The following is a 53,019-nucleotide window of genomic DNA, read 5'->3' as shown; positions in this document are numbered from 1 at the left end:
ATCGAGGCAGCTTTCGCGGACTTGCGGGACACGGACTGGACGGATCGTCAGACCACGACCGACCGCTCGTCCGCCACCGACAATCCGTCGGCCACCAGCACGTCCTCAACCACGGAAACGTCCTCGACGACGGACTCTTCTGAAGGCACCACGACCGGCGACGGGACGTACGACGACGACCCGCCACCGTTCTAGATCCGGGCGAGATCAATGTTCATCTCGTTCGATGGCTGACCAGCCCGGTATCTGCTCTTCCCTGGGCCAGACCTACCCACCGTCATCCTCAAGAGGTTGCTTGCCTGTCCGGTGACTGATCAGCCGGGACTTGATCACCCCAGAACAGTCCGCAGGAGGCGGGCGGCGGCGTCCTTCTCCAGCGGCTCGTTGCCGTTGCCGCACTTGGGCGACTGGACGCAGGACGGGCAGCCGCTGATGCACTCGCACGCATCGATCGCCTCGCGTGTCGCGGTCTGCCATGCTGAGAACGCCTCGAAACCTCGCTCGGCGAAGCCCGCACCGCCCGGCTGTCCGTCGTGGACGAAGACCGTCGCCACGCCCGTGTCCGCGTGCCGCGCGGTCGACACGCCGCCGATGTCCCAGCGGTCGCAGCCGGCGAACAGCGGCAGCAGACCGATGGCCGCGTGCTCGGCCGCGTGGACGGCACCGGGCAGTTCCGCGGTGTCGACGTCCGCCTCCTCGACCAGCGCATCCGGGGCCGTCCACCACACGGCGGTGGTCGTGAGGACCTGTGCGGGCAGCTCCAGCGGGTACTCGCCCAGGACCAGACCTGTACCGGCTTGACGCATGCGGTAGCCCGTCACCTGCGTCGTCACCTCGACATCGCCCCAGTTGACCGTCCCGCCGGACGGCAGAGGATAGGAGTCCCGCGTCCCCAGGACAGAGATCTCCGTGACCGTCTGGGACTCCGTCGTGTAGTCGACGTGCTTCGCCTCCACGAGCGCGACCCGCCCCTCCGGATCCAGGCTCAGCACTACGAACGTCCGACCCTGATGCACGTAGACGGCACCCGGATGGCTCTGATGGTGGCTGCCGGCGTCGTCGACGGTGCCCAGCAGCGCGCCCGTCGATTCCTCGACCAGGCGCACCGTCCCGCCTCCACTCGACCGGATGTCCGACAGGTCTGCGGGGTTCTCCGCCTTCGCCCAGTACCAGCCGGCGGGTCTGCGGCGCAGCATGCGGGCCTCGGTCAGCTGGTCGACGACATGGTAGGCGGTGTCCGGGAACAGGACGAGGTCGTCGGGGGTGAGCGGGACCTCGGCGGCGGCCGCGCACAGATGACCGGCCAGCACGTACGGATTCCCCGGATCGATGACGACGGCGTCGACCGTCCGATCGAAGATCGCATTCGGGTGGTGGACCAGGAATGTGTCGAGCGGATCGTCGCGGGCGACCAGCACCGCGATCCACTCCTGACCGGCGCGCCCCGCGCGCCCCGCCTGCTGCCACAGCGACGCGAGCGTGCCCGGCCAACCGGCGATGATGACCGCGTCCAGCCCGGAGATGTCGATGCCCAGTTCCAGTGCGTTCGTCGACGCGACCGTGAGCAGGCGACCGCTGCGCAGTGCGGATTCCAGCAGACGCCGCTCCTCCGGCAGGTACCCGCCGCGGTAGGCCGCGATCGTGCGCACGAGCGAGTCGTCGACCCGAGCGACCTGGTCCTTCACCATCGAGGCAAGGGCCTCCGTGCCGCGGCGCGACGCGATGAAGCCGATCGCGCGGCGGCCCGCGCACGTGGTGTCCGTGAGCAGGTCCGCGGCCTCGGCGAGGGACGAGCGACGGGCGTCGGAGAAGGCGGCGGCGACGCGTTCGGAACCCACATCCCCGTCCCCGGGACTGTCCGTCGGCGCGACGAGCGCGGACGCGGCCCACGGGTCGTCGGGCGGGGGAGCGGACGCGGCGGTGAGGGGGCGGTCCTCGCCTGCAACGGCCTCGGGCACGTCGGACTCGGGCGCGTCGTCGAGGGGAGCAGCGATCCCGGCGAACGGATCGGCGGACTCGTGCGGGCTGTACCCCGGCAGCAGCGGAGGCTCCCACAGCACGAACCGCCCGGCGGCGCGCGGGGAGGCGTCGTCCGTGATCGCGTGGGCGGGCGCGCCGATGAGGCGGGAGAACACCTGAGCCGGATCACCGGCCGTCGCGGATGCGCCGATGACGGTGGGCGAGGCGCCGTAGTACCGGGCCAGTCGCAGGAGGCGGCGGAGGATGAGCGAGACGTGGGAGCCGAAGACACCGCGGTACCGATGCGCCTCGTCCACGACGACGAAGTCCAGCCGCTTGAGGACGGAGGAGAACCGCTGGTGGCCCGGCAGCAGGGACCGGTGCAGCATGTCAGGGTTGGTGAGCAGGACGTTCGCGTGGCGGCGGGCCCAGTCGCGGTCCTCGCGCGAGGTGTCGCCGTCGTAGGTGGTGGGCCGCAGACCCTGGAGGATCAGGCCGCGCAGGGACAGCAGCTGGTCCGCGGCCAGCGCCTTCGTGGGGGAGAGGTAGAGGGTCGTCGACCCGCGGCCGGACGGGGCGGCCGCGCCGCGGACCGCCGCGTCCAGGACCGGCAGCAGGTAGCCCAGTGATTTTCCCGAGGCCGTCCCCGTCGCGATGATGACGTTCGTCCCCGCGTGGGCCAGGTCCGCGGCCTCGACCTGGTGGGCGTAGGGGCGCTCGATGCCGGCGCTCACGAAGGCATCGCGGACAGCCGTGTGCAGCCAGGGAGGCCACGCGACCGTGCGTCCGGGGCGGGCGGGCAGGTCCTCGACGTGCGTCACCCGGTCGGCGCGGGCGCCGAACCGGGTGACGATGTCGAAGAGCTCTGAGGGCATGACCCCCATCGTAGAGAGCCGCGCCCTCAGGCGGGTGAGTCGCTCAGATGCGTGCGCCCATCAGAACAGAGTCTCGCCCACGAAGCCCCCTTCCCAGCAGCCGGGCGGGATCGCGAAGACCGCGGACCCCACGGGGGTCGTCCACTGATTCAGCAGGTCGAGCTCCGCGAGTCTGCGCTGCACCGGCACGAAGCCCTCGTCGACGTCCGCCTGGTAGGCCAGGAACAGCAGCCCGGAATCGGAGATCTCCCCGTCCGGATCCGCTGCTCCGCCGGCAGCTCCGTCGACCGCGAGGTCATCGTCGTAGTTGTAGCTCCGCCGCAGCATCGTGGGCCTCGTGTCATCCCCGCGGGCGCGGGCGATGTGCGAGAAGTCCGGGATGACGGTGAAGCCGTGGGGGCCGATCGCCTCGAAGTCCGGCTCGTCGAACTCGGATTCACCGGTCAGCGGCGACCCGTCGGACTGCCGGCGCCCGATCGCCTGATCGCGTCCGGGCACATCGAGCCTGTCCCACCCGTCCAGATCCATCCGGATCCGGCGGACCACCAGGGAGGTCCCGCCGGCCAACCAGCCGTCCTGCACCCACACGCTCTGTGCGAAGTCGTCGTCCTGCGGGTGCAGGTTGACAGTCCCGTCGACATTGCCGAACAGATTCCGCATCGTCGTCCCCGGCTTCTCCGAACCGCGCGAGCGCCGGAAGCCCGACTGCCGCCAGCGGGGCACCGCCGTCGACCGCGCGGACTTCAGCAGCATGCGGGTCGCGTGGGCGATGGTCACGGCATCGTCGGCGGCGATCTGCAGCAGCAGATCCCCGTCGTTCCACCTGTCCTCGAGCCTGTCGATGCTGAACGCCGGCAGCGGCCGCAGCCAGGACGGCACAGCGGAGTCGCCCGCCACCCGCCGCACCACCTCGGGGCCAAAGCCGAACGTGACGGTCAGGCGCGCGGGCGTCTGCGCGAGCTCCGGCTCCGTGTCCGCCAGCGCACCGCGGCCCTGGGTGAGGCGGGCCGCATCGTCGGTGAGCACCTGCAGCATCCTGCGGATCGCGTCGCGGTCCGCAGACTCCCGCAGGGTCAGCGCGACGAGCGTCGCGTGGGCCTGCGGCTGTGCGGTCACCCCCGTCTGGTGGGTGCCGTGGAAGGGGAGGGTGTCGGAGCCGATCCGCAGACGGGCGGCCTGCGCCGCCTGGGCCGCCGTCTCCTCGTCACGCCCCGTGCATGCGGTGAGGGCCGCGACTCCCGCGCCGGCGACGGCGCCGCCCAGCAGCATCCGCCGCCGGGAGAGGCCGGTCACGAGTCACCGCCGAGGTCGGTGTGCGAGCCGTGGTCGCTGTGGTCGTCAGAAGAATCACCGTCGTCGTCGGCATCGCCGTGGTCGCCGGAACCGCTGTGGTCCATGTCGCCATGATCGTCGTCGCCGTGGTCGTGGTCGCCGTGTCCCTCCTCGTCGGCGCTGTAGGACTCGTTGGCGCCGGCGAAATCGCGGACCGCGGCGTCGTACTCGATGCGCGAGCCGTCGGACAGGACGAGCGTGAGGTCGACCGTGTCGCCGGCGACCAGAGGCCCGTCGAACTCCATGAACATGATGTGGTCGCCGCCCGGAGCCAGCTCGAGCGTCTCACCCGCGGCGATCGGGAAGCCGCCGTCGACTTCGTTCATCGACATGGCGCCGGAGCCGTCGTCCGCAGTCTCGTGCAGTTCGATGGAATCGGAGATCGAGGACTCGACGGCCGTGAGCGTCACGTCCTCGTCTCCCTCGTTCGTGAGGAGGCCGAACGAGGAGGTCATGCCGTCCTCGGCGGCCTTGACCCAGGGGTCGTCGATGGTGAGGGACGCGGTCGTCTGGGCGGCCTCGGTCGAGGTGGACCCGGTCGAGGAGTCGGTACCGGATCCTGCGGCGGAGTCCTGGCCGCACGCGGCGACCGTGACGAGCACAGCGGCGGTGAGAGCGGGCAGGACGAAGGAGGTGCGAGTGCGCATGGGTGCGCCTTTCTTTGGATGCGGGCGTCCACCCGGCAGGCGCGACGCGTTGGTCGAGCGCGCGTGTCGGAACAGGGGAGTGCCCGGTGGAAGAAGTGGTCGGTGCTCTGCCGTGCGGCACCGGCGACCGTGCGGTCGCGGTCTCAGGCCACGGCGGGGACGCGCGCCGGCGGACCCCGGTCCACGCGCGCGGAGCGGACCACACCCAGCGGTGCGGGGGAGACGACAGCGCAGCCGGCTCCCAGGAGACGGCGCCTGCTGGTCGACACGACCGGGGCGGGCACCCGCAGCAGCGGGCCCAGCAGCGACCGGACCAGACGCAGCAGGCGGAGGAGGGAGTGGAGGATCAGCTCGGAGCGGTGCAGGGCCACGATCGTCACGACAGCGGCGATGACGTGCGCGACCAGCATGAGCGGACTGTCGTGACCGGCCGCGTGCAGCGCATGCCCACCGGCTGTGCTTGCCACATCGGCGGCTCCTGCGGATCCAGCCGCACCTGCCGCACCCGAGCCCACGGTCGCGGCGAAGTCAGCGGGGACACCGGCACCGTGGTGGAACGCGTGGGGGTCGCCCGCGGCCACGGCGTCGGCCGTCGCGCGGGCTGCGGACGCGCGCCCTGCTCCGGGGGAGCTCGCGGCCGCGGCGCTGAAGATCCAGTGGAACGCCGACTGGCTCACCGTGACCGAGGCACTGAGTCGCAGGAGCGACAACCGCCTGCCCGCCAGCACGACGCTCACGAACACCGCCAGTACGAGGGGCAGCACGACGCCCGGCAGTACGGGGGCGTGGCCGCCCGCCGCCACGTGCGAGAACAGCGCGACGAAGGTCGCGAGTGCGCCGGCGGCGACCCCTCGGACCAGTCGCGCGTGCGATGCCCCCACCTGCGCGTCGCTGGTGGTGGGGACAGGTGTCCTCGACATCGGGACAATCGTATTCCAGCGGGGGCGGCACCTACGATGACGGGGTGAGTTCCATCCCTCCCGCCTCGCTCATGCTTCCGCCCGTGCCCCGCCTGGACGATTCCGTCCTGGCGGAGCTGTCCGCCGCCCTGCACCGGGCGCACTACTCCCCGGCCGCCCTGCAGGCGCTGTGGGGCACGGACGTCGACGCCGCACGCGAGGCCAACGACCCGGCGCCGGCCCGCCGCCACTGCTTGCGACTGCTGGATGCGGCCAGGTCCGCCCGCGACCGGACGCTGGCGGTCGTCGCCCTCCTCTTCCTGCTGGACACGGCCGTGGCGGAGGACCTCGTCGCGAAGGCCCTGGGCAGCGACCTCGTCACCGCCCTGCTGGCCGGAGGACTCCTGACCGAGGCCGATGCCGAGGCCGTGGCCGGGCAGGGCTCCCGACTCCTCCGGTCCGCACTCGCAGTCACCTGCCACCCCCTTCCCGTAGGTGTGACGCGCGGGCAGCGGCCGGGCGACGACACGCTTCTGCTGGTCGCGGACCACGGGACGTTCACCCGACCGGATGCGCTGGACGGCGAGTACGTGCTGGGCCACGGCGGCGCGGGCCGCACCCTCCTCGACATCACCCCGCGCGCCCACGTGGAGACCGCAGCGGACATCGGCACCGGCTGCGGCATCCAGGCGGTCGTGCTGGCCCGCCACGCCGACCGCGTCATCGCGACCGACCTCTCACCGCGCGCCCTCGCGATCGCACGGCTGACCGTGGGCCTGGCGGGCCTGTCCGACCGCGTCGAGTTCCGCACCGGATCCCTCTACGACCCCCTTTCCCGAGGCTGTCGACCTCCTCGTCTCCAACCCGCCGTTCGTCATCACACCACGCGGCACGGACACAGGCTTCCGCTACCGCGACGGCGGCCTGGTGGGCGACGCGATCATGCGCGCGATGGTCCGCGGTGCGCCCGCGCATCTGCGGCCCGGCGGGCTGGCCGTCATGCTGGGCAACTGGGAGCGAGGCGGCGATCGGACACCGCCCACCGCGTGGCTGGACGGAGGCGCGGTGGAGACCGGGGCCGGAGGCGCGGCCGGGAACCCAGGAGTGACCCGACAGACTGCGGCGACCCCACAGACTGCGGCGACCACGGCCTCGGCGATGGTGATCGAACGGCAGAGGATGCGGCCGGCGGAGTACGCGCGCACCTGGATCCGGGACGGCGGGGTGCCGCGGGCCTCGGCGCGCTGGCACGCGGACGTCGACCGGTGGCTGCGGGACTTCGAGGACCGCGGCGTCGACGAGGTGGGATTCGGTTGGATCCTGCTGCGCCGGGCGGAGGAGCAGGCGAGGTCCGGCGAACAAGCGGGCTTCGGCGAGACGACGGGGGCAGACGCGCGGACCGCGCCCGGCGCACCCGTCCGCGACCTCGCGTCCATCGAGTCGGGTCCCGGCTCCAATCCGGCCGGCCTCGCGACGTTCCTGGAGACCCGCCTGGGACTGCTGGAGTGGCTGGTGCAGGCGAGCGACGCGGAACTGGCAGCGACCGCCTACCAGCTGGCCGCGGATGTGACGGAGCACCGGCACCTGCGCCCGGGCGCGGATGACCCCACGATGATCACGATCGAGCAGGGCGGGGGACTGGCGCAGACGTTCCAGGCGGATCCGGCGCTCGCAGGCTTCCTGGGCGTGTGCGACGGGACGCTGACGCTGGCGCAGATCTCGGCGGCTCTGGCGCACCTGCTGGGGGCCGAGGAGGACGCCCTCACCCGCCAGCTGGTCGACCAGGTGCGCACCCTGGTCCCCGCCGCGATCATCGTGCCCGCGGGCGACTGACGGTGGGACGCGGCGGGAATGCCGCGTCCGTCGCTGGTGCTACATTGTGCACACATCCGACCGCAGCAGGATCAGCTGTGCCTGAAAGCGTGTTCGTGAGATCAGGCGAAAGGAATACATGGCCGCCACCACCAGCCCCCGCAGACTCGTGATCGTCGAGTCGCCCACCAAGGCCCGCACCATCGTGGGCTACCTGGGGGACGGGTATGACGTGACCGCCTCGGTGGGTCACATCCGTGACCTGCCGCAGCCGTCGGAGCTGCCGGCTGACATGAAGAAGGGGCCCTACGGCCGGTTCGCCGTCGACGTCGATTCCGGCTTCACCCCCTACTACCGGGTGGATCCGGACAAGAAGAAGAAGGTCACGGAGCTCAAGAAGCTCCTCAAGGATGCAGACGAGCTCTACCTCGCAACCGATGAGGACCGCGAGGGCGAGGCCATCGCGTGGCACCTGCTGGAGGTGCTCAAGCCCACGATCCCCGTCAAGCGGATGGTGTTCCACGAGATCACCCCGGAGGCGATCGAGCGCGCGCTGGAGAACACGCGCGAGCTGGACGTCGACCTGGTCGACGCGCAGGAGACCCGCCGCATCCTCGACCGTCTCTACGGCTACGAGGTGTCGCCGGTCCTGTGGCGCAAGGTGCGCGCCGGCCTGTCCGCCGGCCGCGTCCAGTCCGTCGCGACCCGTCTGGTCGTCGAGCGGGAGCGGGAGCGCATGGCGTTCGTCTCTGCCGACTACTGGGACCTGGACATCACCCTCGCCGAGGCCGCGGGCGGCACTCCGTTCAAGGCCCGCCTGGACACGGTGGACGAGTCGAAGGTGGCCACCGGCCGCGACTTCGACGACCGGGGGCAGCTGAAGAAGGCGTCGAAGGCCGTCGTCCTGGACGAGCCGCAGGCCACGTCTCTGGCGGAGGTGCTGAACGGCACCGCGAAGAACTCCCTGACCGTCACCTCCCTGGAGACGAAGCCGTACACGCGCCGCCCGGCGGCGCCGTTCACCACCTCGACCCTGCAGCAGGAGGCCGGCCGCAAGCTGCGCATGTCCTCGCGCCAGGCGATGCGGGTGGCCCAGTCGCTGTACGAGAACGGCTACATCACGTACATGCGTACGGACTCCACCCAGCTGTCCGGCCAGGCGATCGCCGCCGCGCGCAACCAGGTGGCGGAGCTGTACGGACCGGAGTACGTGCCCGCCCAGCCCCGCATGTACGGCAAGAAGGCGAAGGCCGCGCAGGAGGCGCACGAGGCGATCCGTCCCTCGGGCGACCACTTCCGCACGCCCGCACAGGTGTCGTCTGCGATCGGCGGCGACGAGTTCCGCCTCTACGAGCTCATCTGGAAGCGGACCGTCGCCTCGCAGATGGCCGATGCCAAGGGTTCGACCGCGACGATGCGGTTCACAGCGGACCTGGCCCAGGCCTCGGCGGAGCTGTCCGGCGGCGGCTGGAAGGCGGCACCGGCAGCGGCGGGGTTCACGACCTCGGGCACGGTCATCACGTTCAAGGGCTTCCTGGCCGCCTACGAGGAGGGCCGCGACGTCGAGCGGTACGACTCCGGCAAGGAGTCCGGCGAATCGCGCCTGCCGGACGTCAAGGAGGGCGACGCGATCTCCGTCGACCAGGCGGCACCGGACGGCCACACGACCGCACCGCCGCCGCGCTTCACGGAGGCCAGCCTCGTCAAGCGGCTCGAGGAGCTGGGGATCGGCCGCCCGTCCACGTACGCGGCGACGATCTCGACGATCCAGGACCGCGGCTACGTGACCAACCGCGGCAACGCGCTGGTGCCCAGCTGGGTCGCGTTCTCCGTGACCCGCCTGCTGGAGGAGCACTTCGCGGGGCTGGTCGACTACCAGTTCACGGCGGATCTGGAGGGCGACCTCGACCAGATCGCCGGCGGTCGTGAGGACCGTACGCAGTGGCTGCACGACTTCTACTTCGGCGCGGACGGCGAGGGTGCGAAGCCCGGCCTCAAGGCCGTCGTCGACGACCTGGGCGACATCGACGCGCGGGAGATCAACTCCGTCACGATCGCGGACGGCATCGTCCTGCGCGTGGGCCGCTACGGCCCCTACCTGGAGGTCGCACCGGAGAAGGAGGGCGACGACCCGGGCCGCGTGTCCGTGCCGGACGACCTGGCTCCGGACGAGCTGACGGAGGAGTCCGCCCGCGAACTCATCCGCACGCAGGGCACCGGCGACCGCGAACTGGGCGTCGATCCTGAGTCCGGTCACACGATCGTCGCGAAGTCCGGCCGGTTCGGCCCCTACGTGACGGAGGTGGTGCCGGAGCCGGAGGAGAAGCCCAAGCGGGGTGCCAAGAAGCCCAAGCCGCGCACGGCCTCGCTCTTCAAGTCGATGGAGCCCACGACCGTGACGCTCGAGCAGGCGCTGCGCCTGCTGACCCTGCCCCGCACCGTGGGCGAGGACGCGGAGGGCACGCCCATCACCGCGCAGAACGGCCGCTACGGGCCGTACCTCAAGAAGGGGACGGACTCGCGCTCGCTGGAGCGGGAGGAGCAGATCTTCGACATCACGCTGGACGAGGCGCTGGAGATCTACTCGAAGCCCAAGCAGCGCCGCGGCCAGACGGCGGCGGCACCGCTCAAGGAACTGGGCGAGGACCCGGAGTCGAAGAAGCCGGTCGTCGTGAAGGACGGGCGCTTCGGTCCCTACGTGACGGACGGGACGACGAACGCGACCCTGCGCAAGGACGACTCCGTCGAGGGCATCACCGCGACGCGCGCGTTCGAGCTGCTGGCGGAGAAGCGGGCGAAGGGACCGGCGAAGAAGCGCACGACGACGCGGAAGACGACGACCTCGCGGACCACGGCTGCGAAGAAGACGACCGCGAAGTCGACTGCCTCGAAGTCCACGACGGCGAAGAAGACGACCGCGGCGAAGTCGACTGCCGCGAAGCGGTCCTCGACGCCCAAGACACCCTGAGTCGCAGGTCGCCTGAGTCTCAGACCTCTGAGTCTCAGAGCCGGTGCGCGTCCAGGTGCCCGGTCGTGGCCTGCGCGTCCTCCGGCGTGAGGTCGCCGGGCACCAGGTCGTAATCGCGGGCGTAGCGGTCCAGCACCGCCTCCTCGACTGCGTCGACCGTGACACCCGGGTGCAGTTCGGAGATCGATCCACCGGTCGCGGGCTCCCACGCGAGCCCCAGCGCTGCCTGCACATCGGTGAGCACGGCGCGGATGGGGTCCGGGTCCTCGACGATGATCGAGGAGGAGAACAACCACGCACCGCCCACCACGCGCTGGGCGGTCCCGATGGCTTTGATCCGTCCCCCCACGTTCACACTGTGCTCTCCCGGGCAGTACTCGCCGGGGATCTCGCCCATGCGCGCGTCGATCCCGATGTTGCGCAGCGCCGCCGCGTACATCTCGCCGAAGCGGATGAACCGGTCCTGGGTGGGCGAGAGGACCCGTGGAGCGGGTTCGATGTGATCGACGACCAGACTGCCGGGGTGATAGGCGGCGGCCCTCCCGCCCAGGGTGCGCAGGGCTGGCGTGAAACCGTGGGTGCGGGCGGCCTCGATCGCGTCCGCGAAGCCGGGCAGGAACCGGTCGCGGCCGCCGAACGCGACGGTGGGGGCGGGGCGGTAGACCCGCAGGAGGGGTCCTCGGTTGCCGCTCTTCACCCGGTCCAGCAGTCCGCGGGCCAGCGCCAGGTCCGCGATCGCGTCGCCGGGGCCGTGTCGCAAGACGGTGAGCTGCGGACGGGCGGATGCCTGCGGATCGGTCGTAGTCTGCACGGACCCAGAGTAGCGAGGCGCCCGAGGCCGTGGTGCCTGGGTCTGCGGGGTCCCGTCGCGGGGCGGTGCAGACCGCTCCGGCCTGGGGCCGCCCCAGCGGCCCGGCCCCGTGTCAGGGGTCGCGGGTACGCTTGCAGACGTGACTGATGACGCGACTCCGAACCCCTCTCCGTCGTCCGCGCCGGCCGGACGTCCTGCAGCGGGTCACGCCGGTGCGGCGACTCCGGATCCTGATGCGCTGAGGATCTTCACGATCGAGGTGGGCGCCTGGCTCAGCATCCTCGCGGCCGCGGCGCTGGGCTTCGGCGCGGCGGGCGCCTTCGGCGTCACGGCGTTCGTCGACCCCTCGGGACTGCGCGGCATTCAGATGCTGACGGAGTCCGATGACTTCTCCTCGCGCGCCGCAGTCCTCCTCTACGCGGCTGTCGCGGCGGCCGGGGTCGCGGGCCTGTTCGTCCCGTCCAAGCGGCTGACCGGCGGCACCGCGATCCGGGTCGCTCTCGCGGCCGCGGGCGCGCTGGTGGTGCTGGCCGTCGTCTCGCTGTTCGTGGTCTCCGCGCTGCTGCCGGTCGTCATGGGGCTGGCCGTGGGTGCCGTGTTCGCGGCTGTGCTGAGCCTTGTGCGCAACAGCCGCGTGAAGCCGTGGCGCAGTGCGGGCGTCGCGTCCGTTCTCACCCTCGTGACCAGCTATGCGGCGCAGCTGCTGGGCGGAGCGGGCGCCGGACACACCGTCATGCCGTGGCTGGCGCTGCTGGGCGCACTCATCGTCCTGGCGGGTGTGCTGCTGCTCCTGCGGGCGAAGCCGACGGACGGGATCCAGTTGCCGGACACGGGTGCGCACGTCCTCGATCGCACGGGACTGGCCCGCCCCGCCACCGCCGTCGCATCCGCATGGCCGTGCCACCTGCTGTTCGCCACCCTGGGCGGGGTGGGCGTGCTGGCCCAGCCCTCGGTCGCGGATCTGGGGTTCGGACAGGGCGGGATGTCGTTCATCCTCTGCGCGGTGCTCCTGGGCTGGGCCGTGGGCTTCGAGACCGGCCCGGACTTCGCCCCGGGGATGACCCGCACCCGCCTCACGACCTTCGCACTCATCGCCGCGGGCGTCCTCACGATCGCGACGGGTCTGCTGACGGAGCTGTCCGGACGGGCGGTGCTCTCCGGCGGCGTCGCATTCCTCGTGGGCCTGGGCGTGCGCGCTCAGCGCTACTCCTTCTCCCGCCGGATCGGCGCACTCGCCGGCATGGGCGGCGCCGTCGTGGTGGCGGCGCTGGGTGTGGCGGCGGAGGTGCCGCTCAGCGCCCACGCCGCGTGGACCGTGCACCCGGCTGACCTCGCGTACGTCCTCATCGGCCTGGTGGCACTGGTGGGCGGTGTCATCGCCCTCTTCACGTTCGGCCCCACCGGGATCCGCGGGCTGGGCATCGACGTCGTCCACGCGTTCCGGGTGCCGGCCGGAGTCGGCCACGCAGCGGGAGCGCAGGCGGCTGGTGCGGGTGCGGCGTCGGATGCTGACGGGGAGGAGAGCGGCACGGAGCACCGGGCTGCACCGGCATCGGCAGAGCAGGACCCGACGCCGCAGGTGTCGGCGGAGCACGCCGCAGCGCAGTCGCCCGGTCACGCACACGACCCCGAGGAGACCGCGCCGGTCCCCACGGTCGACGACGACCCGCTGGGACTGGCCGCGCTGGGAGGCGCGAGGGGTGCAGAGGGCGCGGCGGCCTCGGACGGGGCGGATGTCGACCGCGGCTTCTTCATCGCGATCGAGGGCGGCGACGGCACCGGCAAGAGCACGCAGATCCACCTGCTGGCGGATGCGCTGCGCGACCGCGGTGCGCGGGAGGTCGTCACGACCCGCGAGCCCGGCGGCACGGAGGCGGGCACGAAGCTGCGGTCCGTCGTCCTGGACGGCGACGGCGTCACCCACCGGGCGGAGGCGCTCGTGTTCGCAGCGGACCGCGCGCACCACGTCGCCTCGCTCATCCGTCCCGTCATCGAGCGCAGCGGGATCGTCATCACGGACCGCTACATCGACTCCTCGCGCGCCTACCAGGCCGCGGGCCGGGACCTGGGGGACGAGGAGATCACCGCGCTGTCGCGCTGGGCGACGGAGGGGCTCCAGCCGGACCTCACGATCGTCCTCGACGTGAATCCGGCCGTCGCCCGCCAGCGGACCAGCAAGCGGGGCGACGAGAACCACCTGGACGCACTCGACTCGACCTTCCACACCGCGGTGCGCCGCGCGTTCCTCGACTTCGCGCAGGCGGCACCGCACCGGTACGCGATCGTCGACGCCGGTCGCGACATCGACACGGTCGCCCAGCAGGTCCTGACCGTCGTCCTCGAGCGGATGGCGGAGCGTGCGGAGGATGCCGGTGCCGCCGGTCGTGATGATCGGTCCGGACGCCAGGATGCTGTGATGGGATCACCGGGCAGCGCGGGGTCTGCTGCCCCTGCGGCCCCCGCGTCCTCGGTGGCCCCCGCGACCCCTGCGGCCGTCGGCAGCGAGGACGAAACGCGCGCGGTGCAGGCGTCGTCGCACGCGGAGTCCGGCTGGGTCGAGGCCGAGACGCCGTCTCAGCACGTCGGCAGTGAAGACGAGACCCGGGTCGTGGCATCGCCATCGCCGCGACCCGCGGCGGCGCCGATCGGCACTGAGGCTGCGCCCCACGGCAGCGAGGACGAGACGCGGGTGGTGCCGAAGGTCCGTCCGCAGGCACCGGCCGGGCAGGAAGCCGCGCCCCGGGAACCCGCACGCCACGAGCCGGTGGTGGACGCGTCGGAGGCACCCACCACAGTGCAGCCGGCCGTCGGCCGACCGCCGGTCGCCCCGCCTCCCGTCGAGCCTCCCCAGGAACAACCGCCCACGGTCGAGCGGCCCAAGGCGGCATCGCAGGCGCGCCAGTCCAGCCGTGAACGACTGCGGGCGCAGGCGGAGATCGAGCGCCGGGCCCGTGAGCGGCTGCGGTCGCAGCGGGACGGGGACCATCGCGGACCGGACGGTGCGGGCCCCCGATGAGCGTCTGGCACGAACTCGTGGGACAGGAGCGGGCGGTCGCGGAGCTGGCGCGCGCGGCGGAACCGGGCTCACCCGCGATGACGCACGCGTGGCTGCTGACGGGACCACCCGGATCGGGCCGGTCGAACGCGGCACGCGCCTTCGCCGCCGCCCTGCTGGCGCCCGGTCAGGACCGGGACGCGCCGGACGTGCGGCGTGCGCTGGGCGGCACCCACGAATCGATGACCGTCCTGTCGACCCAGAAGTCCGTCATCTCGATCGATGAGGTCCGCTCGCTCGTGGCGACCGCCCACCAGGCCCCCGTGAACGCTCCCTGGCGCGTCGTCATCATCGAGGACGCGGACCGCATGGCGGAGCGCACCTCGAACGTCCTCCTCAAGGCGATCGAGGAACCCCCGCCGCAGACCGTGTGGATCCTCTGCGCCCCCAGCCCGCAGGACGTCCTCACGACGATCCGGTCCCGCTGCCGCAGCGTCACCCTGCGCGTGCCCAGCCCGCAGGCCGTCGCCGCGCTCCTGGAGTCCAGCGCGGGGATCGACCAGGACACGGCGCGCTGGGCGGCGCACGCCTCGCAGAGCCACATCGGCCGTGCGCGCAGACTCGCGACCGCGCCGAACGCGCGCAGCGAGCGCGCCGTCGTCCTTGACATCCCCCGGCAGCTGCGCTCGGTCGGATCGACGGTCCGCCTGGCCGCTCGCATCGTCGACGTGGCGAAGGAACGGGCGAAGGAGCGCACGGAGGAGCGCAACGCGCAGGAGAAGGAGCGGCTGCTGCGGACCCTGGGCGTCGAAGCCGGCACCCGGGTGCCGCCCAGCGCGCGGGCCCAGATCCGGCGCCTCGAGGAGGAGCAGAAGCGCCGCGACGTGCGTGCCCGCAACGACGAACTGGACTCGATCTTCATCGAGCTGCTCTCGCTCTACCGTGATGTCCTCGCCCTGCAGCTGGGCGCGGAATCCGGCCGGATCAATGTCGAGGAGGACGAGCGGATCGCCTCGCTCGCGGCGGAGGGCGACGCGAACGCGACCCTCATGCGCATCGACGTGCTACGGCAGGCGCGGGAGCGGCTGGGCACCACCATGGCACCGGCGCTCATCGTCGAGTCCGCCTTCATCGGCCTGTCGAACCCCTGGATCACGGCCTGAGCCGACCCGTCACGGCCTGAGCCGAAACGCCACGCTCGGACGGCGCACGTCCCGACCGCGCACGTCCCGACTGCACACGTCCCGACTGCTCAGGACCCGACGCCGGCGTCCGTGCGGGCCGACCGCGGCCCGGACGATCGCCGCGGCACCGCAGCGGGGCGGGGGACCGGGGCCCGGAGCAGGGAGGCGACCAGCGAGGCGGTGAGCTCGATGCGGCGGGGGATCCACGTCAGCAGGGCGTGCTCGTCGTCCGCATGGGAGCCGCCGCCCACCGTGCCCAGTCCGTCCAGGGTGGGCGCGCCCATGCCGGCGGCGAAGTTCGCGTCCGAACCGCCGCCCACCCGCACGGCCTCGAGCGGCGGGTGACCCAGTTGCGCGGCCGTCTCCTGCGCGCGGGCGAAGAGAGCGCGGGCCGTCTCTTCCTCGAGCGGTGGGCGGTTGATGCCGCCGTGCAGCACCAGCTGCGACTCAGGGTGACGGGGCTCCAGGTCGCGGAGCGCCCGGTCGACCCGCTGCTGCTCCGCAGACGTGAGTGCGCGCGAGTCGATGCCGATGCGCGCCCGCGCCGGCACCGTGTTCGTCGTCGTCCCGGCCCGCGTCACCGCGGGGACGACGGTCGTGTCCCCGCCGGTGTCGCCCAGCGCCTCGATCGCGAGGATCTGGTGGGCGGCCTCGACCGCCGCGTTGACCCCGCGCTCGGGCTCGACGCCGGCGTGGGCGGCGCGCCCCACCACCTCGAGGCTGTAGATGGCCACCCCCTTGCGGGCGATCTTGACCTGGCCAGCGGTGCCTCCGGACTCGAAGACCAGGACGGCCTCGGCCTCGCGGGACAGGCGCTCGATGAGCGGCTGCGAGGTGGGGGAGCCCAGCTCCTCGTCCGCGGTGATGAGGACCGTGATGCCGTCCAGCTCCTCCTCATCCTTCTCCCGCACCAGGGCTCCCACCGCGTGGAGGGCGATGAGGATCCCGCCCTTCATGTCGTCCGTGCCGGGTCCGGAGACCCGCTCGCCGGTCACGGACCACGGCATGGTCGCGAGCGTGCCGCGCGGCCACACGGTGTCGTGGTGGCCCACCAGCAGGACGCGACGGGGACCGGTGCCGATGTGGAAGAGGACGTGCGGGTACCCCTCGATCGTGCTGATGCTGGGGCGGATTCCGGTGATGCGCTCACCGATCTCTGCGACGAGGCGCGCGCTGGACGCCAGCGCCTGCGGGTCGCTGGACGGGGACTCGCATTCGACGAGTGTGCGGAAATCCTCGAGGAACTCCCCGACCTTCTCCTCCGAGAACCTCATCACCTGTGCGCACACCCCTGTTCTGTCGTCCCTGCACTGTCTGATCGCTGGTGCTGAGGGTACGCGATGCCGCGTGCCGGACGGCGACGGACGCCTCAGAACGCGAACGCGAGTTTCGCCGCGACCAGCAGCATGACGACCGCGATGCCCGCATCGATCACCCGCCACGCCCGCGGACTGCGCAGGACGGGCGCCAGCAGGTGCGCCCCGTATCCCAGGACCGCGAACCACACGACCGACCCCAGCATCGCGCCCACCGCGAACATCCACGGCTGCGCCTGCTGGTTCGCGACGGTGCCCAGCATGACGACGGTGTCCAGGTAGACGTGCGGATTGAGCCACGTGAGCGCGGCGGTCGCACCCGCGACGGCCCACGCACTCCGCGCCGGAGGCACCGCCCCGCCCGCCGTCGACAGCTGCAGGGAGGATGCGGATCCGAACGCGGACCGCAGGCTCGTGAACGCGAACCACAGCAGGTATGCGACGCCGCCCCAGCGCATGACCTGGACGATCCACGGCGCCTTCTCGAAGACGACGCCGATCCCGGCGGTGCCCACTCCGATGAGGATGATGTCCGACAGCGTGCACACCGCCACGACGACGGCGACGTGCTCGCGGCGCACCCCCTGCCGCAGGACCAGCGCGTTCTGGGGTCCGATGGCGACGATGAGTCCGACGCCTGTGAGGAAGCCGATGAGGAGGACGGAGATGACGGTCATGGGCTCGACCGTAGAGCGCACAGGAGCGTGAAGTCCACGTGCACAACCTTCAGGTGGTTAAGGTTGTCTTTATGAGCTTCGATCGGAGGGACTCCCCCAGCATCCCGCAGTTGGAGGCCCTCGTCGCGGTCATCGACGAGGGTGGCTTCGACGCCGCCGCTCATGCGCTGCGGGTCAGCACGTCTGCGATCTCCCAGCGCATCCGCGGCCTCGAGACGACGATGGGCAACGTGCTCATCGTGCGGTCCGCGCCGCCGCGGGCCACCGCCGCCGGCGAGGCCGTGCTCGCCACCGCGCGCCAGGTCACCGCCCTGGTCGCGACCCTGGCACCCGCCGCCGAGGCCCCGGCGCGGTCCCTGCTCCCCGTCGCCGTGGGTGCGGACGCGCTGGGGACGTGGCTCAGTGACGTGATCCGGGAATCCGCGCAGTGGGACGACGTCGTCATGCGGATCAGGGTCGAGGACCAGGACATCGGCCATCAGGCGCTGGCCCGCGGCGACGTGCTCGCGGCACTGAGCTCGCTGCCCACCGCGCAGACTGGGTGCACGGCGACTCCGCTGGGACGCATGCGGTACGTCCCGGTCGTCTCCCAGTCGCTGGCCGCCCGCCACCTCGCGGAGGACGGCGGGCTGGACCTCACGACGTGTCCGGTCCTCGCCTTCGGAGCGGCGGACGAGCTGCAGCATCGCGTCCTGCGCGCCTGGTGCGAGGAGAACGGGGTGACGGCGGATCCGCCCGCCCACATGATCGGCGAGCAGCACGGCTTCATCGCCGGCCTGCGCGCCGGACTGGGGTGGGGGTGCGTCCACGAGCTGCTCCTGGCGGACCTGCCGGAGGTGGGGGACCTCGTCCGGATTCCCGGTCTGCCGCGGCTGGACGTCGACCTCCACTGGCACCGTTGGGCGATGGAGCTGCCCGCACTGGACCGCCTGAGCGTGGCCGTGGAGGAGGCTGCGCGGCAGCACCTCATCCCGTTTTGACGCTGCGGTCCCCGTGGGGTTAGGCTATTCCGCGTTGCCTCCTTAGCTCAGTCGGCAGAGCGTTTCACTCGTAATGAAAAGGTCGTCGGTTCGATTCCGACAGGAGGCTCAGACGAGGAAGGCCCCTCACCAGCGCAAACGCTAGGTGAGGGGCCTTCACTCATTCGGTCGTGGGGTCTCACGCCCCACGGTTGTGGGTTGAAACCCGGATCGTGCGGCCGTTTGCGGACCGACCCCGTCACGCGTGCTCGCTCTGCGCTGAGGTGTCTGTCCAGGACTGAGATCGACGACTCTTCGGGCGTGTACATGCACCTCAACGTGGTATCCGTCACCGTTCGATGCCGGACATCCGCCATATGTGCACGGAAATCTCGCGCGGCGCGGCGGGCCTGCCGGAACCCGCCGGAGTTCACTACGATCAGAGGTGAACCCGGATGGAGAGGAGGCGCCGTGCACCTCAGCGGAGACGTGATCGTCGGTGTCGATGGATCGGACCAGAGCGCAGAGGCCGCCGCGTGGGCGCTCAAGGTGCTGCGGGGCACGGAGCATGGACTGCGGCTCATCCACGTCATCACCCCGGCCCACCTGGAGATCGACGACGAGGCCGACCTCCGCGAGACCGGCCAGAGCGTCCTCGCGGACCTGCGGACCAAGCTGGAAGCCCTGGACGCAGCGCACCCAGAGGGGGCCTCGGGCGTGCGGATCGACACCGAGGTCGTCGTGGGCGACGCGGCAGAGGAACTGGCCCAGCGCGCGGACGACGCGGGCCTGCTGGTGCTGGGCCGCCACGGTGCCGGCCGGGTCAACAGCAAGCGGATCGGAACCGTGAGCTTCGGGCTGCCGGGCCATGCGCTGTCCGCGGTGCTCGTGCACACGGTGACCGGCGGCAGCGAGTTCGACGACCCGGCGGTGCACCCCGCGCGGGACGGCGGGCGCATCGTCGTGGGTCTCGACACCTCCGAGTACTCGCACGTCGCCGCCCAGGACGCGGCGGCGCTGGCGGTGCGCTGCGGCTGGACGCTGCACGTGCTCGTCGCGCCGGACGCGCTGGGTGATCCGCAGGCGACCCACTCGGGCGCCGAGAGCGCTCTCGAGTGGCTGCGCGCCGACCACCCGGACCTGCAGGTCGAGCTGGACGAGCTGGCGGGTGATCCCGCACGGCTGCTGCTCGAGGCCTCGGAGACGGCAGACCTCGTCGTCCTGGGCAAGCGCGGTGCCGGCGTCTTCGCCGGCATGACCTCGCAGCTGGGACGGACCAGCTCCGCCGTGCTCACGGATGCGGCCTCGAGCGTGCTGCTGGTGCCCTACCGCCGCGACGAGCGCCTTCGGGCCCGCCTGGCGTGAGCAGCGTTCCCCTCACCCAGTTCCCCCGGCCCTCGCTCGCCGTCGATACCGCCACGTTCACCGTGACCGGCCGCGGGCTGGAGATCGTGCTCGTGACCGAGGACGTGGGCCTCGCCCTGCCCGGCACCTTCGTGCACGAGCGGGAGCGGCTCGAGGCCGCGGTCCTGCGCAGCCTCCGCACCAAGGCCGGCATCACGGGCCGCGAGCCCGAGCAGCTGCACGTGTTCGACGACCCGGACCGCGACCCGCGCGGCTGGGTCGTGACCGTGGGGCACCTCGATGTGGTCCCCGGCTCGGTCGTGGCCGAGGGGCTCCGGGGAGGCTCTATCACGCTGGTCCCCGTCAGCGAGGTGGGCGTCGACGGCGGCGTGCAGCTGCCGTACGACCACCCCCGCGTCTTCGTCGAGGCGCTGCGCCGCGTGCGCGACGCATACTCCCAGCACCCGGACCCCTGGGGCCTGCTGCCGGAGACCTTCAGTCTGGGCGACCTGCAGACCCTGCACGAGGCCGTGGCCGGCGAGGAGCTGCCCCGCGACACCTTCCGCCGCAGCATGAAGCGGCAGCTGGAGCCCACCGGCGACTACACGGACGGCCGCCGAGGCCGCCCCTCCCTGCTCTATCGCAACCGGTCCGCGGGCCACTCGCACCACGGCTGAGGCGAGTCACACAAGGGCAGCCGGTCAGACCAGCGCAGTCCGCGTCGAGACCCGCCGGTCGTAGCCGCGCACGATGAGGTGGGCGACGATGAGCACCGCGACCGTGAGGGCCGCCGCCGTCACGACGCCCGGCACCCAGTTGTAGAGGAGGGTCGCGCGGGTGAAGGAGTGGGTGTGGAAGAAGCCCAGTCCGCTCGCCAGGTGTGTGAGCGCCGGCTGCTGCTCCGCACCCGTGCGGAACAGGAGCCCCGACGCGTGTGCGGACCACAGGAGGGCCAGCGCTGCGGCGACCCACGCGGCGAACGAGCCCACGACATCGGCGGCGGCGAGGACTATGGCGGCCAGCGCGGCGCCCACCGCGAGGAGCAGGACGAGGAGTGCGGCGCTGGCAGCTACGGTCGCCCCGCCGGAGACGAGTTCCACGTCGACAGCAGTGGCCTCCTGACCGGCGGCGATCCGGATGCCGATGGTCCCGGCCACCGCAAGGAGCGGCACGAGCAGTCCCATGAGCAGAGCCTTCGTCCGCAGCTTGAGTGCGCGCGGCACGGGGCGCTCCGCCGACCGGCGGCGCCAGGGCCCCACGACGACGATGCCCAGTCCGGTCGCGCGGTCGACGGCGGTCGAGACGGCGACCGCAGCCGCCAGCACCGCGGCGGCCCACGCGACCGCGGCGACGGCTGTCAGGCCCACCGCGTAGGACCGCTCGGTCTGCTCGGCGACCGCGGCCTCGCGCGCTTCCGGTCCCGCGTTCGCGTAGGTGCTGTCTGAGGAGGCGGTCGACTCTGAGGAACCTGAGGATCCAGCCTCGCTCTGGGATGCGAAGAGGAGGTCCTGGGGCTCGGGACCGTCGCTCTCCTCGACGACGATGCTGACGGGGCGGTCGACCTCGGCGTTCAGCTTCCGCGAGACGATCCGCATCTGCTCCGCGATGTGCTCCGATGCCTGTGTGAGGACCTGCGAGCGGTACTGGGACAGGATGAACTCGTCCTGCGCGAGCGCCTGCGGGCCGGCGACGATCGTGAGGGTGACGGGGTCCGGTGGGTCGGACCGCTCGCCGCGCCCGTACTCCGCGGCCTGCCGCACGAAGGTGGGGGAGAGGTCCTCGGGCAGGATGACCGCGAGGACCGAGGTCCCGTCGGCGACCTGCTCACGTGCGGCCTCGGGACTCATCGTGTGCTCGTGGGTCGCGAAGTCCTGTGCGACCGCGCCCTGCTCCAGACGGTCCGCGAACTCACCGGAGAATGCCAGGTGGTCCGTCATCGCGGACTGGATCGCGGGCATCTCCACGGGCTCATCGTCGATGCCGACGGCGATCGTGAACGTGGGCTTCTCGACGTATCCCTGCGCGGGCCCGTCCGCTGCGGCGCCGGAGCCCTGGGTGGTGATCGCCTCGGACTTCGCGCGGGCCCCGGCCTGGAGCAGGGGGAGGCAGAGCACCAGTGCGAGGATGCCGGCGACGAGGCCGGTGAGGAGTCCCCCGATGAGGACCGCCGGGGTCCTGCCCCGCGTGACCGCGCGGACGGTGGCGGCTGTCCTGCCGGGAGGCGTGCGCACTGGCTGCTGAGGTGCCGGTCCTGTGTCGGCTGCCGGTTCTGTCCCAGGTGGGCGTCCTGTCATCGGGTCTCCTCCGGGTGTCACCTCGGCGCAGGGTGTCGCCTCGGTGTCGGGTCTCACTCCAGCCTGCAGTGTCTCATCCCAGTTCGAGTGCCGCCCGAGCGGCGGTGCGCAGCTGCGCGTCCACGACCGGGGCGGGCAGCCTGCGGCTCAGGTGCGGCGTCGAGTTCACCATGCCGAAGAGCGCGTGGACGCGGACCGTCGCCGCATCCTCCGTGAGCTCCGGGTGGACGCGGCGGACGATCCCGGTCCAGGCCGTCACGTACTGCCGCTGCAGGCGGCGGACGCGGCGCCGCTCCGTCTCCGGCAGGGCGTGGAGGTCGCGGTCCTGGATGCGGATGAGCTCGGGCTCGGACAGCGCGAAGTCCGCGTGGAAGTCGATGAGGGCCTCGAGCGTCTCCCTGGCCGGGAGGTCCTTGGCGACGATGCGCTCGCCGCCCGCGTGCAGGTACTCGGAGATGCCCACCAGCAGCTCGATGAGCACGGCCTCCTTCGAATCGAAGTGGCGGTAGACCGCGGGTCCGGACACTCCTGCGCCCTGCCCGATGTCCGTGAGCCGCACCGCGCGGAAGCCGTTGCGGGCGAAGAGGGTCTTCGCGGACTCCAGCAGCTGCGCCCGCCGCTCCGCCTTCGCCGCCTCGCGGCTGCCGGGGGAGGGGCCGGTCGCATTCTCCCCGCGATCCTCGTGTGTGGCTGTTGTCACACGTCCTCCCTTCGCGCTATCATCCAGTCAGTTAATCGATGTTAACCGAATGTGCGGCGGTTCGACCAGAGGCGCCGGCATCCTGAACTCCGGGAGGGGATCCCATGCGCACCATCGGTTCGCCGGTCGATCCGCAGACCTCGCCCCACGCGCAGGCGCACGCGGCGCTGCTCGACGAGCTGCGTCAGCGCACCGCCGCCACCGCACGCGGGGGATCCGAGGCCTCGCGGCAGCGGCACGTGGACCGCGGCAAGCTGCTGCCGCGCGACCGGGTGGAAGGGCTGCTGGATCCCGGCAGCCCCTTCCTCGAGTTCTCGCCGCTGGCGGCGAACGGGATGTACGAGGACGCCTCGCCGGGTGCGGGCATCATCACCGGCATGGGCCTGGTGTCCGGCCGCCTCTGCGTCATCGTCGCGAACGACGCGACCGTCAAGGGCGGCACGTACTACCCCCTGACGGTCAAGAAGCACCTGCGTGCGCAGGAGATCGCCCAGCAGAACCACCTGCCGTGCCTCTACCTCGTGGACTCCGGCGGAGCGAACCTCCCCAACCAGGACGACGTGTTCCCGGACCGCGACCACTTCGGCCGGATCTTCTACAACCAGGCGACCCTGTCCGCCGCGGGCATCCCGCAGCTGGCCGCCGTCATGGGCTCCTGCACCGCCGGCGGCGCCTACGTGCCGGCGATGGCGGACGAATCGGTCATCGTGAACGAGCAGGGAACGATCTTCCTGGGCGGGCCCCCGCTCGTGAAGGCCGCGACCGGCGAGGTCGTGACGGCGGAGGAGCTGGGCGGCGGCGCGCTGCACTCCCGCACGTCCGGCGTGACGGACCACCTGGCGGCCAATGACGAGCACGCGCTGGAGATCCTGCGCGACATCGCCCAGACCTTCGGCCCGCGCCCGGCCCCCGCGTGGGACCGCAGCGAACCGGTCGAGCCCGCGCACGCCCCGGACGAGCTCACCTCCGTCGTCCCCGTCGACTCCCGGGTTCCCTACGACGTCCGCGAGGTCATCGCCCGCATCGTCGACGGCTCTCAGTTCCACGAGTTCAAGGCGGAGTACGGCACCAGCCTGGTGACCGGGTTCGCCCGCATCGACGGCCATCCCGTGGGGATCATCGCGAACAACGGCATCCTCTTCGGCGAGTCCGCGATGAAGGGCGCCCACTTCATCGAGCTGTGCGACCAGCGCTCCACCCCGCTCGTGTTCCTCCAGAACATCTCCGGCTTCATGGTGGGCCGCGACTACGAGGCCGGCGGCATCGCGAAGCACGGCGCGAAGATGGTCAACGCCGTCGCCACCGCGAGGGTGCCCAAGTTCACCGTCGTGATCGGCGGCAGCTTCGGCGCCGGCAACTACTCGATGTGCGGCCGCGCGTACTCGCCGCGCTTCCTGTGGATGTGGCCCAACGCCCGCATCTCCGTCATGGGCGGCGAACAGGCCGCCAGCGTGCTCGCCACCGTCAAGCGCGACCAGCTGGAGTCCCGCGGCGAGGAGTGGCCGGCGGAGGACGAGGAGACCTTCAAGGATCCGATCCGCCGTCAGTACGAGGACCAGGGCAACCCCTACTACTCGACCGCCCGGATGTGGGACGACGGGATCATCGATCCCGCGGACACCCGCCAGGTGCTGGCGCTCGCCCTCGAGGCCGCACGCTTCTCCCCGCTCGAACGACCGCTGGCCGCACCCGGCTACGGCGTCTTCAGGATGTGAGTCGAATGTTCCGAAGGATCCTCATCGCCAACCGCGGCGAGATCGCCCTGCGCGTCATCCGCACCTGCCGGAGGATGGGCATCGAGACCGTCGCCGTCTACTCCGACGCGGATGCGGACGCCGCCCACGTGCGGGCCGCGGACATCGCGCACCGCCTGGGTCCGGCCCCGGCCGCCCAGTCCTACCTCAGCATCGACCGCGTCCTCGAGGCCGTGCACGCGACCGGCGCGCAGGCCGTCCACCCCGGCTACGGCTTCCTCTCCGAGAATGCGGCGTTCGCCCGCCGCCTCGAGGAGGAGGGCATCGTCTTCCTGGGGCCCACGGCCGGTTCGATCGAGGTCATGGGCGACAAGATCTCCGCGAAGCAGGCCGTCGCGGCGCGCGACGTGCCGCTGGTGCCCGGTGTCGCCGAGCCGGGGCTGACGGACGAGCAGCTCCTCGCCCGCGCGGACGAGGTGGGCTACCCGATCCTCGTGAAGCCCTCCGCGGGCGGCGGCGGCAAGGGCATGCGCGAGGTCCACCGGGCGGAGGACCTGCCGGAGGCGCTCGCCTCCGCCCGCCGCGAGGCCGCCTCGAGCTTCGGCGACGACACGCTCTTCCTCGAGCGGCTCGTGCTCACCCCGCGCCACATCGAGGTGCAGGTGCTGGCCGACGAGCACGGGAACGTCATCCACCTGGGCGAGCGCGAGTGCTCGCTGCAGCGCCGCCACCAGAAGGTCCTCGAGGAGGCGCCCAGCGCGCTGCTGGACGCGGACACCCGCGCCCGGATCGGGCAGGCCGCCGTCGACACCGCGAAGTCCGTCGACTACCGCGGGGCCGGCACCGTCGAGTTCATCGTGTCCGCGGACGCGCCGGACGAGTTCTTCTTCATGGAGATGAACACGCGCCTCCAGGTCGAGCACCCCGTCACGGAGCAGGTGACGGGCGTCGACCTCGTCGAATGGCAGCTGCGGATCGGCGCCGGCGAGGAGCTGGGGCTGACGCAGGACGACATCAGTCTGACCGGCCACTCGATCGAGGCGCGCATCTACGCGGAGGACCCCGCTCGCGGCTTCCTGCCCACCGGCGGCACCGCGCTGGACGTCGCGTTCCCCACCGGCGAGGGCATCCGCGTGGACGCCGGACTGGAGCCCGGCCAGCGCATCGTGAGCGACTACGACCCGATGATCGCGAAGCTCATCGTGACCGGCCGCGACCGAGCCGAGGCCGTCGCCCTGCTGCGCACCGCGCTCGCGGAGTCCGCGGTCCCCGGCATCGGCACGAACATCGGTTTCCTGCAGATGCTGATCGACATGCCCGAGGTCGTCACCGGCGATCTGCACACCGGCATCATCGACGCGCTGACGGACGACGACCTCGCCGAGGCCCTGGACCCCGCCGCGCTGCAGCTGGCCGCCGCGCACATCACCCGGGCCGAGGCCGCCCGCAGTCGCGACGCCCGCACCGCGGGCGAGCCGGCAGGTGTCTGGGCCGCGGCCGGCGGCTGGCGCAGCGCATCCCCGGCGCGGTCCGCCGTGGCCCTCGTCCACCGCGGCCGGCGGCACGAGGTGACGTATGCGCACCCACCGGTCCGCGACCTCGGCGACGGGTCCTACCGGATCACGCTGGACGGTGAGCAGGTGACGGGACGGGTGTGGGCCTCGGCGGACGGGCGGACACTGTGGGTGCGGACGCCCGCGGGCCTCGCCCAGCTGACCCGGCCGCAGGCGGACACCGCGATCGGTGCGGCGGCAGCGGGTGCGGAGGTGCTGGCCCCGATGCCGGGGTCGGTCATCGATGTGCGCGTGGCGGACGGCGAGCAGGTGACGGCGGGCCAGCCCGTCGTGACGGTCGAGGCGATGAAGATGGAGCACGTGCTCACCGCACCCGCGGACGGCGTCGTGCACCTGAGCACGGTCGCGGGCGCGCAGGTCGCGCTCGACGAGGTGCTGGCACGGATCGTGCCGGCGGAGGCAGACGACACGACGGATGAGGCCGCGGCGACGGATGCCGCGACCGCGGAGGGATGAGGAACCGATGGCACAGGAGGCGACGACGATGAAGCTGTTCGTTCCGGGGATGCTGGACGACGAGTACGAGACGCTGCGCCGCACGGTCGCGGAGTTCACGGACGAGGAGGTCGCGCCCGTCAGCGCGGAGCTGGACGCGCGGCACGAGTTCCCGTACGAGCTGGTCGCGAAGATGGGCGACATGGGCCTGTTCGGCCTGCCGTTCCCGGAGGAGCACGGCGGCATGGGCGGGGACTACTTCGCACTGTGCCTGGCGCTCGAGGAGATCGCGCGGGAGAACCAGTCGCTCGCGATGACGCTCGAGGCGGGGGTGTCGCTGGGCGCGATGCCCATCTACCGCTTCGGCACGGACGAGCAGAAGGCGGAGCTGCTGCCGCAGGTCATCGACGGCCGCGGCCTGGCCGCGTTCGGACTCACCGAGGCCGAGGCCGGCTCCGACGCCGGGGGCACCAAGACGAAAGCGGTGCTGGAGAACGGCGAATGGGTGGTGAACGGGGCGAAGTCGTTCATCACGAACTCCGGGACGGACATCACGAAGTTCGTGACCGCGACCGCCGTCACCGGCACCCGCACCGGTGGCGACGGCAGCACGAAGCCGGAGATCTCCACGATCATCATCCCCAACGGGACGCCCGGGTTCACGCCGGAGCCGGCGTACGACAAGGTGGGCTGGAACTCGTCGGACACGCACCCGCTCACGTTCGAGGACGTGCGGGTGCCGGAGGCCAACCTGCTGGGCGAGCGCGGGCGCGGCTACGCGAACTTCCTGCGGATCCTGGACGAGGGACGCATCGCGATCGCGGCGGTGTCCGTGGGCGCGGCGCAGGGCTGCGTCGACGCGAGCGTGCAGTACGCGAAGGAGCGGACGACGTTCGGGAAGCCGATCGGCGACTACCAGGGCATCAGCTTCAAGATCGCCCGCATGGAGGCCCGCGTGCAGACCGCGCGCGCCGCCTACTACGCGGCGGCCTCGAAGATGGAGTCCGGCCTGCCGTTCAAGACGGAGGCGGCGATCGCGAAGATGGTCGCGTCCGAGGCGGCGATGGACAACGCCCGCGACGCGACGCAGGTGCACGGCGGCTACGGCTTCATGAACGAATACCTGGTCGCCCGGCACTACCGCGACTCGAAGATCCTGGAGATCGGCGAGGGGACGACGGAGGTGCAGCAGATGCTCATCGCCCGCAGCCTGGGGCTGTGAGGGGGAAGCGCAGGCCACCTGCGTAGGCTTGCTCCATGCAGCTGGCACTGGGGGAGTGGGACTGGACGCAGATCGCGTCGACGGCTTTCATCGTCCTGGACTACACGATCAAGGTCATCGCGATCGGGGTGGTGCCGGAGAACCGGCGCCCGTCCTCGTCCAGCGCATGGCTGCTGCTCATCCTCTTCCTGCCCATCGTGGGCATCCCGCTGTTCCTGCTGCTGGGCAGCCCGTACATCACCGGCAGGCGCGAGGCGATCCAGGAGGAGGCGAACTCCCGCCTGCACCAGGGCACGGTGGGCATCCCGGACTGGCCAGATGCGATCGGCGTCCCGCGTGACTTCGGGTCGCTCGTGACCCTCAGCCGGAACCTCACCCACCTCCCGATGGTCACGGGCACCGACCACGGGATCCGCACGGACTTCCACGACACCGTCGACGCGATGGCGCGTGCGATCGATGAGGCGGAGTCCTTCGTGGACGTCTGCATGTACATCATGACCGCGGACCGGTCGACGGAACCGTTCCTCACCGCGCTGGAGCGCGCTGCGGCCCGCGGGGTGCGCGTGCGCGTGCTGTTCGACCACCTGGGCTCCCGGAAGTACGGCGGGTACCGGCCGCTCAAGCGCCGGCTGGACGCCGCGGGGATCGAGTGGTCGCTCATGCTGCCCTTCAAACCTCTGCAGGGTCGGGTCCGCCGGATCGACCTGCGCAACCACCGCAAGCACGTCATCATCGACGGCGAGCGCGCGTTCCTGGGGTCGATGAACATGATCGAGCCCTCGTACGGCAGCCCGCGCAACGACCGGATCGGCCGCCACTGGCACGACATCATGGTCGAGCTGACGGGTCCTGTCGTCGCATCCCTCGAGGCGGTGTTCGCAACGGACTGGTACACGGAGACGGGCGAGGACCTCACGATCCGCGCGTACGACGCGGGCGCGCGACTGTCGGAGCGGGAGTCGGCGATCGGTGCGCGACTCACAGCGGGTCAGGGCACGCACGGGGCCGGCGGCGGCGCGGTGACCTCCGTCCTGCCGGACTCGGACGTGAACGCCGTGCAGGTGGTCCCCTCCGGCCCCGGCTTCCGGACCGAGCCCAGCCTGCGCCTGTTCGTGTCGCTCATCTACCTGGCGCAGGAGCGCCTGCGGATCGTGAGCCCCTACTTCGTGCCGGACGAGTCGCTGCTGGCGGCGATCACGACGGCCGGACGCCGCGGCGTCGACATCGAGCTGTACGTGAGCGAACAGGCGGACCAGTTCATGGTCGATCACGCTCAGAGCTCGTACTACGAGGCGCTGCTGGAAGCCGGTGTGCGGATCTTCCGCTACCCGGCGCCCCTGGTCCTGCACACGAAGTGCTTCACGGTCGACGACCTGTGCTCCGTCATGGGGTCGTCGAACATGGACATGCGGTCGTTCGGCCTCAACTACGAGGTGAGCATGCTGACCTACGGCGGCGACATCACCCAGGGTCTCCACCGGGTCATGGACGAGTACCGCGCCGTCAGTTCCGAGCTGACGCAGGAGGAGTGGGCCGGGCGCTCCTGGGGACGCCGATGGTTGGACTCCGCGATGCGCCTCACCTCTGCCCTGCAATGACGGGTGAGACAGCAGTGAGCGATAGGGTGGTGTGCGGCAGACCACAGGCCGGCCTTGCGCCGGTGCAACGACAGGCAGAGCAGCCGCGGACCGATGGAGGACGTTGACGTGACGGAGCAGGACGCGAAGACGACGGGCCAGGCCGCGGACCAGGCTGTGGGCCAGTCCGCGGAGACGACGGACGGTCCCGTCATCGAGCAGCGGGGACTCTGGTTCGAGGAGTTCGTCGTGGGCGCCACGTACCGGCATGCACCAGGCCGCACCATCACAGAGGCGGACAACACGTGGTTCACCGCCGTCACGATGAACACGCAGGCTCTGCACCTGGACGCGCACTTCGCGGAGTCGGAGCCCTTCGGTCAGCGGCTGGTCAACTCGATGTTCACGCTCTCCACGCTGGTGGGGCTGTCCGTCGCCCAGCTGACACAGGGCACGATCGTGGGCAACCTGGGTTTCAGCGAGGTGTCCTTCCCCAAGCCCGTGTTCCACGGGGACACCCTGTACGCGGAGACGAAGATCCTCGACAAGCGCCTCTCGCGGTCGCGGCCGGGCGAGGGCATCATCAGCCTCGAGCACATCGGCCGCAACCAGCACGGCGACATCGTCGCGAAGGCCGTCCGCAAGACGATGGTCTTCACCGCCGACCACGCCGAGGGCTGAGGCGCCCGCGCACGACCTGACACCACACCATCCCTCGACCCGAAGGTGACCATGAGCTTCGACATCCGCCCCGCCTGGCTGTTCGTCCCCGGCGACCGCCCCGACCGCTACAGCAAGGCGGCACAGCGCTCCGACATCGTCATCGTCGATCTGGAGGACGCGGTGTCCCCGTCCGACAAGGAAGCCGCGCGCCAGGCGGTGCGCGACGCGGTGTCCGGGGACGGTGGCGACGCACCGCAGCTGGACCCGGCCCGCACGGTCATCCGCGTGAACGCCACGGACACCGAGCACTACGCCGGTGACGCGGCGATGCTGAAGGAGCTGCCGTTCACGATGGTCATGCTGCCCAAGGCGGAGTCCGCGGACGGCCCGGCCCGACTGGCGGCGGACCTGCCGGACGTGAGCCTCATCGCCCTCATCGAGACCCCCGCGGGTGCGGTCAACGCCGACCAGATCGCGGCCCAGCCCAACGTCGCGGGACTCATGTGGGGGTCCGAGGACCTCATCGCCGCACTGGGCGGCGGCTCGTCGCGCGGGAAGGACGGGTCCTACCGCGCCGTCGCGATGCACGTGCGCTCGCAGACCCTGCTGGCGGCGAAGGCGCACGGGAAGTGGGCGCTCGACTCGATCTGGACCGCGATCGACGACATCGACGGCCTGGCGGAGGAGGCGCTGGACGCGGTGGAGAGCGGCTTCGACGCGAAGGTCTCCATCCACCCCAAGCACGTCCCCGTCGTCCGCAGCGCGTACGCGCCCAGCCCGGAGCAGACGCAGTGGGCGTCGGACGTGCTCGAGGCCGCCGTGGGCCAGAAGGGCGCGTTCTCCTTCCAGGGGTCCATGATCGACGCGCCGCTGCTGGCGCACGCCCGCGCCATCCAGGCCCGCGCGGCCGCGGCCGGCGACGCCTGAGCGACCCCGCACGATGACCGAACCCCACCGGTTGAACGACCCCGACCTCACGCGGGACACCTCGCCCACCGCGATCCGGGACGCGGTCCTGCGACTCCTGGACATCGCCGGCCGCACCGGGGGAGTCCTGCCGATCGTCGAGGCCGGCGATCCCGTGCTGCGGATGGAGACAGCCCCGGTCGACGGGCAGCTGGACGACGACGTGCTGACCGCGTTCGCGGACGCGATGCGCACGACGATGCGCGCGGCCCCCGGGGTGGGCCTGGCCGCACCCCAGGTGGGCGTGCCGCTGCGGCTCTTCGTCGCCGAGGACCCGGTCCCCGCCGATCCCGACTCCGCAGCGCAGGCGCGCCGCGACATGCGCCGCCGTGTGCCCTTCGGCCCGCGCACGGTGCTCAATGCACGCTATGAGGCGACGACGGACCGGACCGCCTCGTTCTACGAGGGGTGCCTCTCCATCCCCGGGTACCAGGCGGTCGTGGACCGGCCGCTCACGATCCTGCTGCGGGGAGCGGACCTGACCGGGGCCTCGGTCGAGGAGGAGCTGACCGGCTGGCCGGCGCGCATCGTCGCCCACGAGACCGACCACCTGGACGGGATCCTCTACCTCGACACCGCGCAGATGCGATCGCTCGCGACGGACGAGGCCGTGGCCCGCTGGTGGGGCCGGGCGGACACCCGGGAGGCGGCGGCCGCCCTGGGCTTCGAGGTGCCCGCGACCAGCGTCTTCTGAGGAGCCCGCAGGAATAAACCCGCCCGCGCACGTGTCTGGAGGGATATGCAGACTCTCACCCTGGGTGCCGGATGCTTCTGGTGCCTCGACGCCGTCTACCAGCGCACGCGCGGAGTGTCCTCCGTCATCAGCGGCTACACGGGAGGCGACCTCGAGCACCCCACCTACGAGCAGGTGTGCAGCGGGACGACGGGTCACGCAGAGGCGCTCCAGGTGACCTTCGACCCGGAGATCGTCCCGGAGGAGGTCATCCTGGGTCTCTTCTTCACCGGACACGACCCCACGAGCCTCAACCGGCAGGGCAACGACGTGGGCACGCAGTACCGGTCGGCGATGTTCTACCGCGACGAGCAGGAGCGGGAGCGCTTCGCACAGATCCTCAGCAGCGTGCAGGAGCAGATCGGCCGCCCCGTCGTCACGACGCTCGAGCCGCTGGGCGAATTCTGGGAGGCGGAGCCCGTCCACCAGGACTTCTACACGCAGTTCCCCACGAACGGATACTGCCGCTTCATCGTCGAACCCAAGCTGGCGACCGCCCGCGCCCACTTCCACGAGTGGGTGAGCTGACGCCCGTGACGCACGATGCCCCGCAGACCCGTGCCCCTCAGTCCGACGTGCAGCCCCCGGTGCGCCGCACCGTCGTGAACCCGCCCTCGGCCTCGGCGTACGGCAGCCCGGTCCTCGCCGCGATGGCCCGTCGCCGGTCCGTGTCCGCGGTGGGCGACCGGGCACCCAGCGACCGCGAGCTGTCCCGCCTCCTGCGCTCCGTCGTGACCGTCGCGGACCACAAGTCGCTGCGTCCGTGGCGCCTCATCACCCTGCGCGGCGACGACCGCCTGCGCCTGGGCGCGGCCCTGGACGCCGCGACCGGCGCCGTCCGCGATCCCGGCGAGCCCAACCCCAAGCCCCTGCGCGCCCCGCTGCTCATCGCGATCGTCGCCTCCCGGCTGGACCACCCCGCGGTCCCGCACTGGGAGCAGACCGCGACCGCCGCCGGTGCCGGCCACCTCCTGTCGCTCGCGCTGTCGGAGGCCGGCTGGGGCGTCATGTGGCGTTCGGGCGTGCATGCGAACGCGCCCCAGGTCCGTGCCGTCCACGGCCTGGCCGACGACGAGCTGCTCATGGGCTGGCTGTACGTGGGCGACGTCGACCCCGCCTACGCGCGCCGGTCTGCCACCTCGTCCCGCCCGGTGCCGGACCCGCAGGCCTTCCTCTCTCCGATGCCGCGATGAGCGCGCGCCGGCAGCCGCTGCCGGCGGATATCTGGGTGCTGGTGTCCGCGGCGTTCATCGTCGCGATCGGCTACGGGATCATCGCGCCGATCCTGCCCCAGTTCGCCGCCTCCTTCGACCTGGGCGTCACCGCCGCGAGCATCGTCGTCAGCTCGTTCGCCCTCTTCCGTCTCCTCTTCGCCCCCGCCGGCGGTCGCCTCATCGACACGCTGGGGGAGCGACGCGTCTACGTCGCGGGCCTCCTCATCGTCGCCGCCTCCACCTACGCGGTCGCCGCCGCGCAGACGTACTGGCAGCTGCTGCTGTTCCGCGGCCTGGGCGGCATCGGGTCGACGATGTTCACGGTGTCCGCGATGGCGCTCATCATCCGCCTGACCCCCTCCGACTCCCGCGGCAGAGCCTCCAGCGCCTACGCCTCCAGCTTCCTCTTCGGCAACATCCTGGGCCCCGTCGTGGGCGGCCTGCTGGCCGGGCTGGGCATGCGCATCCCGTTCGTCATCTACGCGACGGGCCTACTGCTGGCCGCCGCCGTCGTCTGGTTCCGTCTCGAGCGGCAGCCGCAGCTGGACTCGGCCGGCCCCGACGCCGAGGCCGGGGAGACGGGACTGCCCGAGGCAGGGGAGACGGCTGCTCCCGAGGCCGGGGAGACCCAGGTGCCCCGGACCGGGGAGCCGGCCGGGGCCTCGGCGACGGGGTCCGAGGCTCTTCCGCGGATGCGGTTCCGCGACGCGTGGCGGGACTCCGCGTACCGGGCGTCGCTGGGCAGCGCGGTCGCAGTGGGCTGGGCGGCGATGGGTGCCAGGATCGCGCTGTATCCGCTGTTCGTCGTCGCGGTGCTGGGCGCGGACGAGCGGGTCTCCGGCATCGCGCTCACCGTCTTCGCGCTGGGCATGGCCGTGTCCGTCGCCGTCGTGGGTCGCCTGACGGACACGTGGGGCAGGCGCCCGTTCGTCCTCGTGGGCCTCTTCGTGCTGGGGGCTGCGACCGTGGCGGTCGGATATTCGGGCAGCGTGTGGGTGTTCTTCGCTCTCACCCTCCTGGCCGGCCTGGGCGGTGGGCTGGTGAATCCGGCCGTGCAGGCCTCGGTGGGCGACGTGATCGGGCGGGAGCGCAGCGGCGGCACCGTGCTGTCGCGCTTCCAGATGGCGATGGACGTGGGCGCGATCGCCGGCCCGGTGGTCTCCGGGGTGCTCGTCGACGCGTTCGGCTACGACTGGGCGTTCCTCGTGACGGGCCTCGTCGTCATCGTCGCGTGGCTGCTGTGGCTGCGCGGACGGGAGACGCTGCCCGCGCAGCAGGGGTGAGTGCGGCAGGGCAGCAGGCGTGAGTCGGTCTGTGCAGCAGGCGTGAGTCGGCCGACGAACGGATGACGACCGGAGGGCCGTGTTCCGGTTTCGGTGCACGTGCGGCGGTCGTGCACGGCGGCTGCGGCGTTAGGTTGGGGACATGGACGAGCAGCACCGGCACGATCCGCACCGGCGTCAGCCGCCTCCCCGGCCTCCAGGGCCCCCGCCGCCTGCACCGGGACCGCAGTCGCCCGTGCTGGGTCCGCAGTCGTCTGCGCCGGGCCGGCCGTCACCTGGCCAGGGACCGACAACACCTGCGCCGGGCCAGCAGCGCATCCCCGTTCCCCAGCCCACGGAGGCGGAGAAGGCGCAGGAGCGCGAGGCCCGCAAGCGGGCGGCGAAGCGCGCCCACGCGGAGCACGTGGAGGAGTCGACGGTCCCCACGTGGGGACGCGACGTCCGGCGGGTCGTGAGCTTCTCCGCGATCGGGGTCGTGTTCGCGTGGATCCTCATCCTGCTGGTGCGGTGGCGGCTGCTGCGCGACAACTCCTACGACGTCGTCGAGGACACGGACGTCTGGACGGCGCTCGTGGCGGTCCTCATCCCCTTCATGATGCCCTTCGTGCTCCTGGCGCCCAAGCGTCCGGACATGGGGTTCCGGCGCGGCACGGTCCCGTTCCTTCCCCTGGCCGCACTCGTGTCTGTGGGGATCCAGTGGCTGGGCATGCTCGCATGGCCGTTCCTCGTGGGCGAGGACCTGGGCACGTACACCGTGCTGGCGACCCTGGGGTCCGACGTACTCTCGTTCGTCACCGCCGCGGCGCTCATCGCCACGTGGTCCTGCGTCTTCCTCATCGTCACGACCGCGCTCGTGACCGCGTCGGAGACGATGAGGTGGGGGTTGGCGCTCGTCCTCCTCATCCCGTACCTGGGCTCCCTCGTCGGCGCCGGCTTCACGAGCGTGCGGACCTTCGACGACGTGCCGTCTCCCGTCGTCTGCCTCGTGTGGGTGGGCCTCGCCGTCGTCTCCTTCGTGCTGCTGGTGGGATGGGACTTCCTGCGGAACCTCATCTTGCGGCGCACGGAGCGCGAGCGGAGCAGGTCGAGCCGGGACCGCCGGCGGCACGGGGATCAGGGTCCGTGGTCGGAAGGTCCGGACGGGCGACGTCCCAGCCTCGAGGAGCTGGGGTGGAATCCGCAGTGAGCGGTCCGCCACGCGGCGGCGGAGGGGTCGTCCGCACCTGACCGTGTGGTCATCCCCACCCCGGCGCGTCCGGAGCGGCGCGTAGCATTGCGGATGTCGCACCCTCGCTCAGAAGGACACCCGTGCTCTCTCTCACTCGCCTGAGTCTGCGCAACCGCGCCCTCATCGCCCTCATCACGATCTGCGCGGCCGTCTTCGGCGTCATCGGCACCTCGACCCTCAAACAGGAGCTCTTCCCGCCGCTCGAACTGCCCCAGGCCTTTGTCACCGCGCAGTACGAGGGCGCCTCCCCGGAGGCCGTCGAGCGCGAGGTGACCGCACCGCTCGAGGAGGCGCTCACCGGTGTCGAGTCGGTCGAGAGCATCCAGTCCACCTCGTCCGCCGGTTCCTCCCAGGTCGTCGTCGAGACGGACTACGGCACGGACTCCGACGAGGTCGTCCGGTCCCTGCAGCGCGCCGTCTCCCAGGTCGAGTCGAGCCTGCCGGACGGTGTCGAGCCGTCCGTCATGGCCGGTGGACTGGCGGACTTCCCGATCGTCATGCTCTCCGTCAGCAGCTCCGGCGACGTGAACGAGCTGGCCTCCGATCTGGAGGACGTCGCAGTCCCGGAGCTCAGCGACATCGAGGGCGTCCGCAGCGTGGCCGTCACGGGTGAGAAGCCGCTGCAGGTCGAGATCACCGTCCGCGAGGACGACCTGGAGGACGAGGGCGTCTCGATCGACTCCCTCGCGGGCCTCCTGCAGGCGAACGGCGTCCCGTCCTCTCCCGGACAGCTGCAGACGGACGGCGGGTCCGCCCCCCGTCGAGGTGGGCAGCCGGCTCACCTCCGTCGAGCAGATCGAGGACCTCATCGTCTCCGGTGCGGACGGTCCGGTGGCCGTGCGCGACGTCGCGGACGTCGAGCTGACGGAGGCCCCGATCACCTCGGTCTCGCGCACGGACGGTGCGGACTCGCTCATGCTGCAGGTGCTCAAGACCCCGGACGGCAACACCGTCGAGGTCTCGCACGGCGTCGAGGAGGCGCTGCCGGAGATCCAGGAGGCGCTGGGCGACGACGTCGAGTTCGTGACTCTCTTCGACCAGGCGCCCTTCATCGAGCAGTCGATCGAGGACCTGCTGGTCGAGGGTCTGCTGGGCCTGGGCTTCGCGGTCGTCATCATCCTCGTGTTCCTGCTGAGCGTGCGCGCCACGATCATCACCGCGATCTCCATCCCGGTCTCCCTGCTCATCACCCTCATCGGCCTGTGGACCACCGGGTACACGCTCAACATGCTGACGCTGGCGGCGCTCACGATCAGCATCGGACGCGTCGTCGACGACTCGATCGTCGTCGTCGAGGCGATCCGACGACGGCACTCCCTGGGCGGCGACAAGGCGGAGAACATCCGGGCCGCGGTGGGGGAGGTCGCGACCGCGATCACCGCCTCCACCCTCGTGACGGTCGCCGTGTTCCTGCCCGTCGCGTTCGTGGGCGGACAGACGGGCGAACTGTTCCGACCGTTCGCCCTCACCGCTTCGCTGGCGCTGCTGGCCTCCCTCTTCGTCGCCCTCACGATCGTCCCGGTCCTCGCCTACTGGTTCCTGTCGCGCCGCGGCAAGGAGGCGAAGCTGACCCGCGCGCAGAAGAAGCAGTGGAAGTCGGAGAAGGCCACGACGCTCGCCCAGTGGCGGAAGGAGCGCAAGGAGGCCGCGAAGCGCCCCATCGATCCGGAGAACCCGTCCGGCCGGCGCTCGACCGGCGAGCTGCCGGTCGTGCCCGCGGTGGGCACGGATCGCACCGAGCCGCAGGAGGTCGACGAACTGGCCGCGATGCACCAGCCGGTCACCCGCCTGCAGAAGACCTACGTGCCGGTCGTCCGCTGGACGCTGCGCCACCCCGCGGTCGTCCTCCTCGTCGCGGTCCTCGTCTTCGCCGGCACCCTCGCGATGACCCCGCTGCTCAAGACCGAGCTGCTGGGCGACACGGGCGAGCCCATGATCCAGGTCAGCCAGGACTTCGAGCCGGGCACGGACCTCGAGGAGGCCTCGGAGCAGGCGCGCGAGGTCGAGGCGGTCATGGAGGACATCGATGAGATCTCCTCGTCGCTCGTGAGCATCAGCGGCGGCGGCGACGAGTTCTCGATGGGCGGCTCCGGAGGCACCTCCGCGCAGTACATCGTCAACCTGGAGGAGGGCTCCGACGCCGAGGCCGTGGGCGCCTCCCTGCAGGAGGAGCTCGACACGATCGAAGACGCCGGCACGATCGAGGTGATGTCCGCCTCCTCGATGGGCGCGGGCTCCACGATCGACGTGCGGCTGACCGGCAACGACATCGATCAGCTGGAGGACGCCGCAGCGGCGCTGAGCGAGGATCTGGCGGACGTGGACGGGGTCCAGTCCGTCACGGACGACACCGTCGCAGTGCAGCCGGTCGTCGAGGTCGCGATCGACCACGAGGAGGCCGCCGCGTACGGGCTCACGGAGCAGAGCATCGGCCAGCTCGTCTCCCGCGCGATGCGCGGACAGCAGCTGGGTCAGCTCGTCATCGACGATGTGGGCCGCAGCGTCCTCCTGTTCCAGGGCGAGGTCGACAGCGTCCAGGAACTGCGCGAGTTCGAGTTCGAGGCGACGCCCACGTCGACGGACGGCGCGGCGGGGGACGGCGCAGGACAGTCGGCGCCGGAGATGCCGGGCATGCCCCAGGCCCCCGTCGCCCCGGAGCCTGAGACGATCCAGCTGGACGACGTCGCGGACGTGACGGAGGAGACGACCGCGCCCACGATCACCCGCGTGGACGGTCTGCGGTCCGTGACCGTGTCCGTGACCCCGGCCGGGGACGACCTGGGCCTCGTGGGCACGAACGTGCAGGAGGCGGTCGACGCGCACGACCTGCCGGACAGCGTCCAGGCGGACCTGGGCGGTGCGACGGAGGAGATGAACGACGCGTTCCTGCAGATGGGCATCGCGATGCTCGTCGCGATCCTGCTGGTCTTCGTCATCATGGTCGCGACGTTCCGCTCGCTCATCCAGCCGTTCATCCTGCTGGTGTCCATCCCGTTCGCGGCGACCGGTTCCATCGGCCTCCTGCTGCTGACGGACACCCCGCTGGGACTGACGGCGCTCATCGGCCTGCTCATGCTCATCGGCGTCGTCGTCACGAACGCGATCGTCCTCATCGACCTCATCAACCAGTTCCGCGACCGCGGCGTCGATCTGCGCACCGCGATCGTCCAGGGTGCGCGCCTGCGCTACCGCCCCATCCTCATGACGGCGGCGGCGACGATCTTCGCGCTCATCCCCATGGGCATGGGGCTGACGGGCGGCGGACTCTTCGTGTCGCAGTCGCTGGCGATCGTCGTGATCGGCGGACTCGTGAGCTCGACGATCCTCACCCTCATCCTCGTCCCGGTCCTCTATTCGCTGGTCGAGGGCGTCAAGGAGAGGCGCGAGGAGAAGCGGCAGATCCGCGACATGACCCGTGACCGCGCGGCCGCGACCGTCCCCACGGGGACGGCGGGGGACGCGTCGACAGCTGAGGACGCGGACCACTGACGGACATGCGGTCGGACTCCCGGAGCACCCGTCCCCTCACCCGGGGACAGGTGCTCCTCGAGGTGGGCGTCGTCGTGGCGCTGAGCCTGGGCGAGTCGGGCGTCTACGCGGTCGTGCGGCTGCTGGACCTCGTGTCACGGGGTCCGCTGGCGGACGCGCAGGCCAACCTGAATGTCTCCGCGAACGAACGCCCCTGGTTCGACCTCACCTATCAGCTGCTGGGGATCGGCTTCGCGCTGGTGCCCGTGGCACTGGCCCTGCTCCTGCTCAGCCGCGATCGCCTGCTGTCCGGCGGCGCCGGGCTCCCGCCGGTCCTCACCCGGCTGGGAGTGGCGGGCGGACGGACGGCCGGCCGCGACCTCGGGCGCGGGGTCCTGCTGTTCCTCGTCATCGGTGCGGGCACGCTCGCCGTCTACGCCGCGGGTCGCGGGATGGGGCTGACAGCGCAGATCAGCACGGACAACCTGGGGGAGCGGTGGTGGACCGTGCCCGTCCTCGTGCTGGCGGCGGCGAAGAACGGGCTGCTCGAGGAGGTGCTCCTCATGGGGTACCTGCGGATCCGGCTGGCGGCGGCCGGATGGTCGCCGTGGACGGTCATCGTGTCACTTGCGGTGCTGCGCGGCAGCTACCACCTGTACCAGGGAGTGGGCCCGTTCGCGGGCAACGTCGCGATGGGGCTCATCTTCGGCTGGTGCGCGCTGCGGTGGGAGCGGGCGCGCGCAGGCGGCATGCAGGGTTCAGGCATGCAGCAGGGTTCAGGCATGCAGCAGGGTTCAGGCGTGCACGGACCCGGTTCCGCGGTCATGCCGTTCGTGTGGGCGCACATCATCATCGATGTCGTGGGCTTCACCGCCCCGGGGATCCTGCACCTCGTCGACCCGACGGGGTGAGGCCGGAGGGCCCGGGCGGCCGGGAGTCCGGGCGCGGACTCCGCTCAGGGGAGCGACCCGCTCAGATCGTGACGGGGCCGTGCGCGGTCTCGAAGGTGACGGACTGGATGCCGGGCGCACCGTGGGGCGCGACCCAGTCGATGCCGATCTCCGGGATCGGCTTCCTGTCCTCCGTGCCCAGCCAGTCACGCACGCGGTCGCGGTCGCCGGCGATCGAGATCTCGGAGATGGAGGCCTCGTTGCGCGGACCCAGCTGCGAGGGGTGCTGCGCGTGCGGGGAGATCCAGTGGATGAAGTACGGCAGCTGAGGATCCGCGATGAGCCCCTTGATGCCGATCTGCTTCCACACGACCTCGTCCTGCCCGGGCGGCGTGCGGTTGCCGTCGACGGCCTTGCGCTCCAGGCGCTCCTCGACCGGTGCGAGCTCGTCGACGCGGATGACCCAGCCCATCCAGCCGCCGCCCATCTCGCTGCGGGCGCGGACCGCCTGGCCGAACGGCGTGGACAGGGTCGCCGGGTGCTCGAGCGGCTCGACGACCTCGAGGTAGTGGCCGCCGGCCAGCGGGAACACCAGATTGCGCGTGCCGAAGCGCGGGTGGACGCCTCCGTCGTAGGCCTCGATGCCCAGAGCGTCGGCCAGTCGTGCCGCAGTGGCCTCGAGCCCGTCGTGTTCAGCGGCGAAGGAAACGTGATCGAGATGCATGTGTGCAGAGTGTCACATTCCGGGCCAACTCTTTAGTGAGGGCATCCTAAGTGCGAACGCATCGCACCCCTCCCGGAACCCGCGTGTGCGGGCGCCCGGAAGGGGTGCGGTGGGGGAGCGGCTCAGTGCTGGTTCTTGAACCGCTCGATCGACTCGGTCACGATGCGCTCGGCCTCCTCGCGGCCGGCCCACTCGCTGCCCTTGACGAACTTGCCCTTCTCCAGGTCCTTGTAGCGGGCGAAGAAGTGCTCGATCTCGTCGAGGCGGTGCTGCGGGATGTCCGACACGTCCTGGATGTGGTCGAAGCGGGAGTCTCCGCCCAGCACGGCCAGCACCTTGTCGTCGCCGCCGGCCTCGTCCTCCATCTTGAAGACGCCGATCGGGCGCGCATCGACCAGGCAGCCCGGGACCACGGACTCGTGCAGCAGCACCAGCACGTCCAGCGGATCGCCGTCCTCGCCCAGGGTGTCGTCGAAGTACCCGTAGTCGGTGGGGTACTGCATCGAGGTGTGGAGGTACCGGTCCAGCTTGAGGCGACCGGTCTCGTGGTCGATCTCGTACTTGTTCCGGGAACCCGCCGGGATCTCGATGGTGGCGAGAAGTTCCATGTGCTCTCCTTGAAGGGGTCGACTGGGCTGCGGGACGTCTCCCCTAGCATAGTGAGCGATCCCCCGTCCGCGCGCAGGAGGCGACGTGTCCCACACCACTGACGGCACCCCGGGCGCCGACCGCCGCGCCGCCCGCGGAGATCGCGCCCGCCGCAGGCGCCGCACCGGCCTCGCCTGGTGGGCGGGCGGACTGGCCGTGCTGCTCGTGGGATACGGCGCACTCGACGCCGCGGACGCGGTCCCCGGCCCCCTCACCACCCAGCCGCCCATCGAGGTGCAGGCGCTGCCGAGGCCGTCCGCAGCAGCCGCGGACGTCGCCGGGCCGTCCCCGCTGCCTCAGGACGCACCGGTGCCGCAGGACCTCGCCTCACTCGTCGAGCCCGTGCTCCAGGAGGCGGACCTGACCGGTCGCCTGGGCTACGACGTCCGCGATGCGCTCACCGGCGACGTCCTGCTGGCCCGGGGCGAGGAGACCGCCTCGACCCCCGCATCCGTCACGAAAGTCCTCACGGGGGCTGCGGCCCTGGGCGCTCTGGGCGCGGACGCTCGCTTCACGACCTGGGCGGTGCTGGACGAGGCCTCCGGAGTGGTCCACGTGGTGGGCGGCGGCGACGTGCTGCTGGGCGCGGGCGAGAGCGACCCGGACACGGTCCTGGGCCGTGCCGGCCTCGCGACGCTCGCGCAGCGCACCGCGGAGGAGCTGTCCGGTGCCGGTGTGGAGAGCGTGCGCGTCGCCGCTGACCTGGGCCGCTACTCCGGCGACGGCTGGCACTCCGGCTGGGAGCGCGCGGACATCGGCAGCGGCTACATCACGCCCATCGTGCCGCTCATGCAGGAATCGGCCTTCGAGGAGCCCGGCCAGCGCTACTCGTCCCGGCACGAGGACGCCGCCGGCGTCGCGGTCGACACGTTCACCTCCGCCCTGGAGGACGCGGGCATCGACGCCGAGGCCGCGGAGCCGGCCGCTGCACCGCAGGACGCGACGGAGCTGGCCTCCGTCGACTCCGCGCCCGTCAGCCAGCTGGTCGAGTTCATGCTGGTCAACAGCGACAACGTCGTCGCCGAGGTGCTGGGCCGCGAGGTCGCGCTGGCGACCGGGCGGGAGGCCTCGGCGGACGAGGCGCCCGCCGCCGTCATCGACGCGCTCGCCGCCCAGGACCTCGACACGGGCTCGATCACCCTCGAGGACACGTCCGGCCTGGACTACGACAACCGGATCTCAGCCCACGACCTCACGACGATCGTCCAGGCGTCCGCGCAGGCCGACGGCGACCTGTCCCTCCTCATTCCCGCGATGCCGGTGGGCGGGCTGACCGGCACGCTGTTCGAGCGCTACCGCGACGACGAGAGCCGTGCCGGTGCGGGCGTCGTCCACGCGAAGACGGGCTCACTCGCGACGGTCAGCTCACTGGCGGGCACCGTCCTCACCGCGGACGACCGGCTGCTCGTCTTCTCGTTCATGGCCGACGAGATGGACCGCGGCACCTCCCTGGACGCACGCGTCGCGTTCGACACCGCGCTGGCGCGCATCGCGGAATGCGGCTGCTCGTGAGGCAGGATGGGGACATGGACGACGCGGTGGACATCCTGGATCAGAGGCTGCTGGAGAGGACCGTGCGCGAACTGGTCCCCGGAGGGCCGGTCCTGCCCCAGAGGGAGACCGCCGAGGTCGTCGCGGACCTGCGCGAGGCCGCCCAGACCGCCGTCGACCTCGTCCTCGACGTCATGCGCCTGCCGCAGGAGCAGGCCGACGCCGCCCGCACCCGGGCGGCCGCGGGACCGGTCCTCGTCGTCGACCGCCTGGGCTGGACGAAGGCGACCGGCCAGTCGCTCACCGCGATGGTCGACGGCGCGCTGCCGCCGGAGGCCCGCAGCGCACTGGAGTCCGGCCGCATCCCCAACACGCTCGAGACCGCCGCGGTGCTGGCGGTCCTCTCGACCCGGGTGCTGGGCCAGTTCGACCCGTTCGGCGGCGGCCCCCACCCGGCGGGCTCCGGCCGCCTGCTGCTGGTCGCCCCCACCGTCGCGCAGACGGAGGCCGCCCTGGACGTCCTGCCGCGGGACTTCCGCCTGTGGGTCGCGCTGCACGAGTCGACGCACCGGATGCAGTTCGCCGTCGCCCCGTGGCTGCGCGATCACCTGAGCGGGCTGCTCACGACGCTGCTGGGGGAGGACGCCTCCCTCACGAGTCCGATGGCGCTGGGGCCGATCCTCCGCCGCCTGCCGGAGATCCTGCGCGGCGAGACGGAACTGCTGGACGTCCTGACCGGGCCGGAGACGCGCGAGGTCCTCGACCGGATCGTCGCGGTCATGAGCCTCCTGGAGGGCCACGCGGACGTCGTCATGGATGCGGTGGGCACCTCCGTCATCCCCGGTCTCCCCACGATCCGCGCCCGGTTCGAGAACCGCCGCGACGCGGGTGTGGGGCCTGGCGGCGCGATCGGGCGGCTGCTGGGCATGGACGCGAAGCTGCGCCAGTACCGCGAGGGCGCGTCATTCGTCCGCGCCGTCGTGCGCGAGGTGGGCCACGAGGGGCTCGCCCGGGTCTTCGAATCACCGCAGGCGCTGCCGACCCCGGAGGAGATCGGCCGCCCCCAGCTGTGGCTGGACCGGGTCTCGTCTGCGGGTCACGCCGCGGACACCCGGGACACCGGTGACTCCCGGGACCCAGCGGACCCTGCGTGAGCGGAGCCCCCGTGCGCCGTCCACGCCTGGATCCGGCGACCGCGCGGATCCGGACAGTCCTGCGCGCCCTCGTGGTGGCGCAGCGCGGCGGCACCGGGAAGCCGTCCGGCACGGTGCACGGATCCGCGGACCCGCTGCGCGAGCCCGGCGCGCCCCTCCTCGTCGCGGTGTCCGGCGGTGCGGATTCCCTGGCGCTCGCCGCGGCCGCCGCCTTCCTCCGCGCTCGGGGAGAGGCCCGCTTCCTCGCGGTGACCGTCGACCACGGACTGCAGGACGGCTCCGACGCCGTCGCTCGGGACACCGTCGCGGCCCTCACCGCGCTGGGCCTGCCCGCGCGTGCCGCCACCGCGGACGTCGCCCCGGGGACACCCGGCGGGCTCGAGGCGGCCGCGCGCACGGCCCGCTACGCCGCACTCGCCCGAGCGGCGCAGGAGGCGGGTGCCGCAGCCGTGCTGACCGGGCACACGCAGGACGACCAGGCGGAGACCGTCCTCCTGGGACTGCTGCGCGGCTCCGGCGCCCGCTCGCTGTCCGGGATGGCCGGGCGGACGCGCCTCGACACGGAGGCCGGACCCCTCACCGTGCTGCGTCCGCTCCTGGGAATCACACGCGACCAGACTCGCGCGAGCGTCCGCGCCCAGGGACTGAGCGCCTGGGACGATCCCATGAACGAGGACTCCCGCTTCGCCCGCGTCCGGGCCCGGCACGTCCTGCGCGACCTCGAGGAGTCCCTGGGCCAGGACCTGCGCGCGGGCCTGGCCCGCACGGCCGACCTCCTGCGGGAGGACGCGGACCACCTGGACGCCGAGGCCGGACGCGCCTGGGCCGCAGTCGTCGCCCAGGTCGGGGGAGACGGGGAGGCGGACCCGACTGGTGCGGCGGGTGGACCCGAAGAGGCTGTCCCGACCGGCTCGGCTGTCGCGACCGGGGAGGCTCCGTCTGCGCCGGAGGCTCTTCCGGTGGAGAGTCTCGCGCAGCTGGGCCCGGCCGTGGCCGGGCGCGTCGTGCGGACATGGCTGCTGGCGCGCGGAGTCCCCGCCTCGGACCTGACCGCGGACCACGTGCGGGATGTGCGGGAGGTGGCGGCGGCCTCGGGCGCGGGGAGGCGGGAGGCATCCGTGCCGGGGGCCGGCACGGTGCGCCGGGCGGGCGGGATGCTCGTGCACCGCGCTGCCGGCGCCTGAGGGGACTAGTCCTGCTTGTCGACGTTCGCCTTCGCCGCGCGGGCGTCCAGGACCATCATGAGCAGCACGAACGCAGCGCCCACGACCATGAAGAGGAGCGGGACTCCGATGTCGCCCGTCGAATACCGTGCGGACTCGTCCTGCCACGGCCACAGCGCGCGCAGCGAGCCGGCCATGAGCCCCGCCATGAGGACGACCGTGAAGCGGGGGATGCGCTCGAGGGCGCGCAGCACCAGCTGGACGACGCTGATGAGACCCGTCGCCGCACCCGCGGCGAAGACGCCGATGTAGACGAAGTCGAGCTCGCTGACCGCCTGCAGGGTGGGGGCGTAGAGCCCCATCGCCAGGAGCAGGAACGACCCGGAGACGCCCGGGATGATGAGCGCGCAGATCGCGACGGCAGCGGCCAGGAAGACGATGAGCAGGTGCGGATCCGTCTGATCGCCGCCCCCTCCCAGACCCGTGAGGACGAACGCGGTGACGAAGCCGGCGCCGAACAGCAGGATCAGGTCCACACCCGGCGGCACGGACCAGCGGACCATGCGCAGGGGTGCTGAGATGCCCACGAGGACGATGCCGAAGAAGAGGCCCAGCGCGCTGAGCGGATAGGACTCGACGAGGTGGTGGATGGGACCCGCGAGCAGCAGGACCGCCCCGCCCATGCCCGCGATGACCGGGATGATGAGGCGCCAGTCGACCTGGGCCAGCTCCCGGCGGAACCCGCTCCAGCCGCCGCCGCGCAGCAGCGCCTTCCCCGCCTCCACGACGTGGTGGGCGGAGCGCAGCAGCTGCGTGTAGAGACCGACGATGAGCGCGATCGTCGCCCCGGACACCCCGGGCACCAGCTCCGTCAGGCCGATGAGGAAGCCGCGCCCCAGGTCCAGGGGCAGCAGCGTCAGGGGTCGGCGGGCGGGCGGGGGGCCGGCCGGGGCCGGATCAGTGGGACTGGTCACGCAGGATCCTCGTGCAGGCGGCGGTCGTCACCCTGCAGACTAGTGGACCGGGTCGCGGCGGCCGCAGGCGGCAGACAGTGCCCGCGTCGTGGAGCGCTAGAGTGGAGCACGGCCGGATGCCGCGACGCACGACGTGCAGTGAATGAGGAGTGACAGGTGGACGAGAAGGACCTTGGCGACGACATCACGACGATCCACGCGACCGAGGCTCAGATCAAGCATCGGCTGACGGAGCTCGCGGCGGACATCGACCGTGACTACAAGGGACGCGACCTCCTGCTGGTGGGCGTCCTCAAGGGCGCCGTCATGGTGATGGCGGACCTGGCCCGCGCACTCCACTCGGAGGTCCGGATGGACTGGATGGCGGTGTCCTCCTACGGATCCGGCACGAAGTCGTCCGGCGTCGTGCGGATCCTCAAGGACCTCGACACGGACCTGAAGGACCAGCACGTCCTCATCGTCGAGGACATCATCGACTCCGGCCTGACCCTGTCGTGGCTGCTCACGAACCTCAAGTCCCGCGGCGCGGCCTCCGTCGAGGTCTGCACGATGCTGCGGAAGCCGGAGGCCGCGAAGGTCGACATCGACGTGAAGTACGTGGGCTTCGACGTGCCCAACGAGTTCGTGATCGGCTACGGGCTCGACTACGCGGAGCGCTACCGGAATGTGCCCTTCGTCGCGACCCTGGCCCCGCACGTCTACAGCTGACGCGCACCCCGTGCCCGCGGTGAGGACCCCTCCCGCCGCCGGCACCCGTGATCCGGCCGCCGGCCGCAGCACCGCCCCCTGAGAGGACCCATGGCAGACACCCCAGACAGCAGCGCACCCGCCAAGAAGGCCTCCCGCGGGCCGTTCGGGTGGGTGCTGCTGGTCCTCGTCCTCATCACGCTGGGGTTCCTGCTGTCCGGCGGCACCGGGTTCCAGCGGATCGACACCGCGCAGGGCCTGCAGCTCCTGGAGGACGGGAAGGTCGACCAGGCCCAGATCGTCGACGGCGACCAGCGCGTCGACCTGGTCCTCACCGACGACTTCGAGTTCGCCGGCAAGGAGTACGGGAACAAGGTCCAGTTCTTCTACGTCGAGCAGCGCGGCGACGAGATCGTCGAAGCGGTCGTCGCGGCGGATCCGCCCGGCGGCTTCACGGACGACGTCCCGCAGCAGTCGTGGATCACCAGCCTCCTGCTCAACCTCCTGCCGTTCATCATCATCCTCGCGATCTTCTGGTTCCTCCTGTCCCAGCTGGGCGGGGGCGGCGGCCGCTTCTCCGGCCTCATGAACATCGGGAAGTCCAAGGCGAAGCTGGCGAACGTGGAGAACCCGGAGGTCACCTTCGCGGACGTGGCCGGCGTCGACGAGGCGCTCGAGGAGCTCGAGGAGATCAAGGAGTTCCTGGCCGAGCCCGCGAAGTTCCAGGCGGTGGGTGCGAAGATCCCCAAGGGCGTCCTGCTCTACGGCGCCCCCGGCACCGGCAAGACCCTGCTGGCGAAGGCCGTCGCCGGCGAGGCGAAGGTCCCCTTCTACTCGATCTCCGGCTCCGACTTCGTGGAGATGTACGTGGGTGTGGGCGCGTCCCGCGTCCGCGACCTCTTCAAGGAGGCGAAGGAGAACTCCCCGTGCATCATCTTCATCGATGAGATCGACGCGGTGGGGCGCCACCGCGGTTCCGGCACGGGCGGTGGGCACGACGAGCGCGAGCAGACGCTCAACCAGATGCTCGTCGAGATGGACGGCTTCGAGGGGACGACGAACGTCATCCTCATCGCCGCGACCAACCGCCCGGACGTCCTGGACCCCGCGCTGCTGCGGCCGGGCCGCTTCGACCGGCAGATCCAGGTCGAGGCCCCGGACATGAAGGGCCGCGTCCGGATCCTCGAGGTCCATGCGAAGGGCAAGCCGCTGGCCGACGACGTCGATCTGGCGATGATCGCGAAGCGCACCCCCGGCTTCAGCGGTGCGGACCTCGCCAACGTGCTGAATGAGGCGGCGCTGCTGACGGCGCGCGGCGGCCAGTCCGTCATCGACTCGACGATCATCGACGAGGCGATCGACCGCGTCATCGCGGGTCCGCAGAAGCGCACCCGCCTCATGAACGACAAGGAGCGGATGGTCACCGCGTACCACGAGGGCGGCCACGCCCTCGTCGCGGCGGCGATGAACGATACGGACCCCGTCACGAAGGTGACGATCCTGCCGCGCGGCCGCGCCCTGGGCTACACGATGGTCATGCCCAGCGAGGACAAGTACTCGACGACCCGCAACGAGCTGCTGGACCAGCTGGCCTACGCGATGGGCGGGCGGGTCGCCGAGGAGATCGTCTTCCACGACCCCACGACGGGTGCGGCGAACGACATCGAGAAGGCCACCGGGATCGCCCGCAAGATGGTGACCCAGTACGGCATGAGCGACCGGGTGGGCATGGTCAAGATGGGCGGTGGCTCCTCCGAGCCCATGGGCCAGCCCGGCGGCGGCCGCTCCGACGACGCGAACGCGGACACGACCCTCACGACGATCGATGCGGAGGTCCGCGCGCTCATCGACGACGCGCACGCGGACGCGTACTGGGCTCTCAACGAGAACCGCGACGTGCTGGACACGCTGGCCTACGAGCTGCTGGAGAAGGAGACCCTGGACGAGGCCCAGCTGGCGGAGATCTTCGCCCCCGTCGTCAAGCGGGACCCGCGTTCTGTGTGGCTGGCCAGCCGCGACCGGCCCGTCTCCACCCGCCCGCCCATCGAGGCCCCGGCCGCGCGCCGAGTCGCCGAGGCCCGGGCGCACGAGGCCGCGCAGGCGGAGGCGCCGCAAGCGCCGGGCGCGTCCGGTCAGCGGACGGACGAGGACGGACGGGAGCCCCGGGCATGACGATCGATCACGCGCGCATCGAGGCCGCGGTCCGCGAGATCCTGCTCGCCGTGGGTGAGGACCCGGACCGCGACGGTCTGGTCGACACCCCCGCACGCGTCGCGCGGTCGTACGAGGAGGTGTTCGCGGGGCTGGCGCAGGATCCCGCGGAGATCCTGGACGTCCAGTTCGACATCGGCTTCGACGAGATGGTCCTGGTCCGCGACATCGCGCTCTACTCGACGTGCGAGCACCACCTGGTCCCGTTCCACGGTGCGGCGCACATCGGCTACATCCCCGGACCGGAGGGCCGCGTGACGGGACTGTCGAAGCTGGCCCGCCTCGTCGAGGTCTTCGCCCGGCGCCCCCAGGTGCAGGAGCGGCTCACGACGCAGATCGCGGACGCGCTCGTGACGCACCTGGCGCCCCGCGGCGCCATCGTCGTCGTCGAGGCGGAGCACCTGTGCATGTCGATGCGCGGCGTGCAGAAGCCCGGCTCGTCGACGATCACGTCCGCCGTCCGCGGTCAGCTGCGCGACGCCGCCTCCCGATCCGAGGCCATGAGCCTCATCCTGCGGCGGTGAGCGACGTGGATCCCGCAGCGCAGACATCCGTGCCGCAGCGCACGCAGATCATGGGGGTCCTCAACGTCACCCCGGACTCCTTCTCCGACGGCGGTCGGTGGTTCAAGCACGCAGAGGCCGTCGCCCACGGCATCGACATGCTGGAGCAGGGGGCGGACCTCATCGACGTGGGCGGCGAATCGACGCGCCCCGGCTCCGCCCGCGTCTCTGAGGAGGTGGAGCTGGAGCGGGTGCTGCCCGTCATCCGGGAGCTCGCCCGCGACGGTGCGCGCATCAGCATCGACACGATGCGCGTGTCCGTCGCACGCGCCGCGCTGGAGGCCGGTGCCTCGATCATCAACGACGTGTCCGCCGGGCAGGCCGAGTCCGGCATGCTGGGGCTCGCAGCTCAGACGGACGCGGACCTCGTCCTCATGCACTGGCGCGGACTCCTGAGCGACGCGGCCGCGCCGGTCCACTACGACGACACCGTCGGTGAGGTCGCGGACGAACTGCGCGAGCGCGTCGACGCCGCCGGTGCGGCGGGCGTGGCCCGGGACCGGCTCATCCTGGATCCGGGGCTGGGGTTCTCGAAGAACGCTGAGCACAACTGGGAGATCCTGTCCCGCCTCGACGTGTTCGCGGACCAGGGGCTGCCGCTGCTGGTCGCGGCCTCGCGCAAGCGGTTCCTCGCCTCGCTCGTCTCCCCGGAGGACCCTGCGGCGGCCTCTCTGGAGGACCGGGACGCGGCGACCGCGTCCGTGAGCGTCCTCGCCGCCCAGGCGGGGGCGTGGGCGGTGCGCGTTCATGAGCCGCGGGCCTCGCGCATCGCCGTGGAGGCGATCCACGCGGTGCGGCAGGCGGCGGTGCGGGCCGCGGGGGACTGACGGGGGAGCGGGGACGGGCATGGAGTACGACACGGCACCGGCCACCAGCACGGCACGGCCCACCAGCGCGGTACCGATCGACGAGATCCGACTGACCGGCCTGCGGGTGCGCGGCCACCACGGGGTGTTCGATCACGAGAAGCGCGACGGTCAGGAGTTCGTCGTCGACGCCGTCCTGCGTCGTGACCTCTCCCGGCCCGCGGCCAGCGACGATCTGGCGGACACCGTCGACTACGGCACACTCGCGGACACGCTCGCCGCGATCGTCGCGGGTCCCCCCTTCGACCTCATCGAGGCGCTCGCCGGTGCGCTCGTCGAGGCGTGCCTGGAGGTGTGCGACGACGCGGAGGTCACGGTCCACAAGCCCCAGGCCCCCATCACCCACGCGTTCGCGGACGTCGCCGTCACCCTCCGTCGCACCCGCGCCGGCACGACCGGCCGCACCGCAGCCACCCAGGGCCGGATTACCGCAGCCGGGAACCAGACCCCTGCGAGCCCCCTCGTCCGCGCCGTCATCTCCCTGGGCGCGAACCTGGGCGACGCCCCGGCGACTCTGCAGACTGCGGTCCACGCCCTCGACCTGCACCCGCGCATCACGGTGCTGGCCGGGTCCCCGATCTACGTGACCGCACCGGTGGGCGGTGTCGAGCAGCCGGACTTCCACAACGCCGCCGTGCTTGTCGAGACGACCCTGCCGCCGCGCGAGCTGCTGGCCGTGTGCCAGGGCGTCGAGGTGTCCGCCGGTCGCACCCGCGAGGTCCGCTGGGGGCCGCGCACGCTCGACCTCGACCTCATCGCGGCGGTCGATGCGACCACCGGTGCCGCTCTGCGCAGCACCGACCCGGTCCTCACCCTCCCGCACCCCCGCGCGCACGAGCGCGCCTTCGTCCTGGCCCCGTGGTCCGACCTCGACCCGGACGCGACTCTCGAGACCGCAGCCGGACCGCAGCCGGTCCGCACACTGCTGGACCGGCTGCCGGACGCGGACGATGTGCGGCGGACGGCGACGGACGTGCGGGGCCGGACCACGGCCTCGGGCGCGGGGTCCGCAGCGGGCGGTGACCGGGAATGAAGCGCACGCGGCCGGGCCAGCTCCTCCTGTGGGGCGGGACGGGGCTGGTCGTCTCGCTGGGCTTCCACGCAGTGTGGGAGCGGGCGGGCAACGCGCTGCCGGACGTGCCGTGGCCCGCGATCGTGGGCATGCTGGTGCTGGCCGGAGCGCTGCTGGCGCTGGGCTGGCCCGTGCGCGCGTGGCGCGACGGCGACCGCACCTCGCAGATCGACGTCATCCGCGCCGCCCGCATCGCGATGCTGGCCCGGGCCGCGGCACTGGCCGGAGCCCTGCTGACCGCGTGGTACCTGGGCGGGGCGGTGTACCTGCTGGCCTCGGTCGTGGGACTGCGGACGGAGGCGGCGATGGGTATGCTCGCGGCGTCCGTGTCCGCAGCGATCCTCATGGCCGTGGGACTGATCGTCGAGTCGTTCTGCTCCCTGCCGCCCGACGACCCGCGCGCCCTCGACGACGACCATCCGGGCACCTCGCGCCGGACCGACCCACCGGAGGCACCCGCATGAGACAGCTGAATCCCGTCAGCCCCAAGTTCGCGGGCGTGCGCCTGCTGGGCTCCGTCATCGGGTGGAGCATCCTCATCCTCGTGTTCGCGGTCATGGGGATCGTGGGACTCGTCATCGACAGCACCCCGGTCACGATCATCGGCTTCGCGCTCGTGGTCCCGTTCCTCGTGGGCATGGTCATCGAGGTCTTCGTCGTCGTCCGCCAGGTCAAGGCCCTGGGCTACCTGGAGCGCGAGCACGACCTGCTGCTGCAGCGCGGCATCATGTTCCGCGCGACGACCGTCGTCCCGTACGGCCGCCTCCAGTACGTCGAGGTCACGGCGGGCCCGCTCATGCGCGCCTTCGGCCTCGCGACGGTCACGATGCACACGGCGTCCGCCTCGACGGACGCCTCACTGCCGGGCCTGCCCCGCGCCGAGGCCGAGGCCCTTCGCGACTCCATCGCCGCCCGCGGCGGCGCACGTCTGGCGGGCCTGTGAGCATCCCACCGCCTCCACCGCCTCCACCGCCTCAGCGGCCACCGCAGCCTCAGCAGTCGGGCGCTCCGTCTCAGACCGCCGGGCCGAAGGTCCAGCCGGACGGCTGGCGGCACGTGCACCGGCTCACCCCCGTGCTGCGAGGAGGCGCGGGCGTCGTCGCGGCGGTGGGTGTCGTCATCGCGATCCTCGTGCAGAACCTGCAGGCGCTGCTGGAGAACTTCTGGATCGAGCGGATGGGCGGCACCGGCCGCGGGGTGGGCATGCTGTTCCGCGCGCTCGTCGCCTTCGTGCGGGAACATCCGCTCATCTCCCTCGCGATCGTGGCGGGCCTCGTCGCGATCGTCGTCATCGTGCTGCTCATGCTGTGGCTGTCGTGGCGCAACATGCGGTTCCGGGTCGACGGGACGGGCGTGTACCTGCGCTCGGGCGTCCTCGCGAAGCACGAGAAGTCCGCCGCGCACGACCGCGTCCAGTCCGTCGACATCTCGCTGCCCTTCATCCCGCGCCTGTTCGGGCTCGCCTCGCTCGTCTTCGATGTGGCCGGCGGCTCGGACTCGAACATCACGATCACGTACCTGTCCCGTGCGGACGCGGAGGCCCTGCGCGAGGAGATCCTGGGCCACCTGCGCGGTCGCCGTGCCGCCCGGGCCGGTGCGGCGGGTCCGGGCGCCGGACCCGGCCAGGGACAGGAGCCGGGCCAGTCCCCCTCAGGTCCGCAGCAGGATGGGCCCGCCGGACACCCGGCCCCGCAGGGTGCCGGGTCAGCAGCGGGAGCCGGTGCGACCTCGGCGGCGGGGGACC

General features: G+C 71.8%; 44 protein-coding genes, 1 tRNA gene and 2 pseudogenes. 35 read left to right on the top strand and 12 right to left on the bottom strand.

Annotation, left to right across the window (positions count from 1 at the left end; all coding sequences use genetic code 11):
• The coding region (locus tag HGBR_RS20560) for a hypothetical protein (RefSeq protein WP_026077551.1) at window positions 1-195 on the top strand (195 nt) is incomplete at its 5' end.
• A 134-nt stretch (window positions 196-329) separates the two neighbouring features.
• Here the strand turns inward: HGBR_RS20560 and HGBR_RS11730 are convergent.
• From HGBR_RS11730 to HGBR_RS17700, 4 genes are all read right to left on the bottom strand, one after another.
• Window positions 330-2,834: a DEAD/DEAH box helicase gene (locus HGBR_RS11730; RefSeq protein WP_019159537.1), complete on the bottom strand. Its 2,505-nt coding sequence runs from the start codon at window positions 2,832-2,834 to the stop codon at window positions 330-332.
• Window positions 2,835-2,894: 60 nt separating this feature from the next.
• Entirely contained in the window at window positions 2,895-4,127 is a 1,233-nt protein-coding gene (locus HGBR_RS11725) for a Dyp-type peroxidase (protein WP_019159536.1), read from the bottom strand.
• Window positions 4,124-4,813, bottom strand: coding sequence for a copper chaperone PCu(A)C (locus tag HGBR_RS11720; protein ID WP_019159535.1), 690 nt, complete (start codon window positions 4,811-4,813; stop codon window positions 4,124-4,126). The genes HGBR_RS11725 and HGBR_RS11720 overlap by 4 nt, the downstream gene beginning before the upstream one ends.
• A gap of 143 nt (window positions 4,814-4,956) precedes the next feature.
• Window positions 4,957-5,733: a hypothetical protein gene (locus tag HGBR_RS17700; protein WP_147522462.1), complete on the bottom strand. Its 777-nt coding sequence runs from the start codon at window positions 5,731-5,733 to the stop codon at window positions 4,957-4,959.
• On the opposite strand from HGBR_RS17700, the pseudogene HGBR_RS21155 reads away from it, so the two are divergent.
• From HGBR_RS21155 to topA, 3 genes and pseudogenes are all read left to right on the top strand, one after another.
• A pseudogene (locus tag HGBR_RS21155) lies at window positions 5,685-6,134 on the top strand (DUF7059 domain-containing protein); the annotation flags it as partial. The gene HGBR_RS17700 and the pseudogene HGBR_RS21155 sit on opposite strands and share 49 nt — an antisense overlap.
• A gap of 505 nt (window positions 6,135-6,639) precedes the next feature.
• Window positions 6,640-7,545, top strand: a complete 906-nt coding sequence (locus tag HGBR_RS18980; protein ID WP_019159532.1) for a hypothetical protein — start codon at window positions 6,640-6,642, stop codon at window positions 7,543-7,545.
• A 118-nt stretch (window positions 7,546-7,663) separates the two neighbouring features.
• Window positions 7,664-10,492 carry a type I DNA topoisomerase gene (gene topA, locus HGBR_RS11705; RefSeq protein ID WP_019159531.1) on the top strand — a complete coding sequence of 943 codons (2,829 nt, stop codon included), beginning with the start codon at window positions 7,664-7,666 and terminating at the stop codon, window positions 10,490-10,492.
• 34 nt (window positions 10,493-10,526) lie between these two features.
• Here topA and HGBR_RS17690 read toward each other — a convergent pair whose 3' ends face one another.
• Window positions 10,527-11,303, bottom strand: coding sequence for a lipoate--protein ligase family protein (locus tag HGBR_RS17690; protein ID WP_245533335.1), 777 nt, complete (start codon window positions 11,301-11,303; stop codon window positions 10,527-10,529).
• A 139-nt stretch (window positions 11,304-11,442) separates the two neighbouring features.
• Between HGBR_RS17690 and tmk the strand changes: the two genes are divergently transcribed.
• The gene (gene tmk / locus HGBR_RS20855) at window positions 11,443-14,319 is read left to right on the top strand and encodes a dTMP kinase (protein WP_147522461.1); all 2,877 of its coding nucleotides are present in this window, start codon (window positions 11,443-11,445) and stop codon (window positions 14,317-14,319) included.
• Window positions 14,316-15,461 (top strand): DNA polymerase III subunit delta', encoded by a 1,146-nt coding sequence (locus HGBR_RS11690; protein ID WP_019159528.1) that lies wholly within the window; start codon window positions 14,316-14,318, stop codon window positions 15,459-15,461. The genes tmk and HGBR_RS11690 overlap by 4 nt, the downstream gene beginning before the upstream one ends.
• An 89-nt stretch (window positions 15,462-15,550) precedes the next feature.
• Here HGBR_RS11690 and HGBR_RS17675 read toward each other — a convergent pair whose 3' ends face one another.
• Entirely contained in the window at window positions 15,551-16,756 is a 1,206-nt protein-coding gene (locus tag HGBR_RS17675; RefSeq protein ID WP_019159527.1) for a M20 family metallopeptidase, read from the bottom strand.
• 95 nt (window positions 16,757-16,851) lie between these two features.
• Complete coding sequence (locus HGBR_RS11680; RefSeq protein ID WP_019159526.1) at window positions 16,852-17,475, bottom strand: LysE/ArgO family amino acid transporter; 624 nt, start codon at window positions 17,473-17,475, stop codon at window positions 16,852-16,854.
• 71 nt (window positions 17,476-17,546) lie between these two features.
• Here HGBR_RS11680 and HGBR_RS11675 point away from each other — a divergent pair, with 71 nt between their 5' ends.
• The 4 genes from HGBR_RS11675 to HGBR_RS11660 all read left to right on the top strand — a co-directional run bounded on the left by HGBR_RS11675 (window position 17,547) and on the right by HGBR_RS11660 (window position 20,455).
• Window positions 17,547-18,455: an ArgP/LysG family DNA-binding transcriptional regulator gene (locus HGBR_RS11675; protein WP_019159525.1), complete on the top strand. Its 909-nt coding sequence runs from the start codon at window positions 17,547-17,549 to the stop codon at window positions 18,453-18,455.
• Between the two features lie 36 nt (window positions 18,456-18,491).
• A tRNA-Thr gene (locus tag HGBR_RS11670) sits at window positions 18,492-18,564 on the top strand.
• Between the two features lie 341 nt (window positions 18,565-18,905).
• Window positions 18,906-19,799 (top strand): universal stress protein, encoded by an 894-nt coding sequence (locus HGBR_RS11665; protein WP_019159524.1) that lies wholly within the window; start codon window positions 18,906-18,908, stop codon window positions 19,797-19,799.
• Complete coding sequence (locus HGBR_RS11660; RefSeq protein WP_019159523.1) at window positions 19,796-20,455, top strand: NUDIX hydrolase; 660 nt, start codon at window positions 19,796-19,798, stop codon at window positions 20,453-20,455. Before HGBR_RS11665 ends, HGBR_RS11660 begins: the two co-directional genes overlap by 4 nt.
• A 24-nt stretch (window positions 20,456-20,479) precedes the next feature.
• On the opposite strand, the gene HGBR_RS11655 is transcribed toward HGBR_RS11660, so the two are convergent.
• Together HGBR_RS11655 and HGBR_RS11650 are read right to left on the bottom strand one after the other, a co-directional pair.
• The gene (locus tag HGBR_RS11655) at window positions 20,480-22,009 is read right to left on the bottom strand and encodes a hypothetical protein (protein ID WP_019159522.1); all 1,530 of its coding nucleotides are present in this window, start codon (window positions 22,007-22,009) and stop codon (window positions 20,480-20,482) included.
• Between the two features lie 136 nt (window positions 22,010-22,145).
• Window positions 22,146-22,772 (bottom strand): TetR/AcrR family transcriptional regulator, encoded by a 627-nt coding sequence (locus tag HGBR_RS11650; protein WP_019159521.1) that lies wholly within the window; start codon window positions 22,770-22,772, stop codon window positions 22,146-22,148.
• 104 nt (window positions 22,773-22,876) lie between these two features.
• Here HGBR_RS11650 and HGBR_RS11645 point away from each other — a divergent pair, with 104 nt between their 5' ends.
• The 14 genes and pseudogenes from HGBR_RS11645 to HGBR_RS11585 all read left to right on the top strand — a co-directional run bounded on the left by HGBR_RS11645 (window position 22,877) and on the right by HGBR_RS11585 (window position 39,743).
• A complete protein-coding gene (locus HGBR_RS11645; RefSeq protein ID WP_019159520.1) occupies window positions 22,877-24,487 on the top strand; it encodes a carboxyl transferase domain-containing protein in 1,611 nt (536 codons plus the stop codon).
• Between the two features lie 5 nt (window positions 24,488-24,492).
• Window positions 24,493-26,496 (top strand): ATP-binding protein, encoded by a 2,004-nt coding sequence (locus HGBR_RS11640; RefSeq protein ID WP_019159519.1) that lies wholly within the window; start codon window positions 24,493-24,495, stop codon window positions 26,494-26,496.
• A gap of 28 nt (window positions 26,497-26,524) precedes the next feature.
• The gene (locus tag HGBR_RS11635; protein WP_026077547.1) at window positions 26,525-27,697 is read left to right on the top strand and encodes an acyl-CoA dehydrogenase family protein; all 1,173 of its coding nucleotides are present in this window, start codon (window positions 26,525-26,527) and stop codon (window positions 27,695-27,697) included.
• Between the two features lie 35 nt (window positions 27,698-27,732).
• The gene (locus HGBR_RS11630) at window positions 27,733-29,298 is read left to right on the top strand and encodes a phospholipase D-like domain-containing protein (RefSeq protein ID WP_019159517.1); all 1,566 of its coding nucleotides are present in this window, start codon (window positions 27,733-27,735) and stop codon (window positions 29,296-29,298) included.
• A 93-nt stretch (window positions 29,299-29,391) separates the two neighbouring features.
• Window positions 29,392-29,958: a MaoC family dehydratase gene (locus tag HGBR_RS11625; protein WP_019159516.1), complete on the top strand. Its 567-nt coding sequence runs from the start codon at window positions 29,392-29,394 to the stop codon at window positions 29,956-29,958.
• Between the two features lie 51 nt (window positions 29,959-30,009).
• Complete coding sequence (locus HGBR_RS11620) at window positions 30,010-30,867, top strand: HpcH/HpaI aldolase/citrate lyase family protein (protein ID WP_019159515.1); 858 nt, start codon at window positions 30,010-30,012, stop codon at window positions 30,865-30,867.
• A 13-nt stretch (window positions 30,868-30,880) separates the two neighbouring features.
• Window positions 30,881-31,600, top strand: coding sequence for a peptide deformylase (locus HGBR_RS11615; protein ID WP_019159514.1), 720 nt, complete (start codon window positions 30,881-30,883; stop codon window positions 31,598-31,600).
• A gap of 45 nt (window positions 31,601-31,645) precedes the next feature.
• Window positions 31,646-32,167, top strand: coding sequence for a peptide-methionine (S)-S-oxide reductase MsrA (gene msrA / locus HGBR_RS11610; RefSeq protein WP_019159513.1), 522 nt, complete (start codon window positions 31,646-31,648; stop codon window positions 32,165-32,167).
• A 122-nt stretch (window positions 32,168-32,289) separates the two neighbouring features.
• Window positions 32,290-32,832: a nitroreductase family protein gene (locus HGBR_RS11605; RefSeq protein WP_026077544.1), complete on the top strand. Its 543-nt coding sequence runs from the start codon at window positions 32,290-32,292 to the stop codon at window positions 32,830-32,832.
• Window positions 32,829-34,136, top strand: coding sequence for an MFS transporter (locus HGBR_RS11600; RefSeq protein WP_040365007.1), 1,308 nt, complete (start codon window positions 32,829-32,831; stop codon window positions 34,134-34,136). Before HGBR_RS11605 ends, HGBR_RS11600 begins: the two co-directional genes overlap by 4 nt.
• Window positions 34,137-34,371: 235 nt before the next feature.
• A complete protein-coding gene (locus tag HGBR_RS20445) occupies window positions 34,372-35,322 on the top strand; it encodes a hypothetical protein (protein WP_019159510.1) in 951 nt (316 codons plus the stop codon).
• A gap of 122 nt (window positions 35,323-35,444) precedes the next feature.
• Window positions 35,445-36,050, top strand: a pseudogene (locus HGBR_RS21045) (efflux RND transporter permease subunit); the annotation flags it as partial.
• A gap of 79 nt (window positions 36,051-36,129) precedes the next feature.
• Window positions 36,130-38,853 carry an efflux RND transporter permease subunit gene (locus HGBR_RS21040; protein WP_019159507.1) on the top strand — a complete coding sequence of 908 codons (2,724 nt, stop codon included), beginning with the start codon at window positions 36,130-36,132 and terminating at the stop codon, window positions 38,851-38,853.
• Window positions 38,854-38,858: 5 nt separating this feature from the next.
• Window positions 38,859-39,743, top strand: coding sequence for a CPBP family intramembrane glutamic endopeptidase (locus tag HGBR_RS11585; RefSeq protein WP_019159506.1), 885 nt, complete (start codon window positions 38,859-38,861; stop codon window positions 39,741-39,743).
• Window positions 39,744-39,804: 61 nt separating this feature from the next.
• Here the strand turns inward: HGBR_RS11585 and HGBR_RS11580 are convergent, their stop codons facing one another.
• Both HGBR_RS11580 and HGBR_RS11575 read right to left on the bottom strand, forming a co-directional pair.
• A complete protein-coding gene (locus tag HGBR_RS11580) occupies window positions 39,805-40,446 on the bottom strand; it encodes a VOC family protein (protein WP_019159505.1) in 642 nt (213 codons plus the stop codon).
• Between the two features lie 122 nt (window positions 40,447-40,568).
• Window positions 40,569-41,054, bottom strand: a complete 486-nt coding sequence (locus tag HGBR_RS11575) for an inorganic diphosphatase (protein WP_019159504.1) — start codon at window positions 41,052-41,054, stop codon at window positions 40,569-40,571.
• A gap of 85 nt (window positions 41,055-41,139) precedes the next feature.
• Here HGBR_RS11575 and dacB point away from each other — a divergent pair, with 85 nt between their 5' ends.
• Genes dacB through tilS form a run of 3 tightly spaced genes read left to right on the top strand, consistent with a single transcriptional unit; the run spans window position 41,140 to window position 44,923 of the window.
• Window positions 41,140-42,606, top strand: a complete 1,467-nt coding sequence (gene dacB / locus HGBR_RS17665; RefSeq protein WP_019159503.1) for a D-alanyl-D-alanine carboxypeptidase/D-alanyl-D-alanine endopeptidase — start codon at window positions 41,140-41,142, stop codon at window positions 42,604-42,606.
• A 14-nt stretch (window positions 42,607-42,620) separates the two neighbouring features.
• Window positions 42,621-43,739 carry a zinc-dependent metalloprotease gene (locus HGBR_RS17660; protein WP_019159502.1) on the top strand — a complete coding sequence of 373 codons (1,119 nt, stop codon included), beginning with the start codon at window positions 42,621-42,623 and terminating at the stop codon, window positions 43,737-43,739.
• An 11-nt stretch (window positions 43,740-43,750) separates the two neighbouring features.
• Complete coding sequence (gene tilS / locus HGBR_RS17655; protein ID WP_019159501.1) at window positions 43,751-44,923, top strand: tRNA lysidine(34) synthetase TilS; 1,173 nt, start codon at window positions 43,751-43,753, stop codon at window positions 44,921-44,923.
• 5 nt (window positions 44,924-44,928) lie between these two features.
• Here tilS and HGBR_RS11555 read toward each other — a convergent pair whose 3' ends face one another.
• Window positions 44,929-45,876 carry a DUF368 domain-containing protein gene (locus HGBR_RS11555; RefSeq protein ID WP_019159500.1) on the bottom strand — a complete coding sequence of 316 codons (948 nt, stop codon included), beginning with the start codon at window positions 45,874-45,876 and terminating at the stop codon, window positions 44,929-44,931.
• A 156-nt stretch (window positions 45,877-46,032) separates the two neighbouring features.
• Here HGBR_RS11555 and hpt point away from each other — a divergent pair, with 156 nt between their 5' ends.
• From hpt to HGBR_RS17640, 8 genes are all read left to right on the top strand, one after another.
• Entirely contained in the window at window positions 46,033-46,584 is a 552-nt protein-coding gene (hpt, locus tag HGBR_RS11550; RefSeq protein WP_019159499.1) for a hypoxanthine phosphoribosyltransferase, read from the top strand.
• Between the two features lie 90 nt (window positions 46,585-46,674).
• Window positions 46,675-48,735 (top strand): ATP-dependent zinc metalloprotease FtsH, encoded by a 2,061-nt coding sequence (ftsH, locus tag HGBR_RS11545; RefSeq protein ID WP_019159498.1) that lies wholly within the window; start codon window positions 46,675-46,677, stop codon window positions 48,733-48,735.
• A complete protein-coding gene (folE, locus tag HGBR_RS17650; RefSeq protein ID WP_019159497.1) occupies window positions 48,732-49,298 on the top strand; it encodes a GTP cyclohydrolase I FolE in 567 nt (188 codons plus the stop codon). Before ftsH ends, folE begins: the two co-directional genes overlap by 4 nt.
• Window positions 49,295-50,164 (top strand): dihydropteroate synthase, encoded by an 870-nt coding sequence (folP, locus tag HGBR_RS11535; protein WP_019159496.1) that lies wholly within the window; start codon window positions 49,295-49,297, stop codon window positions 50,162-50,164. Before folE ends, folP begins: the two co-directional genes overlap by 4 nt.
• 19 nt (window positions 50,165-50,183) lie before the next feature.
• The gene (folK, locus tag HGBR_RS17645; protein WP_019159495.1) at window positions 50,184-51,236 is read left to right on the top strand and encodes a 2-amino-4-hydroxy-6-hydroxymethyldihydropteridine diphosphokinase; all 1,053 of its coding nucleotides are present in this window, start codon (window positions 50,184-50,186) and stop codon (window positions 51,234-51,236) included.
• Window positions 51,233-51,739 carry a DUF3180 family protein gene (locus tag HGBR_RS11525; RefSeq protein ID WP_019159494.1) on the top strand — a complete coding sequence of 169 codons (507 nt, stop codon included), beginning with the start codon at window positions 51,233-51,235 and terminating at the stop codon, window positions 51,737-51,739. Before folK ends, HGBR_RS11525 begins: the two co-directional genes overlap by 4 nt.
• Window positions 51,736-52,218, top strand: a complete 483-nt coding sequence (locus HGBR_RS11520; RefSeq protein WP_019159493.1) for a PH domain-containing protein — start codon at window positions 51,736-51,738, stop codon at window positions 52,216-52,218. Before HGBR_RS11525 ends, HGBR_RS11520 begins: the two co-directional genes overlap by 4 nt.
• Before the next feature lie 131 nt (window positions 52,219-52,349).
• A partial coding sequence (locus tag HGBR_RS17640) for a PH domain-containing protein (protein ID WP_147522460.1) occupies window positions 52,350-53,019 on the top strand: 670 nt, incomplete at its 3' end.

The sequence above is a fragment of the Brevibacterium senegalense genome (assembly GCF_000285835.1).
GTDB lineage: Bacteria > Actinomycetota > Actinomycetes > Actinomycetales > Brevibacteriaceae > Brevibacterium > Brevibacterium senegalense.
Note: the sequence above shows the minus strand (reverse complement) of the source record. Positions and strands in the feature narration are given on the sequence as shown.

What these genes read in the sequence shown, in the direction of transcription:
- HGBR_RS11730 (WP_019159537.1), bottom strand. Translation starts at nt 2,834, where the DNA reads ATGCCCTCAGAGCTCTTCGACATCGTCACCCGGTTCGGCGCCCGCGCC.
- HGBR_RS11720 (WP_019159535.1), bottom strand. Translation starts at nt 4,813, where the DNA reads ATGCGCACTCGCACCTCCTTCGTCCTGCCCGCTCTCACCGCCGCTGTG.
- HGBR_RS17700 (WP_147522462.1), bottom strand. Translation starts at nt 5,733, where the DNA reads ATGTCGAGGACACCTGTCCCCACCACCAGCGACGCGCAGGTGGGGGCA.
- topA (WP_019159531.1), top strand. Translation starts at nt 7,664, where the DNA reads ATGGCCGCCACCACCAGCCCCCGCAGACTCGTGATCGTCGAGTCGCCC.
- HGBR_RS11690 (WP_019159528.1), top strand. Translation starts at nt 14,316, where the DNA reads ATGAGCGTCTGGCACGAACTCGTGGGACAGGAGCGGGCGGTCGCGGAG.
- HGBR_RS17675 (WP_019159527.1), bottom strand. Translation starts at nt 16,756, where the DNA reads ATGAGGTTCTCGGAGGAGAAGGTCGGGGAGTTCCTCGAGGATTTCCGC.
- HGBR_RS11680 (WP_019159526.1), bottom strand. Translation starts at nt 17,475, where the DNA reads ATGACCGTCATCTCCGTCCTCCTCATCGGCTTCCTCACAGGCGTCGGA.
- HGBR_RS11675 (WP_019159525.1), top strand. Translation starts at nt 17,547, where the DNA reads ATGAGCTTCGATCGGAGGGACTCCCCCAGCATCCCGCAGTTGGAGGCC.
- HGBR_RS11645 (WP_019159520.1), top strand. Translation starts at nt 22,877, where the DNA reads ATGCGCACCATCGGTTCGCCGGTCGATCCGCAGACCTCGCCCCACGCG.
- HGBR_RS11640 (WP_019159519.1), top strand. Translation starts at nt 24,493, where the DNA reads ATGTTCCGAAGGATCCTCATCGCCAACCGCGGCGAGATCGCCCTGCGC.
- HGBR_RS11635 (WP_026077547.1), top strand. Translation starts at nt 26,525, where the DNA reads ATGAAGCTGTTCGTTCCGGGGATGCTGGACGACGAGTACGAGACGCTG.
- HGBR_RS11630 (WP_019159517.1), top strand. Translation starts at nt 27,733, where the DNA reads ATGCAGCTGGCACTGGGGGAGTGGGACTGGACGCAGATCGCGTCGACG.
- HGBR_RS11625 (WP_019159516.1), top strand. Translation starts at nt 29,392, where the DNA reads ATGGAGGACGTTGACGTGACGGAGCAGGACGCGAAGACGACGGGCCAG.
- HGBR_RS11620 (WP_019159515.1), top strand. Translation starts at nt 30,010, where the DNA reads ATGAGCTTCGACATCCGCCCCGCCTGGCTGTTCGTCCCCGGCGACCGC.
- HGBR_RS11615 (WP_019159514.1), top strand. Translation starts at nt 30,881, where the DNA reads ATGACCGAACCCCACCGGTTGAACGACCCCGACCTCACGCGGGACACC.
- msrA (WP_019159513.1), top strand. Translation starts at nt 31,646, where the DNA reads ATGCAGACTCTCACCCTGGGTGCCGGATGCTTCTGGTGCCTCGACGCC.
- HGBR_RS11605 (WP_026077544.1), top strand. Translation starts at nt 32,290, where the DNA reads ATGGCCCGTCGCCGGTCCGTGTCCGCGGTGGGCGACCGGGCACCCAGC.
- HGBR_RS11600 (WP_040365007.1), top strand. Translation starts at nt 32,829, where the DNA reads ATGAGCGCGCGCCGGCAGCCGCTGCCGGCGGATATCTGGGTGCTGGTG.
- HGBR_RS11585 (WP_019159506.1), top strand. Translation starts at nt 38,859, where the DNA reads ATGCGGTCGGACTCCCGGAGCACCCGTCCCCTCACCCGGGGACAGGTG.
- HGBR_RS11580 (WP_019159505.1), bottom strand. Translation starts at nt 40,446, where the DNA reads ATGCATCTCGATCACGTTTCCTTCGCCGCTGAACACGACGGGCTCGAG.
- HGBR_RS11575 (WP_019159504.1), bottom strand. Translation starts at nt 41,054, where the DNA reads ATGGAACTTCTCGCCACCATCGAGATCCCGGCGGGTTCCCGGAACAAG.
- HGBR_RS17660 (WP_019159502.1), top strand. Translation starts at nt 42,621, where the DNA reads ATGGACGACGCGGTGGACATCCTGGATCAGAGGCTGCTGGAGAGGACC.
- ftsH (WP_019159498.1), top strand. Translation starts at nt 46,675, where the DNA reads ATGGCAGACACCCCAGACAGCAGCGCACCCGCCAAGAAGGCCTCCCGC.
- folE (WP_019159497.1), top strand. Translation starts at nt 48,732, where the DNA reads ATGACGATCGATCACGCGCGCATCGAGGCCGCGGTCCGCGAGATCCTG.
- folK (WP_019159495.1), top strand. Translation starts at nt 50,184, where the DNA reads ATGGAGTACGACACGGCACCGGCCACCAGCACGGCACGGCCCACCAGC.
- HGBR_RS11525 (WP_019159494.1), top strand. Translation starts at nt 51,233, where the DNA reads ATGAAGCGCACGCGGCCGGGCCAGCTCCTCCTGTGGGGCGGGACGGGG.
- HGBR_RS11520 (WP_019159493.1), top strand. Translation starts at nt 51,736, where the DNA reads ATGAGACAGCTGAATCCCGTCAGCCCCAAGTTCGCGGGCGTGCGCCTG.